58 protein-coding genes and 6 tRNA genes (1 of these 64 running past the window's edge) are annotated in these 56906 nt (G+C 44.5%); 41 read left to right on the top strand and 23 right to left on the bottom strand.

Annotation, left to right across the window (positions count from 1 at the left end):
* From flgE to AACT19_RS08625, 6 genes are all read right to left on the bottom strand, one after another.
* Window positions 1–985: the 5' portion of a flagellar hook protein FlgE gene (flgE, locus tag AACT19_RS08650; RefSeq protein WP_017076830.1), read on the bottom strand. Its footprint begins 320 nt before the window's first position; only the first 985 of its 1305 coding nucleotides appear in the window; it begins with the start codon at window positions 983–985; its stop codon lies beyond the left edge, outside the window.
* Between the two features lie 50 nt (window positions 986–1035).
* Complete coding sequence (gene flgD / locus AACT19_RS08645; protein ID WP_004736177.1) at window positions 1036–1749, bottom strand: flagellar hook assembly protein FlgD; 714 nt, start codon at window positions 1747–1749, stop codon at window positions 1036–1038.
* Between the two features lie 17 nt (window positions 1750–1766).
* The gene (gene flgC / locus AACT19_RS08640; protein ID WP_004736176.1) at window positions 1767–2180 is read right to left on the bottom strand and encodes a flagellar basal body rod protein FlgC; all 414 of its coding nucleotides are present in this window, start codon (window positions 2178–2180) and stop codon (window positions 1767–1769) included.
* Window positions 2181–2184: 4 nt separating this feature from the next.
* Window positions 2185–2580 (bottom strand): flagellar basal body rod protein FlgB, encoded by a 396-nt coding sequence (gene flgB / locus AACT19_RS08635; protein WP_004736175.1) that lies wholly within the window; start codon window positions 2578–2580, stop codon window positions 2185–2187.
* A gap of 255 nt (window positions 2581–2835) precedes the next feature.
* Window positions 2836–3663 carry a protein-glutamate O-methyltransferase gene (locus tag AACT19_RS08630; protein WP_004736174.1) on the bottom strand — a complete coding sequence of 276 codons (828 nt, stop codon included), beginning with the start codon at window positions 3661–3663 and terminating at the stop codon, window positions 2836–2838.
* 11 nt (window positions 3664–3674) lie between these two features.
* Window positions 3675–4601 (bottom strand): chemotaxis protein CheV, encoded by a 927-nt coding sequence (locus tag AACT19_RS08625; RefSeq protein WP_004736173.1) that lies wholly within the window; start codon window positions 4599–4601, stop codon window positions 3675–3677.
* A gap of 77 nt (window positions 4602–4678) precedes the next feature.
* Between AACT19_RS08625 and flgA the strand changes: the two genes are divergently transcribed.
* The 3 genes from flgA to AACT19_RS08610 all read left to right on the top strand — a co-directional run bounded on the left by flgA (window position 4679) and on the right by AACT19_RS08610 (window position 6414).
* Window positions 4679–5425, top strand: coding sequence for a flagellar basal body P-ring formation chaperone FlgA (gene flgA, locus AACT19_RS08620; protein ID WP_017085300.1), 747 nt, complete (start codon window positions 4679–4681; stop codon window positions 5423–5425).
* A 179-nt stretch (window positions 5426–5604) separates the two neighbouring features.
* Window positions 5605–5922, top strand: coding sequence for a flagellar biosynthesis anti-sigma factor FlgM (flgM, locus tag AACT19_RS08615; protein ID WP_032546011.1), 318 nt, complete (start codon window positions 5605–5607; stop codon window positions 5920–5922).
* A 66-nt stretch (window positions 5923–5988) separates the two neighbouring features.
* Entirely contained in the window at window positions 5989–6414 is a 426-nt protein-coding gene (locus tag AACT19_RS08610) for a flagella synthesis protein FlgN (protein WP_017093264.1), read from the top strand.
* 251 nt (window positions 6415–6665) lie between these two features.
* Here the strand turns inward: AACT19_RS08610 and flgP are convergent, their stop codons facing one another.
* Both flgP and AACT19_RS08600 read right to left on the bottom strand, forming a co-directional pair.
* On the bottom strand, window positions 6666–7097 hold the full coding sequence (flgP, locus tag AACT19_RS08605; RefSeq protein ID WP_017093263.1) for a flagellar assembly lipoprotein FlgP: 432 nt from the start codon (window positions 7095–7097) through the stop codon (window positions 6666–6668).
* A gap of 9 nt (window positions 7098–7106) precedes the next feature.
* Complete coding sequence (locus AACT19_RS08600) at window positions 7107–7742, bottom strand: FlgO family outer membrane protein (protein ID WP_076646004.1); 636 nt, start codon at window positions 7740–7742, stop codon at window positions 7107–7109.
* A 192-nt stretch (window positions 7743–7934) separates the two neighbouring features.
* Here AACT19_RS08600 and AACT19_RS08595 point away from each other — a divergent pair, with 192 nt between their 5' ends.
* Entirely contained in the window at window positions 7935–9068 is a 1134-nt protein-coding gene (locus AACT19_RS08595) for a flagellar assembly protein FlgT (RefSeq protein WP_017076832.1), read from the top strand.
* Between the two features lie 139 nt (window positions 9069–9207).
* Window positions 9208–9714 (top strand): hypothetical protein, encoded by a 507-nt coding sequence (locus AACT19_RS08590; RefSeq protein ID WP_017084506.1) that lies wholly within the window; start codon window positions 9208–9210, stop codon window positions 9712–9714.
* A 141-nt stretch (window positions 9715–9855) separates the two neighbouring features.
* On the opposite strand, the gene AACT19_RS08585 is transcribed toward AACT19_RS08590, so the two are convergent.
* From AACT19_RS08585 to AACT19_RS08575, 3 genes are read right to left on the bottom strand one after another with little or no spacing between them, the layout of a single operon-like run.
* Entirely contained in the window at window positions 9856–11097 is a 1242-nt protein-coding gene (locus AACT19_RS08585; RefSeq protein ID WP_076646003.1) for an NAD(P)/FAD-dependent oxidoreductase, read from the bottom strand.
* Between the two features lie 25 nt (window positions 11098–11122).
* Entirely contained in the window at window positions 11123–12196 is a 1074-nt protein-coding gene (locus AACT19_RS08580; protein ID WP_076646002.1) for a methyltransferase, read from the bottom strand.
* Window positions 12197–12224: 28 nt separating this feature from the next.
* On the bottom strand, window positions 12225–12614 hold the full coding sequence (locus AACT19_RS08575) for a hypothetical protein (RefSeq protein WP_017084503.1): 390 nt from the start codon (window positions 12612–12614) through the stop codon (window positions 12225–12227).
* Window positions 12615–12686: 72 nt separating this feature from the next.
* Here AACT19_RS08575 and AACT19_RS08570 point away from each other — a divergent pair, with 72 nt between their 5' ends.
* The 18 genes from AACT19_RS08570 to AACT19_RS08485 all read left to right on the top strand — a co-directional run bounded on the left by AACT19_RS08570 (window position 12687) and on the right by AACT19_RS08485 (window position 28884).
* A complete protein-coding gene (locus AACT19_RS08570; RefSeq protein ID WP_017088082.1) occupies window positions 12687–13436 on the top strand; it encodes a beta-ketoacyl synthase chain length factor in 750 nt (249 codons plus the stop codon).
* Window positions 13433–14203, top strand: coding sequence for a lysophospholipid acyltransferase family protein (locus AACT19_RS08565; protein WP_076646001.1), 771 nt, complete (start codon window positions 13433–13435; stop codon window positions 14201–14203). Before AACT19_RS08570 ends, AACT19_RS08565 begins: the two co-directional genes overlap by 4 nt.
* Before the next feature lie 104 nt (window positions 14204–14307).
* A complete protein-coding gene (locus tag AACT19_RS08560) occupies window positions 14308–14568 on the top strand; it encodes a phosphopantetheine-binding protein (protein ID WP_004736154.1) in 261 nt (86 codons plus the stop codon).
* Window positions 14569–14578: 10 nt separating this feature from the next.
* Window positions 14579–14836 (top strand): acyl carrier protein, encoded by a 258-nt coding sequence (locus tag AACT19_RS08555; protein ID WP_004736153.1) that lies wholly within the window; start codon window positions 14579–14581, stop codon window positions 14834–14836.
* Window positions 14836–15393 carry a septation protein IspZ gene (locus AACT19_RS08550; RefSeq protein ID WP_017076838.1) on the top strand — a complete coding sequence of 186 codons (558 nt, stop codon included), beginning with the start codon at window positions 14836–14838 and terminating at the stop codon, window positions 15391–15393. Before AACT19_RS08555 ends, AACT19_RS08550 begins: the two co-directional genes overlap by 1 nt.
* A gap of 6 nt (window positions 15394–15399) precedes the next feature.
* On the top strand, window positions 15400–16788 hold the full coding sequence (locus AACT19_RS08545) for an AMP-binding protein (RefSeq protein WP_076646000.1): 1389 nt from the start codon (window positions 15400–15402) through the stop codon (window positions 16786–16788).
* Between the two features lie 89 nt (window positions 16789–16877).
* The gene (locus AACT19_RS08540) at window positions 16878–17240 is read left to right on the top strand and encodes an ApeI family dehydratase (protein ID WP_048609578.1); all 363 of its coding nucleotides are present in this window, start codon (window positions 16878–16880) and stop codon (window positions 17238–17240) included.
* Window positions 17233–19056, top strand: a complete 1824-nt coding sequence (locus tag AACT19_RS08535; RefSeq protein ID WP_076645999.1) for a glycosyltransferase family 2 protein — start codon at window positions 17233–17235, stop codon at window positions 19054–19056. Before AACT19_RS08540 ends, AACT19_RS08535 begins: the two co-directional genes overlap by 8 nt.
* Window positions 19034–20581 carry an HAL/PAL/TAL family ammonia-lyase gene (locus tag AACT19_RS08530; RefSeq protein WP_065104919.1) on the top strand — a complete coding sequence of 516 codons (1548 nt, stop codon included), beginning with the start codon at window positions 19034–19036 and terminating at the stop codon, window positions 20579–20581. The genes AACT19_RS08535 and AACT19_RS08530 overlap by 23 nt, the downstream gene beginning before the upstream one ends.
* Window positions 20582–20654: 73 nt before the next feature.
* Complete coding sequence (locus tag AACT19_RS08525; protein WP_076645998.1) at window positions 20655–21170, top strand: acyl-CoA thioesterase; 516 nt, start codon at window positions 20655–20657, stop codon at window positions 21168–21170.
* On the top strand, window positions 21157–21843 hold the full coding sequence (locus tag AACT19_RS08520) for a LolA family protein (RefSeq protein WP_076645997.1): 687 nt from the start codon (window positions 21157–21159) through the stop codon (window positions 21841–21843). Before AACT19_RS08525 ends, AACT19_RS08520 begins: the two co-directional genes overlap by 14 nt.
* Entirely contained in the window at window positions 21815–24187 is a 2373-nt protein-coding gene (locus tag AACT19_RS08515; protein ID WP_076645996.1) for an MMPL family transporter, read from the top strand. The genes AACT19_RS08520 and AACT19_RS08515 overlap by 29 nt, the downstream gene beginning before the upstream one ends.
* Window positions 24184–24807, top strand: coding sequence for a DUF3261 domain-containing protein (locus AACT19_RS08510; protein ID WP_017080332.1), 624 nt, complete (start codon window positions 24184–24186; stop codon window positions 24805–24807). The genes AACT19_RS08515 and AACT19_RS08510 overlap by 4 nt, the downstream gene beginning before the upstream one ends.
* 5 nt (window positions 24808–24812) lie before the next feature.
* Entirely contained in the window at window positions 24813–26012 is a 1200-nt protein-coding gene (locus AACT19_RS08505; protein ID WP_076645995.1) for a beta-ketoacyl-[acyl-carrier-protein] synthase family protein, read from the top strand.
* Entirely contained in the window at window positions 26005–26469 is a 465-nt protein-coding gene (locus AACT19_RS08500) for a hotdog family protein (RefSeq protein ID WP_076645994.1), read from the top strand. Before AACT19_RS08505 ends, AACT19_RS08500 begins: the two co-directional genes overlap by 8 nt.
* A complete protein-coding gene (locus AACT19_RS08495) occupies window positions 26466–27191 on the top strand; it encodes a 3-ketoacyl-ACP reductase FabG2 (protein ID WP_016767037.1) in 726 nt (241 codons plus the stop codon). Before AACT19_RS08500 ends, AACT19_RS08495 begins: the two co-directional genes overlap by 4 nt.
* On the top strand, window positions 27188–28411 hold the full coding sequence (locus tag AACT19_RS08490) for a beta-ketoacyl-ACP synthase (RefSeq protein ID WP_076645993.1): 1224 nt from the start codon (window positions 27188–27190) through the stop codon (window positions 28409–28411). Before AACT19_RS08495 ends, AACT19_RS08490 begins: the two co-directional genes overlap by 4 nt.
* Window positions 28412–28419: 8 nt before the next feature.
* Window positions 28420–28884 carry an Sbal_3080 family lipoprotein gene (locus AACT19_RS08485; RefSeq protein ID WP_076645992.1) on the top strand — a complete coding sequence of 155 codons (465 nt, stop codon included), beginning with the start codon at window positions 28420–28422 and terminating at the stop codon, window positions 28882–28884.
* 89 nt (window positions 28885–28973) lie between these two features.
* Here AACT19_RS08485 and gltX read toward each other — a convergent pair whose 3' ends face one another.
* Entirely contained in the window at window positions 28974–30401 is a 1428-nt protein-coding gene (gltX, locus tag AACT19_RS08480; RefSeq protein WP_076645991.1) for a glutamate--tRNA ligase, read from the bottom strand.
* Window positions 30402–30702: 301 nt separating this feature from the next.
* Here gltX and AACT19_RS08475 point away from each other — a divergent pair, with 301 nt between their 5' ends.
* Genes AACT19_RS08475 through AACT19_RS08465 form a run of 3 tightly spaced genes read left to right on the top strand, consistent with a single transcriptional unit; the run spans window position 30703 to window position 34125 of the window.
* Window positions 30703–33516 (top strand): heavy metal translocating P-type ATPase, encoded by a 2814-nt coding sequence (locus AACT19_RS08475; RefSeq protein ID WP_076645990.1) that lies wholly within the window; start codon window positions 30703–30705, stop codon window positions 33514–33516.
* Complete coding sequence (locus AACT19_RS08470) at window positions 33506–33946, top strand: DUF411 domain-containing protein (RefSeq protein WP_004736129.1); 441 nt, start codon at window positions 33506–33508, stop codon at window positions 33944–33946. The genes AACT19_RS08475 and AACT19_RS08470 overlap by 11 nt, the downstream gene beginning before the upstream one ends.
* A 56-nt stretch (window positions 33947–34002) precedes the next feature.
* A complete protein-coding gene (locus AACT19_RS08465; RefSeq protein WP_277812766.1) occupies window positions 34003–34125 on the top strand; it encodes a hypothetical protein in 123 nt (40 codons plus the stop codon).
* 98 nt (window positions 34126–34223) lie between these two features.
* On the opposite strand, the gene AACT19_RS08460 is transcribed toward AACT19_RS08465, so the two are convergent.
* Complete coding sequence (locus AACT19_RS08460; RefSeq protein ID WP_004736127.1) at window positions 34224–34916, bottom strand: oligogalacturonate-specific porin KdgM family protein; 693 nt, start codon at window positions 34914–34916, stop codon at window positions 34224–34226.
* A 536-nt stretch (window positions 34917–35452) separates the two neighbouring features.
* Entirely contained in the window at window positions 35453–38107 is a 2655-nt protein-coding gene (locus AACT19_RS08455) for a beta-N-acetylhexosaminidase (protein WP_076645988.1), read from the bottom strand.
* Window positions 38108–38513: 406 nt separating this feature from the next.
* On the opposite strand from AACT19_RS08455, the gene AACT19_RS08450 reads away from it, so the two are divergent.
* Together AACT19_RS08450 and AACT19_RS08445 are read left to right on the top strand one after the other, a co-directional pair.
* Window positions 38514–39401, top strand: a complete 888-nt coding sequence (locus tag AACT19_RS08450; RefSeq protein WP_076645987.1) for a TraB/GumN family protein — start codon at window positions 38514–38516, stop codon at window positions 39399–39401.
* A 122-nt stretch (window positions 39402–39523) separates the two neighbouring features.
* On the top strand, window positions 39524–39946 hold the full coding sequence (locus AACT19_RS08445) for a hypothetical protein (RefSeq protein WP_076645986.1): 423 nt from the start codon (window positions 39524–39526) through the stop codon (window positions 39944–39946).
* Between the two features lie 407 nt (window positions 39947–40353).
* Here AACT19_RS08445 and AACT19_RS08440 read toward each other — a convergent pair.
* Window positions 40354–40430 (bottom strand) — tRNA-Pro (locus AACT19_RS08440).
* Between the two features lie 255 nt (window positions 40431–40685).
* Between AACT19_RS08440 and AACT19_RS08435 the strand changes: the two genes are divergently transcribed.
* From AACT19_RS08435 to rluF, 3 genes are all read left to right on the top strand, one after another.
* Entirely contained in the window at window positions 40686–40826 is a 141-nt protein-coding gene (locus AACT19_RS08435; protein WP_004736246.1) for a DUF3149 domain-containing protein, read from the top strand.
* Window positions 40827–40993: 167 nt separating this feature from the next.
* Window positions 40994–41575, top strand: a complete 582-nt coding sequence (gene smrA, locus AACT19_RS08430; RefSeq protein WP_076645985.1) for a DNA endonuclease SmrA — start codon at window positions 40994–40996, stop codon at window positions 41573–41575.
* A 176-nt stretch (window positions 41576–41751) separates the two neighbouring features.
* Window positions 41752–42846, top strand: a complete 1095-nt coding sequence (rluF, locus tag AACT19_RS08425; protein ID WP_076645984.1) for a 23S rRNA pseudouridine(2604) synthase RluF — start codon at window positions 41752–41754, stop codon at window positions 42844–42846.
* Window positions 42847–42973: 127 nt separating this feature from the next.
* On the opposite strand, the gene ybaK is transcribed toward rluF, so the two are convergent.
* The 8 genes from ybaK to hemA all read right to left on the bottom strand — a co-directional run bounded on the left by ybaK (window position 42974) and on the right by hemA (window position 51367).
* Window positions 42974–43447, bottom strand: a complete 474-nt coding sequence (ybaK, locus tag AACT19_RS08420) for a Cys-tRNA(Pro) deacylase (protein ID WP_017076861.1) — start codon at window positions 43445–43447, stop codon at window positions 42974–42976.
* A gap of 118 nt (window positions 43448–43565) precedes the next feature.
* The gene (ushA, locus tag AACT19_RS08415; RefSeq protein ID WP_004736242.1) at window positions 43566–45227 is read right to left on the bottom strand and encodes a bifunctional UDP-sugar hydrolase/5'-nucleotidase UshA; all 1662 of its coding nucleotides are present in this window, start codon (window positions 45225–45227) and stop codon (window positions 43566–43568) included.
* A gap of 594 nt (window positions 45228–45821) precedes the next feature.
* A complete protein-coding gene (kdsA, locus tag AACT19_RS08410) occupies window positions 45822–46676 on the bottom strand; it encodes a 3-deoxy-8-phosphooctulonate synthase (RefSeq protein ID WP_175400146.1) in 855 nt (284 codons plus the stop codon).
* A gap of 22 nt (window positions 46677–46698) precedes the next feature.
* Window positions 46699–47508 (bottom strand): SirB1 family protein, encoded by an 810-nt coding sequence (locus AACT19_RS08405; RefSeq protein ID WP_017084479.1) that lies wholly within the window; start codon window positions 47506–47508, stop codon window positions 46699–46701.
* A 27-nt stretch (window positions 47509–47535) separates the two neighbouring features.
* Window positions 47536–47919: a SirB2 family protein gene (locus AACT19_RS08400; protein WP_004736238.1), complete on the bottom strand. Its 384-nt coding sequence runs from the start codon at window positions 47917–47919 to the stop codon at window positions 47536–47538.
* A gap of 193 nt (window positions 47920–48112) precedes the next feature.
* Window positions 48113–48985 carry a peptide chain release factor N(5)-glutamine methyltransferase gene (gene prmC, locus AACT19_RS08395; RefSeq protein WP_076645983.1) on the bottom strand — a complete coding sequence of 291 codons (873 nt, stop codon included), beginning with the start codon at window positions 48983–48985 and terminating at the stop codon, window positions 48113–48115.
* Window positions 48986–48990: 5 nt separating this feature from the next.
* Window positions 48991–50079, bottom strand: a complete 1089-nt coding sequence (gene prfA / locus AACT19_RS08390) for a peptide chain release factor 1 (protein ID WP_004736236.1) — start codon at window positions 50077–50079, stop codon at window positions 48991–48993.
* Window positions 50080–50107: 28 nt separating this feature from the next.
* On the bottom strand, window positions 50108–51367 hold the full coding sequence (hemA, locus tag AACT19_RS08385) for a glutamyl-tRNA reductase (RefSeq protein WP_004736235.1): 1260 nt from the start codon (window positions 51365–51367) through the stop codon (window positions 50108–50110).
* 160 nt (window positions 51368–51527) lie between these two features.
* Here hemA and lolB point away from each other — a divergent pair, with 160 nt between their 5' ends.
* The 10 genes from lolB (at window position 51528) to AACT19_RS08335 (ending at window position 56881) form a co-directional block, all read left to right on the top strand.
* The gene (gene lolB, locus AACT19_RS08380) at window positions 51528–52175 is read left to right on the top strand and encodes a lipoprotein insertase outer membrane protein LolB (protein WP_076645982.1); all 648 of its coding nucleotides are present in this window, start codon (window positions 51528–51530) and stop codon (window positions 52173–52175) included.
* On the top strand, window positions 52172–53047 hold the full coding sequence (ispE, locus tag AACT19_RS08375) for a 4-(cytidine 5'-diphospho)-2-C-methyl-D-erythritol kinase (protein ID WP_004736233.1): 876 nt from the start codon (window positions 52172–52174) through the stop codon (window positions 53045–53047). Before lolB ends, ispE begins: the two co-directional genes overlap by 4 nt.
* A gap of 27 nt (window positions 53048–53074) precedes the next feature.
* Complete coding sequence (locus tag AACT19_RS08370; RefSeq protein WP_012603389.1) at window positions 53075–54019, top strand: ribose-phosphate pyrophosphokinase; 945 nt, start codon at window positions 53075–53077, stop codon at window positions 54017–54019.
* A gap of 224 nt (window positions 54020–54243) precedes the next feature.
* Window positions 54244–54834 (top strand): aminoacyl-tRNA hydrolase, encoded by a 591-nt coding sequence (pth, locus tag AACT19_RS08365; RefSeq protein WP_010439162.1) that lies wholly within the window; start codon window positions 54244–54246, stop codon window positions 54832–54834.
* A gap of 10 nt (window positions 54835–54844) precedes the next feature.
* Window positions 54845–55936, top strand: a complete 1092-nt coding sequence (ychF, locus tag AACT19_RS08360; protein ID WP_026012356.1) for a redox-regulated ATPase YchF — start codon at window positions 54845–54847, stop codon at window positions 55934–55936.
* Window positions 55937–56216: 280 nt separating this feature from the next.
* Window positions 56217–56293, top strand: a tRNA-Met gene (locus AACT19_RS08355).
* Between the two features lie 68 nt (window positions 56294–56361).
* A tRNA-Leu gene (locus AACT19_RS08350) sits at window positions 56362–56446 on the top strand.
* A 30-nt stretch (window positions 56447–56476) separates the two neighbouring features.
* Window positions 56477–56551: transfer RNA gene (locus AACT19_RS08345), tRNA-Gln, on the top strand.
* Window positions 56552–56628: 77 nt separating this feature from the next.
* A tRNA-Met gene (locus AACT19_RS08340) sits at window positions 56629–56705 on the top strand.
* Between the two features lie 91 nt (window positions 56706–56796).
* A tRNA-Leu gene (locus AACT19_RS08335) sits at window positions 56797–56881 on the top strand.
* Window positions 56882–56906 lie beyond the last annotated feature (25 nt).

Raw genomic sequence — 56906 nt, 5'->3', positions numbered from 1 at the left:
CGTACTCATCGAAATCGATTTTGGTTAAGAAACCTGTTGTCGCGCCATCTTCATCGAACTTAGTTAGTTCAAATGGAGCAGCAAACTGAGTTGACGAATCTAGACCAAACTTAAGTACTTGCGTTGGATCAGCACCGTTCAAATCAATTGGGTTAGCTCCTGCACCTAGTGCTTCAGAGTTAATTGGCTGGCCATTGTTAAGGCTCGCCAACGTACCGTCATTGTTGAACTTCATTGTATGACCAACGTGACCTTGTGCATTTGTCGCATCACCACCCGTGATGTTGACCGGCTTTTCACCGTTCTCATCTGACATGGTGTAGTACGTCTGCCAAGTGTTTGGTTGAGTCTGATCTTTGAGGTAGTAAGTCGTTAACTTGTAAGACTGCCCCATAGAATCGTATACCGTCGAAGACGTTGCACGGTTATAGGTATCAGCATCTTTGAAGTTAAATGCAGCCGGGTCTTTAAGATCACCGTTTGCAGGAAGGTTAACCCCTACTTCAATGTTTTCTGTCTGTTTTGGCTTACCAAACTCAGCAGGAATGTCGAGAGGCTTTGGCGCGTAAGAAAGAACTTCACCCGAGTTTGGATCAACATCGTAACCTAAAAGAAACTCATCGTTAGCGGTAACCATGTAGTTGTCTTTGTTTAGGTGAAATGCACCATTACGCGTTAGTTCATTGATCTCCGGTACCATACGGTCTTTCGATACTGCAAAGAAACCTGTACCACTTACACGTAAGTCCATTGGGTTGTTTGTATAAATACTTGAACCTTCATGGAACTGTTGCGCCACTTGGCTAGCTTGCGCACCGCCACCTGCCGTCGTTTTTGCGTTAGTGAATAACGAACTTGAGTAAACATCGCCAAACTCCGCACGTGACTCTTTAAAGCCGAATGTGTTTGCGTTCGCAATGTTGTTACTGGTTGTATTCAGGTCTAGTTGTGCAGCGGATAGACCGCTTAAAGCTACATATGACATTCCAATATTCTCCTAATCTCTCTAGCTAGCATAATCACTCTTTTAAAGCGTTACGCTTTACCAACTTCTAGTACTTCAGCAAGTCGTACTGGCGATGTGAAACCAGCCAGATTGAGTAGTACGTTGCCATCGCCCTTACCAAGAAGCACACTGTTCACGTTCGCATAACTGGAAACTTGGAACTCTGTGTTCTCGCCATCCAGTAAACCCGACGCTTTCACGTTGTATTTACCAGCCGGCAATGGGTTACCGTCTTCGTCTTTTCCGTCCCATTCAACACGTGTGTCGCCTGATGGTTTAGAGCCGATATCAAAAGTGCGAACCAATTGGCCAACTTCGTTCTCAACACGGACGATTACATTGTCCATTGCCTGAGGAAGCTTAACCATTGACGCCATACCGCCATCACCGGGTTTCACACCTGCCGCACCAGGAACCAATACATCGCGGCCAACCAAAGAGGATGCCTGTAATGCTTGGTTAGAAGTCATTGATGAATTCAAGCTTTCAAACTGTGTATTCATTTTGCCAATGCCATCTACGGTCGCAAATGAAGCCATTTGCGCAATCATCTGGTCATTGCTAACCGGCTTAAAAGGGTCTTGTTGGGCTAATTGCTTAGTCAACAAAGATAAGAAGTCTTCTTGTTTAAGATCCTGCTTACCTGTTGTTTCGTCGGGCTTTTTCGCGCCATCTTGAAGACTCTTCAGCTGGTCAACATAGGACAAGCCGCTTTGACCAACATTGTTGTTGATTCCAGCCATGTGCTACCTCCTTATCCTTATTGACCCATCTGCAGCGTACGCAGCAGCATTTGTTTACTCGAGTCAGCAACCTGCACGTTTGTTTGGTACGCGCGTGATGCCGAAATCATGTTTGCCATTTCTTCCATAACGTTCACGTTAGGCTTGTAGATATAGCCTTCGTTATTCGCTAATGGGTGATCTGGGTTGTACTCCGCGCTCAACGGCTTATCGCTTTCCACAATACCTAATACTTTCACAGGCACAGTGTGACCACTGTTGCGTGCTTTATTTAACTCAGCGCCGAACACTGCGTGGCGAGCCTTGTAAGTTTCTTCAGCAGAACTACTTACACTGTCCGCGTTTGCAAGGTTGCTCGAGGTCGTATTTAGACGAACAGATTCAGCACTCATCGCAGAACCAGTCACATTGAATACATTGAATAAACTCATCTAATTATTCCCCTTTAATCGCTTTAGTTAAATTCTTGAACTTACTTCCTAGGAAGTCGAGAGAGGCTTGATGCCTAATTTGGTTTTGCATGAAAAGGTTTCTTTCCAAATCCAAATCAACCGTGTTGCCATCTCCTGTATCAGGTTGGGTAGGAATTCGATACTTCGTTTCCCCGTTCACCGTTGTTGAGGCAGAAATGTGCCGACCATCTGTACGGCTAAGACCAATGCTTGCCCCAGAACTTGCCGCTTGCAGCGATTTCTTAAAGTCTAATCCTTTTGCTTTATACCCAGGCGTGTTTGCTTGCGCGATATTGGTGGAAAGCACCTCAGCGTTACGCTCACGTACACCAACTGTGTGCTGGTGAATGCCTAAAGCATTGTCAAAAGAAATAGCCATGTAAACCTCAACTCAAGAACTGACTGTTATGAGATAACCAAAGCAATATATATACCAACTTTTAAAACAAAGCGGGCTATCAATACTTTTACAGGTTACTCGTGGGTAAACTTGCAATATACAAGCCAAAAAATAGAGTAAATTGGAATGTCACTCTGACTTAAAGATATAGGTTAAGCCGGAAAAAGAAAACCCAGCACTTGGCTGGGTTTTGAAATTAGGCAGTAACGTTGCACCTAAAACTGGTGCCACTCATTACTTTAATTTGTAGATGATGCCTGGATTACAGCGAACCATTTCAAAACGATCCGTTAAGCCTGTTAGCGATTCAGACGCACCCAATAATAGGTAGCCACCAGGATTCAGGCTGTTTGCCATCTGGTTAAGTACCTTTGATTTCATATCAGGCGAGAAGTAAATCAGCACGTTACGACAAAAGATGATGTCGAACTTACCTAACAATGCATAGCTGTCCATCAGGTTCTGAGGGCGGAAGTTCACCATGCGCTTAACGTTATCTTTCACTTTCATACGGCCATCGCCCGCATCTTCAAAGAAAGTACGACGACGCTCAGGAGAAAGTCCACGTCCCAATGCAAGGTTGTCGTACGCGCCGGTGCGGCACATATCCAACATACTTGCTGAGATGTCAGTTGCGGTAATCGATACATTTGGCAACATACCTGGCTTACGAGCTTGAGTCTCAAGAATCGTCATTGCCATTGAGTATGCTTCTTGGCCTGAAGAGCTTGCCGCAGACCAAATCTTAATAGGACGTTTATTTGCCGCTATTTCCGGTAGAAGTTTATCCGCAAGCACAGCAAACGGGTAAGTATCACGGAACCAAAGTGTCTCGTTCGTCGTCATGGCATCGACTGCAGCCACGCGCAGCTCACGGTTTCGACCTGTTACTACATCTCTCAACAAATCAGACAACGAAGCTAACTTAAACTTCGTTACTAATGGGCTTAGACGGCTGCGCACTAAGTACTGTTTGCTGTCACCTAATACAATGCCACATTGAGATTCTAAGAAACGGCTGAAATCGCGATACTCTTGATCACTTATTGTTATAGCAGTCATTAATGTCTCTTTTAGTTAGTTAACGCAGCTTTTACCGCTGCACCAAGCTCATCGGGGTTGAACTTCGCGATGAAGGAGTTAGCTCCTACACGCTCAACCATGGCTTGGTTAAATACACCACTCAATGATGAGTGTAAAATTACGTATAGATCTTTAAGTTCGGCGTGACGACGAATCTCAGCAGTCAGCGTATAGCCATCCATTTCTGGCATTTCGATATCTGAAATCACCAATGAAATCTGATCGTAAATACTGCCTTCTGATGACATCTCCACCAGCTTCTCATAGGCTTCTTTACCATCTTTCACTGAAATAACTTCAAAACCAATCGACTCAATCGCACGCTGAACCTGCTTACGAGCAACGGTTGAATCATCAGCAATCAAGATACGACGAACCAATTCTTTACCTTGTTCTACTTCTGCGATTTCTTCAGCAATTTTGCTGTCCATTGTTTCATCAACAGGTGAAATCTCCGCTAGAATTTTTTCTACATCAAGAATTTCTACCAGCTCATTATCAATGTTGGTGACTGCAGTCAGGTAATGGGCTTTGCCTGCACCATCTGGCGGCGGAAGAATCGACTCCCAGTGCATGTTAATAATGCGTTCTACTGAACTGACCAAGAAACCTTGAATGGTTCGGTTAAACTCAGAAATAACCACAAAACACTTTTCAACATCCGTTGTAGGACGGCCACCAATCGCTAAGCTCAAATCGATTACAGAGATCGTTTGGCCACGAATGTGTGCTACACCTTTAACCAGTGGGTTCAAGTTTGGCATTTTTGTCAGTTTAGGGCACTGAAGTACTTCTTTTACTTTAAAAACATTAATGCCGTAACGCTGACGCCCCATTAGGCGAAAGGTTAGTAATTCTAATCGGTTTTGACCGACGAGTTGCGTACGCTGATTCACCGAATCAAGAATACCCGTCATGAGCTCATCTCCATATCAAACTTTTTTGTATAAAAAGTGTTAGTCTACTGCAGGCTACGAACCACTAGAGAAACGGAATGATATATCATAAAACAAATCTGCCGCTTTTTTCCATAGCAATGTGTAGAGCTACTTTTAAAACTGTCGCTAAGTTTATCGGCATTTTATCAATATTGTTTAGTTTTTTTGTACAAGCTGCGACTCCAGAGCAAATTGAAATGATTCAGTCTGCGGCGGAACAACACATCCTAGAGACAGTTGAGCAGCCACAAGGCGGCGAACTCTTTGTTAACTCAGCAAATGTGGACTCTAGAATCAAAGCAACAGATTGCCCTATTCCTCTAGATACCAGCGCCTCAACCACCAGCAATACCCGCAGTAGCATTACGGTTTTAGTGCAATGTGTTCCTGATGAATGGCGAGTTTACGTGCCGGTACGTCTTTCAATGTCAGTACCACTAGTCACAACAACACGCTCATTAGCAAGAGGCGAAATCGTAGGTCAATACGATGTCACCACCGCTATGATTTCGCTTAACAAGTTTCGTCGCCAAGGTTTCACCGCTCCCCAACAAGTGATCGGCGCTAAGGTAAAAAAGAACCTGAGGCCAGGTGATGTTGTCGAAAGAGGCGATATCTGTGTCGTATGCCGAAACGAGAAGGTTATCATACAGGCAGTAAAAGGTGGCATGACCATTACCACCAAAGGGACTGCACTTACGGATGGCTCAATGGGTGATCAAGTAAGAGTGAAAAATGATAAATCACAGCGTATAATTGAAGGTATTGTTACCAGCATGTCTGAAGTCACGGTTTACTTTTAACTCTTTACTTCTAAATTGACGGTATCGTTAGTTATTTTGCTCTCAACTTTAACGCCAAAATATAACGACTGTGGTGTTTTGTCCCTTTTCGACTATTGAGCTAAAAATTGCTAAAGTATTCGAATCCTTGGTCGATATTGACTGTACAGGTTCCCATTTTTGAAGAAAAAGGCTTAACTATGGCAGGCATTGATAATATTCGTTCAGGGCAAACCCTAACGACCACTAACCGACCAGCAGTACGCTCTGATTCTAGCTCTGAGGCATCACGTTCTGATGTGTCAACTAAATCACCAGCAAGCAAAGACGCGGTTTCACTAAGCCAACAAGGCAAAGCGATTGGTCAGCTCCATCAAGACATGGCTGCACAACCAAGCTTTGACTCTGTAAAAGTTGCTGCGATCAAAGAAGCGATTGCGAATGGTTCATACACTGTCGATCCAGAAAAACTGGCTGACAACATGATCAAGTTCGAAGATGAATTAAAAGGCCTTTAAGAAAACACTAACTTTTCATTGAAGTTATTGTCTTAAAGTACACGAGGTTATGAATAGGTTTACGTTATGGCGGCACTAGCAGATTTAGTTAATTTTCAACTTCAAAATGCCAAAGCCTTATCTGAATTACTAAGTTCAGAGAAAACCGCTATTACGAGCCGACAATCAAACGATATTGAGCGAATCGCCAAAGAAAAAGTGATCCTTGTTGAACAGCTAAGATCAACCGATCAACGAATTGCTACCCATACCAATATCTCAGAATTGACCGAGAATCCTGAACTTGCTCAGTTAGTCGCAACCATCAAGTCCATAGTGCACGACTGCCACCAAGCGAACCTAGTCAATGGCGAAGCCTTGAATCGAGCACACCTCAGTTTCAAAAAACTCAGCAATATGATGCAGCAAAGCCATGGTAAAATTGGTATGACTTACAATGCCGGTGGCCAAACGCATACGATTTCTACGCTGGGAACCAATGTAAAAGCCTAATTGGGCTAATCTTCTTCGCACAACACCCTTCTTGCTTGTATCTGTATCTCAGCCTACCCTTCTCGCTACACCGTCAAAGTCTCTCTAAACCTGTAAATGCCCCCCTAATAAACGATAAACACAAAAAAGCGGCAAGTATTTTCATACTTGCCGCTTTCTTAGTCATAACCGTTATTGGTTGCCGATACGCCATCTGGAAAGCGAGTGGCAGCCAATATAATTAGGTAAACTATAACTGGATGCTCCTAAAACTAGAACAACGTTTGTTGTCTCTTCTCAGGCACTGCCTGAACTTCACCGTAATTACGTAGCTGTTCCATCTTACGGATATCTAATTGGAGCTCTGTTACATAGCTATCACCCACTGGGTAGCTGCGCACTACTTCTGCGCCACGGATTACGCCATCAACTGCACCAGAAGTACGTTCAGTGCCAAGACGTTGATCTTCAAGCTCTGCTCGGCCGCTTACTCGCATGCCATACACTTGTTCAGCAAGTTCACGATAAGCATCGATCTTGGAAGCTCTCATCGCACGAATGCGCCTTTCCTCGTCGTTACGTCCCTTTTGCTCACTGATACTCGCGTAACCAACGGCAACTAAGTAATCGCCTGGCCTCATGTTTTGCAGAGGCTGACAGCCGACAAGCAGTAAAGCGGCAATAACAAATATTAACTTCTTCATCTCGAACTCCTAGGGGCGAAGAATAACGGTGTAAGGCTGAGTCATCGTTGGATCAGAACGAATAATGACACCATCTTGAGTTCGAATGCTGTTCAGAGTATCTAGATCTCGACCAATACGATCCGCTGGCAAAAAGCCTTGCGCGGAAGCAACCACAATACGAGTTTGTATGCCTACTACACGAGCATTAACTAGAACACCGCCCTCTTGGCGAAGCATAGTGCCAGTCAGTACGTACTGGACATCTTGCTCTTGAGCTAAGTCTTTCCAATCACGGCTTAATGCAAAATCACCTTGGTGAGTGACTTGGATCGAACCGGTTGTTTTAAAATCAACCACCTTGAAGCCACGACGCTGAAACTGATGAATAAAACCTTCTGAAACTGAATTACCTAGCCAGTTTGTTGTGTCCATGTGCTGCAGGTCAACAAACGAAGTAATCGCAATCGGGGTTCTTGCTGAAATACTCGTATTCGAAATGATCAAATCTTCAGTCATACTTTCCACGAAAAAGTCCATGGTATGACGAGGGCTGTCCATCAACATAAACTGACTGCCTGAATATTCAGACTTGCCGTTATAGATCGGCGAATAAGCACATGAGGTCAGTAACATGACACTCATTACTACGAGCCATTTTTTCATTCTCTAATCTCCAGATAGTTTTAGTGCTCCCTGTTCCAATATGTTCTCACCATTATTCTTTTCAATGGATTACAATGTTGGAACAGTCTTTGCTTTTCATTAATGGTTCAGATTAAGAAAAACGCACTTAAGTCAGCTTCAAGCTTATAGTTATTTGTTAAGCAATATTTATACCCAACTGGTAACGAATAGATGAAAAAAATAATTTCTTACTTATTTTCAATAAGTTCACTGATAACCATAAGCTTCAGTGCTCATGCCTCTTGGTATGAGGTTACCGGTACAGCAACCATCGTATCGTCAGAGGAAGCCGCAAGAGTCCATGCGCTGGAAGACGCGGTATATAAAGCGATCCAGTTCTCTGGTGCTGACATTGGTAGCATTGCTAACCTAACGCCCTACCTCGACGCGAAGAAGAAAGAGTTTCAATTTACCAATCATGAAGTGCGCTACATCTTGGTAGAAAAAGAGAAGAAACGCAGTGGCAATATAATGATCACTGCAAGGATCGACATCTACCCTTCGGCAAATGCTTGCCATGAGAGCCAATATAAGAAAACATTTTTGGTCGGCAACATTGATGTGACTTCCCCACAACAAGCTGTAATGGGCAGAATCTATAATATTGGTGATGATTTTAGCCATGTCGTTGACCGACAACTGGCGCAAGAATCTCGTAGCTTTGTTTCTGTTGGTACAACCAATTACGATATCGACAAGCGTCGACCGGAAGTGATCAAAATGATCGCACAAGACACGGGAGCACAGTACATTATCGGCGGTGATATCACCGATTTAACTGCGACCATTGAATCCAAGCTTCTAAAAGACGACATTATAAACCGCCAGTTTGCGTTAGAGATGCAAGTCTTTGACGGTAAGACAGGTCATCAGGTTTATAACCGTAGCTACCGTGAAGTGGCAAAATGGCCTTTTGCTAAGACCAGCGAGGTTGATACGCGCAGTGCTCGTTTCTGGGCATCAACCTACGGCAGCATGATGCTTCGCGTCAGCCGCAATATTATGTTGGACTTGGAATCAGAAGTATCATGTAAAATCACGCTTCCAGAGGTGGCAGCAGTATTTGGTAACACGGTGACCATTGATTTAGGTCGAATGCATGGCGTGCAACAAGGTGACAAACTGCAACTGTGGCACACCGGTTCGTTTATCGACCAACGAGGCTTGCCACGTAATAAGGTCTCTCAAAGCGATATCACGCTAACGGTTTCTCGCGTTTATGAGAACGAAGCTGAACTCACGATTGATCAACCTAGTCTTGCTGGAAGCATTCAAATTGGTGATGTAATGCAGAAAATCATGTAGTTAGCGACAAGCTCACTTCATAGTTTCTAATAAAGCCTTAGCACTTTTGTTAAGGCTTTATTTTTTTCATGATGATTAGTTTCGGTTTTAACGTATTTGTCGTAACCTTATTAATAACATAATCATCATTTAGCAAACTATGAGCCAGAATAATCTAATTGGTGCGACCGGTTATCGATTTATATCGAAAGGCCAAACCGCTTTTAAAATCCACATCCATACTCCTGAAGATACGGTGTTACATCGTTCTGTCGGTTTTGTTCGTATGGGTGAAGACAAAGCACTAAAGAAAACCATCAAGTTGAGAGATGAGCTTGGCAGAAAGCTCTGGGGAAAGTTTTGGCCAAAAGTCCTTAGAGAGCCCTATCTGATGACACGTTTACCGCACAGTTTAGAACCTAAAATAGTATTCAAACCAAACCCGACTCAGACAGATCCCGAACATCGAGATGAATGCTACATCGCTAAGTGGCGCGTATTCTCTGAAAGTGGTGAATACAAATACAGAACCAAAGTATGCTCTATAAGGAAGCACGGGCGACTCGCCGCCTACAGCCAAACCAAACGAGCGCTGCTTGAAGCCCACAAAGATGTGATTGAGTTACTTATCTTTATGGGACGATTGAACAGCATCGACCTGAAGTAGTATCAACTTCAGTAAAGCGAGTAAGCTAAGAATCAGCTTCCCATATTTAGCAGATACAGAAACAGCCGCATTGCGGCTGTTTTGATTTATAGGCTTTATCATTATGGTGCTTTAGCATGTTGCTACACCTTAATCGACCACCTAGCTTCGGCATATCTCCGACAGTGTCGTCAGTCGGCGTTTTGATTCTTTCACATAGGGGTTACTTTGATCCCATGCGTAACCAGCCAAAATAGAACACACCATTTGCTTAATCTTCGGGTTGGGATCTTGATAGAAAATCACATCCTGCAAAGTACCTGAGTACCATCCCTCAACATAAGTTCTAAAGGTGTTTACGCCAACCATCAATGGAACTGCATAATCACGTTCCCAATCAACCTTCTCACCATTGAGCTGCTTTTCCACGCACTCAACCGCAAACTGAGCCGACTTCATCGCAATTGTCACACCTGATGAAAACACAGGGTCAAGGAACTCACCGGCATTACCCAGCAGCGCATACTTATCTGTTGCCAGGTGCTTTACGTTGGCAGAATAGCCACCGATTTCACCCGCAGGGTTCGGATACTCTGCATTTGCCAAAATCTCCGCCAAACCCGGCTCTTCCATTGCCAGTTGCTTAAGAGCCGTAATCTTATCTTGTGGGTATGATTCAAAGAACTTAGGCTCACCGACGACACCAAACGAAGACACTCCGTTACTAAACGGGATCAACCAATACCAAACGTCAGGGTTGGTCGGGTGCACCGAGATCAGAATTTTGTTTCGATCATATTCAAGGTCGGTATCAACCTCTGAAATATGATCGTTAATGTGCGTAAAAATAGCTTTGCGTGGAGGAAGCGATGATGGCTCCTCCAAATCAAGCATCTTAGGTAACACGCGACCAAAGCCACTGCCATCCAGCACGTATTGAGCTTCTAGCTGATAGCGTTCTCCATCAAGCACTTGTACGTCTAAAATGGTACTTTCTTCAGTGAAGTTAATACCCATCAACTCATGTTGATAATCGATGGTCACACCTTGCGCTTCAGCCGTGTCTGCTAACACCTTATCAAAGGCACCTCGCTGAACCTGAAACGTGGTTCCCGGCCCAGCAGAGAACTTATCTTCAAAATTAAACGCGGTGTACACGCCATTTTTACGAAAAGCGGCACCATCTTTGAATTGGAAGTGAGCGTCAGCCACCGCTTCGCTCATGCCAGCTTGTTCAATCACTTCCATACAAGCAGGTAATAGACTTTCACCAATGGAAAAGCGCGGGAAAAGGCTCTTTTCAATCACTCGAACATCGATGCCTTTCTTATGAAGCAAAGACGCGGCAATAGACCCTGATGGCCCCGCTCCGATGATCACTACTTGAGTTGACAGTTTTTTCATTAATTTAAGCCATGTTTGTTATTATTTATTGCGCGCCAGCTTTCAATTCAAGAAGCGTATGACCAAGACCAATATCGTCGGTACGAGTTACCACCTCAAAACCCGCTTCTTCAACGATCTCTAAGAAATCTTCACTGCGGTAAAAACGGCTGTTGCCATTTGCCAAGCAGGTAAAGTAGAGAGACGTCGCGTTTAAGCTATAAGAAGCCGCATCGTATTTCTGTGCATCCCAAAACAGTTCAAGGATATAGACAGTCGCGTCTTCTGACATATGAGAGCGAACACGCTTTAATATGCTCAGAATTTCCATTGGCGAGAAGCAATCAAGGAACTGGCTCATCCACCACACATCCGCGCCTGTCGGCAACGCTTGTTGTTTATCGAGCATGTTGGCTGGGAATGGAGTCACTCGGTCTCGATGGCCATGTTGTGTCGCGTTTGCCATTGCCATTTCTAGTTGCTGTGGCAAATCAACAATCGTAACCTCAACGTCGGAGTCATGGTTGCAGCACTGCATTGCCCACTTACCGGTGTTACCACCGATATCCACCAGCGATTTAGGTTTCTTGCTGAAGACTTTCTCAAGCAAAACAGGGAACGAACGGTCCGAATAGAAGTGATCGAACTTAAACCAACTATCTTTGGCTTTTTCTGGCAATTGAGACAAGCCTTGGTAAATGGTTTCCCAATCACCCAGTTCTTTCAGGCCGGCAGGTGTGCCTTCTTCAATCGCTTCGGTTAGATGCATCATCGCTGCGTAACAAACATCGGCTGTGAAATCCATGTTTGCGTTGGTCATACCATCGTGCAGAAGGTAAAAACCAAGGTTGGCCATTTTATAGTTAGGTTTGTCCCAAGTAACAATATGAGCACTTAACGCCATATCAAGCAGAACTTTTACGCCGTACTCAGATACGCCCGTTATTTCCGAAAGAGTCTCTGCAGGTAAACCATCATTACCCGCCTCATCTAACGCTTTCAAGATACCTAAATCACGAAGTGTACGGGCAGTATGAAAAACAATGGGAGCGAAAGACAATTTCTGCGCTTCTGTTTTTGCTTCTAATGCGTTGAATGGATCTAATTTATATTCCGACACGAAAAACCTAACTTTAAATAATAGAGGATTACTCAGCTGCCATTTGTGCAAGCTTACGTTTAATATCAACGTTTAAGTTATTAACCCAACGGTTGTAATTACGGTGTATTTCACCATCGTCGTACTTCAAATTCTCTGATTCAACGTAAAGAATAGAGTAAAACTTGTCACTATAAGGAATTTCAATCACAGCATGGTGTGAACGAACATACAGTTCTGCACGGATCAAGCCAGGCTTTATTTCTGAAACCAACCAGCCTCGGTTTTCAGCAGACTCATAAATAGCTGATTTCACCTGTTTACTTTGAAGATTAAGTGCAACTGGAGTATCCTCAACATTCATTACAGGTTGGACACGTCCACACCCTGCAAGAACGAATATGAATAACATTGAAACGGCTATTTTTAGTAATTTCATTTAAATTCCTTACCTGTGTTTATTTATAAGCACGCATAGTATTTAGTTAGACCCAAAGCAAATCAATACTCTATGTCAAATCAATCCCAATTAATGTCGTTTAATATTGAGAAATGGTCTGCAAATTCTGCGGGGCTCAATTCCGTTGCCGAATGGCAAACATGGAGCACAAATTTAGATTGGCCACAAGATGGCTCAACTGAATTTAAAGCCATCCCGCCGATGATGCGTCGCCGAATGAGCCTGCAAAGTAAGCTTGCCGTCCAAACCGCATTGACTCTATTAAAAGACACCTCGGTTGATTTTCTGGTTTTTGCCAGCCGACATGGTGAGCTGCACCGAACTGCCACATTGATTCAATCAATCTTAGAAGGTGATGACGCCTCACCAATGGCGTTCTCGCAGTCGGTGCACAATACCGCTGCTGGTCTCACAACGATTGCCGCAAAAGCGCCGATTCCACTGACCTCTATTGCTGCTGGGCAAGATACCTTTCATAACGCTCTGATCGAAGCTTATCTTTACCTACATCAGTATCCGTCACATCGTGTGCTCGTCATTGATTTCGACCAGCCTTTGCCTGAGCTTTACCAAGAATACGAAACACAACACTATGCTGATTATGCTCTGGGCTTAGTGCTCACGACTGGCAGTGAATACTCTATTACTAGAACAGTAGAAGCCAACCAAGCATCTTCCGGGTTACCACAAGGACTACAAACGCTCCAACATATCTTATTGGGTACAAATAAGTGGACTGTTGCTGGCAAGCACCAAACTTGGTCGTGGATAAATAACGCCAAGACAGGAACACAGCAATGAGCAAGTTAGACCAATATTGGCGAGTGTTTGCTACAGGATTCTGCTTTACCACCTTTGGGCTGGGAGGCTTAGTATTAAGCTTCATAATCTTACCTTCTATTGCGATAACGACACCCAATACCATTGAAAGAGAGCTCAAAGTTCAGCGACTGATTCGTTTCTCCTTCAATGCTTTTTGCCAAATCATGAAGTTCACAGGCGCAATTGATTACAGAATTGATGGCGCCGAACTGCTACGCGAAGATCGCAACTGCATCATCGTTGCCAACCATCCGAGCTTAATCGACTATGTGCTGATCGCCTCTCAACTTCCTCAATGTGATTGCCTCGTTAAAGCAGCCATATGGGAAAACCCGTTTATGAAGAGGATTGTTAAAGCGGCGGGTTACATACCCAATCAAGCACCTGATGATCTTTTAGAACGTTGTGAAGAACGCTTTTCACGTGGCAATGTACTGCTGGTTTTTCCCGAAGGGACTCGCACAACACCAGGAATTGAACCATCATTACAACGTGGTGCGGCGCAAATTGCCACTCGAACACAAACCGATTTACGCGTGATTCATATTTCGGTTTCTCCGACATTCTTAACGAAAGAGAAAAAATGGTATCAAGTTCCTGCTACGAAACCCTTTTTTCATATCGCGGTGAAAGGTAAAATAGAAGTCGCACCATTTATTGAGAATGCAAATAACTTAACTTCGGCAGCAAGACGCCTTAATCATCATCTTGCACATACTATATTCCCTTCCGAAGAAAACATTTAGCTCATCAATAAACAACCGGCGATATCGGCATTTCGAAAATACATCGCATAATGTAGAATCGCCCCCTTAAAGCAGCATTCAGATAAAGCATTAAGTAGGCCAAAGTGGAAACATTACACAACGAACTGAAACAACTGATCATCGACGCATTGAACCTTGAAGACATGAGCATTGATGAGATTGAAACAGAAGCTCCACTATTTGGTGATGGACTTGGACTAGATTCTATCGATGCACTTGAGCTTGGTCTTGCTATCAAGAAAAAGTACAACATTGTTATCGATGCCGACGATTCAAACACTCGACAGCACTTTGCGTCAGTTGAAAATCTAGCGAACTACATCTCTTCTCAAACAAACAACTAGACAGATCTTTATGACACAAGCGAACCAACAAGAAGTATACAATCAGGTTAAAGATGCGCTTATTGAGCTGTTTGAGCTTGATGCCGAAGATATCACGCCTGAAGCACACCTTTATCTCGACCTAGACCTAGACAGCATTGATGCGGTTGATTTGGTCGTTCATTTACAGAACGTAACGGGTAAGAAGATCAAACCTGAAGAGTTCAAAGCAGTACGCACCGTTAATGACGTTGTGGAGTCTGTGGCTGAACTATTGAAGGACGCCTAATGCGTCCTCTGCTGACTTTATTGTCGGCAATCATACTTTTCACTTATCCAATAGCGGTTTACTTTGGACTCAACAAGTTTGGCCTACAAACCGTTGGCATCGTCTTAGCCGCTATCTTTGCTGTCCGCATTTTCACTGGCGGTCAGGCTAAGATCAAAGAGCTAAAACACCTAGCTTGGATCAGTGGAAGTGCCGGAATTGTTCTACTGGCATTAGGGTTAGCCTTCAAACAGCATGGCTGGTTAACCTATTATCCCGTCATCGTTAACGTTTGTATGTTGGCTGTATTCGCTTCAAGCCTATGGCAACCGCAAACCATTATCGAACGTCTTGCTCGACTCCAAGAGCCTGAACTTCCACAAAGTGGCGTTGATTACACACGAAAAGTCACCAAGGTTTGGTGCCTGTTCTTTGTTATCAATGGCTCTATCGCCCTTTACACCTGCTTCCAACCTCTTGAAATATGGACCCTATACAATGGCTTACTCAGCTATTTGTTCGCCGGGTTACTCTTTGCAGGAGAGTGGGTGGTAAGACAGCGCATTCGTCAGAGTTAAATTGTTATGACCCAAACCGTATCTTACATCTCATTGTCTGAACTCCTCAGTCAAAACCGAGCCCCTGAATCTATTGTCTGCTTTGACGACAATAGTGAGATTACTTGGCAAACATTTAACGACGACTTATCTCAACTCGTAAACCTTTTATCTTCATCCCCTTTTCAACGAGTTGCGATTTGTACCCAAGACAGCTACCTATTTTCGGTGGCCTTTTTGGCATGTGCTGTCAGCAAAAAACACATCATTTTACCGGGTAATTATCAACCCTGTGCGCTTGCCGAGCTAAGTGAACATTTTGACTGTCTGTTAGTTGATGACTCGATTGGCGAAGTTGAAGTGAGTGACGTTCGCAATATCCAAACCTTATTGAACTCAAACACCGAAGCGCAAAAGCCTCTAACCGATAATCTTCCAGACATTGATTTGGCAGCCATCCAATTGACCCTGTTTACTTCAGGTTCAAGCGGCACACCCAAGGCAATCAATAAAACCTTAGAGCACCTAGATATTGAAATCGCTCAGCTAAATAAAAACTGGGGCGATTTACTTAAGGGCAACCGAGTCCACAGCACGGTCTCACACCAACATATCTATGGTCTGTTGTTCCGAGTTTTATGGCCACTTTGTTCTGGTGTTCCATTTGCTCGACACAATCTTGAATACCCAGAACAAATCCTATCTCACGCTAACAAACAGAGCGTGCTGATCAGCAGCCCTGCGCTACTCAAACGATTAAAACACGAAACACAGTCTGCACAGCTAGCTGGTGTGTTCTCTTCTGGTGGCCCGTTGCCAACTGAATCGGCTCACCAATCACGTAGCCTGCTTGGTCATTTACCTATCGAGGTCTTTGGTAGCACTGAAACCGGCGGTATCGCATTTCGTCAGCAAGAGAGCGCGCAAACACCTTGGCAGCTTTTTGACTGTATTGAGGCTAGTCTCAACAGTGAGAATTGCATTAAGTTATTGTCGCCGTACATCGACAAAAACAACTGGTATCAAACCGCCGATGAGTGCGAAATGGTCTCGGATAATCAATTCATATTGAAAGGCCGGACCGACCGAGTGATCAAGATAGAAGAAAAACGAGTATCACTGGTTGAAGTCGAAAAGCGACTAGAGCAACTGCCTTGGATAAGTGAATGCGTGGTGATTCCATTTGAAGAACCGGAACGCTTAATCTTGGCGTCGGTTTTGGTATTATCAGACGAAGGCCAAGCGACACTCGCGACCATGAGCAGAGGCAAATTCTGGTTGATGCTGCGTTCAGAACTCAGAAAGTGGTTGGAACCGATCGCTATCCCAAGAAAGTATCGTATTGTTGATGAGATTCCACTCAACAGCCAAGGTAAGCGACTAACCTCTCATATCGAACAGCTAATAAAATCATAGAAACCGCTGATCGTATTTTACACTGAGATCATCTTTTTATATTTTTGTCAGAACACCCATTTTCAGCCCAAGGATTCTAAGCACACGCTATGGATAAGAGAAAGCCAAACATTATTGCTGTAGACACTGCAGAGAATGAATCGACCCTGACACTCCATGTTACTGGAGACATCACCGATTTTAAGGGGCACTTCAAGAGCTTCCCTATTCTTCCGGGTGTTACACAGATTGATTGGGCACTTTACTATGCAGTCCAAGAGCTTAATGTCCCTGGTTGCTTTAAAGGCATGGAGGTTATCAAATTCCAAGAGCCTATCTTGCCCGACTCGACCATACAACTATCACTCAAGTGGGATGCTGACAAAGATAAATTGAGCTTCAGTTACACCTCGAACAATGGCGAACAAACTCACTCTTCAGGCAAAATGAAGCTGGGAGAGAAAAGTGAATAGCGCTGAGGCTACTTCTCAACACCAAACCAAAGAAAGCAGCTACAACGCCTGCTTCCTGATTCCGTGCTTTAACCATGGCGCAACCATGCCCGCGGTGGTCTCATCACTTCTTAATTTCGAACTTCCGATCATTATTGTTGATGATGGCAGTGAACTCGAGACCAAACAGTTTCTGACTCCCCTTGCCGATAGTCCAAGCGTGACTTTGGTGACGCTTGAACAGAACCAAGGTAAAGGTGGCGCAGTAAAGGCGGGCATTAAGCGAGCGCAAGAGCTCGGCTTTAGTCATGCCATTCAGATTGATGCTGATGGGCAACATGACCTAGACGCCCTACCCGCATTAATCCAAGCTTCACAAACTAAGCCCCAGCATCTTATCTCGGGTCAGCCGGTCTATGACGAGAGCGTGCCTAAGGCAAGGCTCTACGGACGCTACGCGACACATATTTGGGTATGGATAGAAACCCTTTCTTTATCAATTAAAGACAGCATGTGTGGCTTTAGAGCGTATCCAATCGATAAGACGCAAACCGTACTGAATAAATACGATGTCGGTTCGAGAATGGACTTTGATATCGAGATTCTGGTTCGCCTGTATTGGGAAGGCTGCGATATCGACTTCGTTGAAACGCGTGTTATCTACCCAGAGAATGGTATCTCTCATTTCGATGCACTGTGGGACAACGTAAAAATCAGTTGGATGCACACGCGACTGTTCTTCGGCATGCTGCCAAGAGCACCAAAACTGATCGCGCGTCATTTCAAGTCGGATTCAGCGAAGAAGTTATCGGCTGACAATAGCCAAGATTCCTCGGCAGATTCAAGACAGGTAAATTCCGAACAGATAGGTTCAGAACAACCCCATTGGTCACGTACTCAAGAACGCGGCACTGTGCTGGGAATCAAACTGTTATTGGCCGTTTATACCTTGTTAGGCCGAGGCGTATTTAATCTAATTTTACGCGGTGTGATGCGTTACTACCATCTAACGGGCAAACGTGCACGAAACGCCTCAGAACAGTACCTATTTCAGCTTAAGGCATACGCTGAACAACAGAATATTGAGTTACCAGCGGAATTAACCAGTTATAACCATCTGCTCTCGTTTGGCCATACCATGCTAGACAAGTTGGCTGCATGGAAAGGGGATTTTTCGGTCGATAACCTGAGCATTCATGGTCAAGAACAATTTGAGAGCATGGTGGCAAACCAACAAGGTGTGCTGATTCTGGGTTCTCATCTTGGCAATATCGAATTGTGCCGCGCTTTAGGTCGCAGACACTCAAACATCAAAATCAATGCACTGGTTTTCACCGAGCACGCTGAGCGTTTCAATTCAGTGATGAAAGCGGTCAACCCGCAGTCTGACTTAAACTTGATTCAAGTGACCTCGATGGGGCCTGATACCGCTATCTTGTTGCAACAGAAACTAGAGCAAGGCGAGTGGATTGTGATTGTTGGCGATAGAACTTCCACCAGCAAAGAGAGCCGTTCAGTATGGGCAGAGTTCTTGGGTAAGGAAGCGCCCTTCCCTCAAGGACCATTTATGTTAGCCTCTGTTCTCAAAGCACCAGTATTTCTATTATTTGGGCTACGTGATGACTCACAATCTAAGCCGCATTTTAATGTCTATTTCGAGCATTTTAGCGACAAGATAGAACTACCCAGAAAAACTCGCGAACAATCTTTACAGCAAGTCGTGCAAAAATACGCAGACCGACTTGAGCACTACACACTGAAAGCACCGCTTCAGTGGTACAACTTTTTTAATTTTTGGACATTGAGCAAGCACCATGACGAAAAAGAATCCAAATAGCATCACCTTTGGTGCCGAACGCCTCACAATTGAGGATGTTGTCGCTATCTCACAAGGCGCAAAAGCCTCGATGAACTCAAGTGAAGCATTCACATCAAAAATCGACCGTGGTGTCGCTTTTTTAGAACGCCTATTGAAAGAAGAAGGCGTGATCTATGGTGTGACAACGGGCTACGGTGACTCATGTACCGTTGCGATTCCACCAAACCTTGTTGATGAATTGCCACTGCATTTAACACGTTTTCACGGCTGTGGTTTAGGTGAAATACTGTCTCACGAACAATCTCGTGCAGTATTAGCAACGCGCCTTTGTTCATTGTCACAAGGTGTATCTGGGGTGACTCACGATTTGCTCAACCAGATCGTTACTCTGATCAACCAAGATATCTCACCACGTATTCCTCAAGAAGGATCGGTGGGTGCCAGTGGCGATTTAACGCCGCTGTCTTATCTGGCAGCTGCACTGATTGGTGAGCGCGATGTCATCTACAAAGGTGAAGTTCGCCCTACTAGTGACGTTTACAAAGAGCTAGGGATTAACCCTATCAAGCTTAAGCCAAAAGAAGGCTTAGCATTGATGAATGGCACGTCAGTAATGACGGCTTTGGCTTGTATCGCCTACAAACGTGCAGAATACCTAGCTCAGCTGTCGACTAAGATCACGGCAATGGTGTCTGTGGGTATGCAAGGCAACGACTTCCACTTCGATGAAGCCTTGTTCGCAGTGAAACCTCATCCGGGTCAACAACAAGTTGCTGCATGGCTGCGTGATGACTTACAAGCGGATCGCCCACCACGCAACAGTGACCGCCTACAAGATCGTTACTCTCTACGTTGTGCTCCACATGTTATTGGTGTGGTTCAAGACTCTCTACCTTGGCTACGCCAAATGATTGAGAACGAGTTAAACAGCGCTAACGATAACCCAATTATCGATGGCGACAATGAACGCGTTTTGCACGGTGGACACTTCTACGGCGGCCATATTGCCATGGCGATGGATACGTTAAAAACAGCAGTAGCCAACCTTGCGGATCTGCTTGATCGCCAAATGGCACAGTTGATGGATTACAAGTTCAACAACGGACTGCCATTTAACCTAACAGGCGCAGAAGGCGAACGTAAGCCAATCAACCACGGCTTCAAGGCAGTACAGATCGGTGTTTCGGCTTGGACGGCAGAAGCACTAAAACACACCATGCCAGCAAGCGTGTTCTCTCGTTCAACAGAGTGTCACAACCAAGACAAAGTCAGCATGGGCACCATTGCGGCTCGTGATTGTCTACGTGTTCTTGAACTGACTGAACAAGTAGCGGCAGCATCACTTCTGGCGGGTACACAAGCGCTTGAACTTCGTAAACGTCACAACGAGCTTGATGAGCACCACATGAGTGAAAACCTAAAGCATATTCGCGACGAAGTGCTTAAAGAGTTTGAATTTATTGTCGAAGATCGACCACTTGAAGGCGATCTACGCCACTTCATTGCTCGTATTCAAAGTCAGCACTGGTCACTTTACTCATAGAGTAGCTAACCTCATAAAGTAGCTAACTTCATAAAGTAGCCAACCCTTTACGCAATATTGTTGAGAGTGATTTATGTCTGAAATCCTTCATCCATTACAATCTGAGGTGACTCTGATTACCTCATTCCAAGATGCCGACCCGATGGGCGTGATCTATCATGGCAACTACTTCCGATTTTTTGAAGAAGTTAGGCGCATCATGATGGATAAGATTGAGTACAACTACCATGAGATGAAGGATTCAGGCTACATGTGGCCGATCATCGACACGCGTGTAAAGTACATTAAGGCGATACCGTTCAATCGTCAGATCAAGGTATCGGCTAAGTTGACTGAGTGGGAAAACCGCCTGCGTGTTGACTACGAAATTCACGATGCCAACACAGGTGCTCGCATGACACGCGCCCACACCATGCAAGTTGCGGTAACCATTGAAGAGCAAGAGATGTGCTTCGCTTCGCCGAAAGTGTTTACCGACAAAGTCGAGCACTGGCATCAATTTGGCTGCTTACTCAAATCAACCGAACAACAATCCGAGCAATCTCAAATATCTAACACACAGCAGCAGGTGAACCATGAGTCTGTTTAAGCGCGGACGTAAGCAAATCAGCATCGCACTACTAGGGCTTGCCTCTGTGATGGCGAGTAGCTTTGTTATTGCTAACGAAAATTCAGCAACCGTCGGCTCTATTTCAGATCTGCAAACAGTATTAAGCGCAAACAACATAGTGCGTGGTGAGTTCACTCAAACGCGCAACATGGAAATGTTCGCCCAGCCTCTAACATCACAAGGTACTTTCCTGTTAGACAAGTCGAATGGTTTGCTTTGGACACAAACTACCCCCTTTCCTGTTAGCTTGGTGCTCACCGATAACAAACTGAGCCAAAGGTTTGCCGATCAACCCGCTAAGATCATCACCGATAAAGAAAACCCAATGGCGTTTTATTTCAGCCATATCTTCTTGTCGGTGTTTCATGGGGATACGCAAAAACTTCAGGAACAGTTCGCACTCGATTTTGAGCCAGCAACGGCTACAAGCTCTGATGAAAATACAGAGAATAAATCTTGGACACTCACTCTAAAGCCTAAAAGTGCGCCGATGAACGCGGTGTTTGAAGCCATTACGCTGCAAGGTAAAAATGATATTGAACGTATTGAGTTGAGAGAGATTCGTGGAGACAGCACGGTGATCGAATTTAGCCAATTAAGCCATCTACCGGAAGTATTATCAGATGCTGAAGCGCAACAATTCCAACTCTAGCCTAGCCCTTGTTTGGCTTGTTATCGTAGTGCTATTTAGCGGATTGTTGATAAAACAATTCGCTTTTTCTTCGTCGGTACCGATTGAAAGCAACATCCTAAAGTTACTACCAGAAAACCAGCAAGACCCAATGGTAGAGCAAGCCTTTCAGCAGATATCCAGCTCGATGAGCGAGCAAGTGGTGTTTATCATCAGCGCCCCCGATATCGAACAAGCCATGGTTGCGACCGACGCTTTTGAAAAAGCTCTCAACCAAAGAGCCTTTTCAAGTCAGCCAACTCTGTTTCAGCAAGTTCAAGGCAAAATCAGCGCCAGCACCCAAAGCCAATGGAGCGATTTCTACTTTCGTCACCGAGCTCAACTGCTGACTCAACAACAAAAAGAGACGCTGACCCACTCTCCTGATTCGCGAGCTCAATATGTGATTCAGTCTCTGTACAATCCGTTCTCAGGCGTCACTGCAGCCGAACTGTCGATGGATCCATTTCTACTATTTCGCGACTACATCAGTGCTGTTGGTGTTCAATCAAGTAACTTTGTTCTGAAAGAGGGATACCTCACCGCTCAATCTAATGAGCAAACTCATATTTTGGTCACGGCGACTCTGGCGGGTTCACCTTATAGCTTGGCCATTCAAGAGCAACTTCCCGATCTTGATTCAATTGAGCGCGAGGTCGAAAAACAGTTTAGCGTCAAAGTGCAGCATACCGGTGTGGTGTTCTACGCAAATTACGGCACCGAAAGCGCGAAATCAGAAATCAGTACCATTGGTTTAGGCTCTTTGGCCGGTGTTATTTTATTGGTGTGGCTGACGTTTCGTAGTGCCCTACCACTTGCCTTATCCTTGCTTTCCATCAGCACTGGGTTGTTGGTTGCTCTTGCAAGCACCGTCGCTATCTTCGGCAAGGTTCACCTATTTAGTTTGGTGTTCGGTGCCAGCTTGATTGGCGTATCCATCGACTACTCTTTTCATTACCTAACCGATCGTTTGGCGGCGGGTAATCAATGGCAAAGCGACAAAGGGTTGAAACATATTATCGTTGCGATCACTTTGGGTCTGATCACCAGCTTGATTGGCTACCTAGGTCTGTTGGTGGCACCTTTCCCGGGTTTACAGCAACTGGCTCTGTTTTCGTCGATTGGGCTTATTGCGGCTTACGCCAGTGTGGTGTGTTGGTATCCGGTTTTAGCGGCAAAACCAAGCCAAGAACGCCCACTTCCCTTGTCGAAGCTTTGGCATACTTGGTTAAGTCTCTGGAGCAACCAAAAGTTTAGAATTGGCTTACCATTAATAGTGACTGTCGTTAGCTTGATGTCACTCAGTCAAATTCGCTACGACGACGATATTCGCCAACTTCAAGCTATGCCTGATCAACTCAAACAGCAAGAGCAAGCCATTACTGAGATATCAGGATTAGGCAGTGGCCAAAATATGCTGCTGGTGACCGCTAAGAGCGATCAAAAGCTACTCAAAAAACTGGCAGAAATCACCGCGAGCTTAGACTCTTTAATCGATAGCCAAGGTATCTCAGGATATCGCAGCATCAATCAGCAGTTGTTAAGTAAACAAGACCAGCATGATAACTATCAATTGGTTGAACAACTCTATCGCCAGCAAAGCCATATCTTACAGAACACTCTTGGTTGGCCTAGCTTTCCAGAATTACCTAAGTTCGAAGCAATCACGGTATCTGGGTTTTTGGAATCACCGGTGTCAGAACCTGTTCGACCACTTTGGTTAAAACCTATCGATGGACAAGCGGCGTCAGTCATTTTAATCAAAGACGTTACAAACTCAGCTCTGTTCTCTCAATGGCTCGATTCAAGCTTTGCTCAGCAACAAGGTGTTAAATACCTTAATAAAGCCGATGAAATCTCCGCTCTCTTTGCGGAATACAGAGTTAAGATCACCGAGTTATTATTGATAGCTTTGGCCGCTATTGGGATGGTTTTAGGTTGGCGCTACGGTGTGATGCAAAGCCTATTAATGCTGTTGCCTTCATTGATTGCCGGAGTCGCAGGTTTAGCGGTCACGGGCATTTTAGGCTCGACACTGAATCTGTTTAATCTGCTTGGACTGATTCTAATTTTAGGGATTGGTATCGACTATACCCTGTTCTTTGCTGAGCAGAAAAAATCGCTAAGCACCTTATTAGCGATTACCCTATCGGGTCTCACAACGTTACTTTCATTTGGCTTATTGTCACTAAGTCAGACTCATGCCATTCATAGCTTCGGTGTTACTGTTCTGACAGGGATCTTTGTCGCGTGGCTACTTTCGCCACTTGCAATCAACAATAGCAAAAACGTAGAAAGACCAACTTCTCGAGAGGTTTTTAGATGATCAGGACATTAAAAATCACCTTCGTCACGCTAGTGGGTGTAATGCTCAGTGCCTGCTCGATGGTTTCTCAGCAGCCAACTGGTGCAAGTGTGTCTATCAACAATGACACCGAGCTAGCACTACCATTGCCAGCTGAACTGGGATACTCCCTCACGGCCAGTCAGCTCATCAGCGCTACGTGGGAAACCGATACGCAGCAACTTCCGGTTCAAGTCGAAGTGACAGCGGATAAAGTGGTTTTGGCGGGGTTTTCTTCTTGGGGTACTCGCATCCTATCGCTGCAATATCAAAATCAAGTGATTGATACGCAGGTTTTGTCTGGGCTTGGCGCAACTTTGCCACAACCTGAACAGGTGCTATTTAATTTGATGCTGACCTTATGGCCGACTGAAGCGTGGACTCAGCCTTTGCAAACCATAGATTGGCATCTAGTCGATACTGACAATACAAGAACCGTGTTTGACGACGACCAACAAGCCATTATTCGTATCGAGTATCAAGCAAAAGCCAATGAACCGAAGCTCTCTGGAGACATTGTTTTCAAGCATTTGATTCAAGGCTACACCATCACCATACAAACGTTGAACTCAACGATTGTCGATAACCCAAGTAAGAGCTGAATACTATGCCTATTTATATCCAAGACTGTGGTTTCCACTCTGCGTTAGGCTCAAGCGTTGCTGACATTCATGGCTGCCTCAAAGGGGCGCGTGAATCGAACATGGTTGAAGTAAGCGATATGCTGAATGATGGTAAGCACACTATCGTGGGTAAGGTCGGGGGCGAACTGCCAGAGGTTCCATCCAATCTCGCACAATACGCCACTCGTAACAATCAACTGGCGTTATCAGCTCTAAATCAAATCCAAGACTCTATCGAGCAAGCAAAATCACAATTTGGCGCAGATAGAATTGCTGTTGTTATCGGCACAAGCACCTCGGGGATTTCTGATGGTGAAGCTGCTTTCAAACATAAATTGGCAAACGGTGAGTTTCCTGAGCATTATCACTACTCCAAACAAGAGCTAGGGAATCCCTCTGAGTTTGTTAGTCAATATTGCTCATTAACAGGGCCAAGCTACGCAATCTCGACCGCCTGCTCATCAAGCGGCCGTGTTTTTCTTACCGCTCAACGCTTGTTAGATACTGGCATGGCTGATGCTGTGTTAGTCGGTGGTGTGGACACCTTATGTAAGCTGACGCTCAATGGTTTTCATGGTCTTGAAGCACTTTCAACCACACATTGTAAGCCGTTTAGTGCCTCTCGAAATGGTATCAACATCGGTGAAGCGGCGGCGTTTATGTTGCTCAGTAAAACAAAACTGAATGTTGCTAATACAAACCAGAATATACCTAGCATTGCCTTGTTAGGCTGTGGTGATAGCTCTGACGCACACCATATTTCAGCGCCCCACCCTGAAGGGAACGGCGCTGAGCAAGCGATGATAAAAGCGTTAGATTCTGCTCAGTTACAAGCTGAAGACATCGGTTATATCAATGCTCATGGCACCGCAACTCCACTCAATGATTCAATGGAAAGCAAAGCCATTCATCGTATTTTTGCAAACAAGGTTCCCGTCAGTTCCACCAAGCCTCTCACCGGGCATACTCTTGGAGCCGCAAGTGCGATAGAGGCTGCAATAGCATGGCATATTTTAAAATATGACTTACCGCTTCCCTTACAAAAATGTCAGGATAAAGCTGAAGATATTGAGATTGATTTGGTAAACTGTTCCCAGAAACTTAAAGTAAAGAACATCTTAAGCAACTCGTTCGCTTTTGGTGGCAACAACATTAGCCTGATTTTTGGTGTAGTAAATGACTGATATCCCTTCTGTAGACCAACTTCTTCCACACGATGATCCGATGATATTAATCGATCGTGCTATCAGCGTAGAGGCGTTGTCGATCCACTGCCAAGTCGATATTGGAGCTCATAACCTGTTCTTTAATGCTGAATCTCAAACCGTACCGGCTTATGTCGGTATCGAATTTATGGCGCAATCTGTGGCTGCATGGTCTGGATATCATGCACTGAAAAACGGTACCCCTCCCCCAATCGGATTCTTACTCGGTTCTCGCCGTTACAAGTCACAGTGTGATGAGTTTACTCAAGGCCAGACTCTTGATATCTACGCCGAGCAATTGATGGAAGACAGTGGGATGGCTGTGTTTACCGCCAGAGTCGAAGACCAAGGTCAGTTAGTGGCTCAATGCCAACTCAATGTCTACGTTCCGACCGAACAAAAATTACAAGAAATGAAAACTAGGAGCCCATCATGACCCGTCAGGTTTTAGTCACAGGTGCCAGCAAAGGCATTGGTAAAGCGATCGCTATTCAACTCGCGAAAGACGGATTTGAAATTGCCGTTCATTACATGGGTGACAAGCAAGGTGCTGAAGACACGTTAAAGTCGATCACCGAACTGGGTGGCGCAGGACGTCTCATCCAATTTGATATCAGCAATCGCAGCGAATGTCGCGAAACGCTTGAGTCAGATATTGCCGAGCATGGCGCTTACTATGGTGTGGTGAACAATGCGGGTATTACTCGTGACACAGCATTCCCAGCCATGACGGAAGAAGAGTGGGATGGCGTGATCCATACCAATCTTGATAGCTTCTACAACGTGCTTCACCCTTGTGTGATGCCAATGGTTCAGAAACGCAAAGGCGGTCGCATCGTTACTCTGGCGTCTGTATCGGGCATCATGGGTAATCGTGGTCAAACCAACTATGCTGCAGCAAAAGCGGGCGTAATTGGCGCAACTAAGTCTCTAGCTTTAGAGTTAGCGAAACGCAAGATCACGGTAAACTGTGTCGCTCCAGGTTTAATTGATACCGGCATGGTTGATGAGCACGTAAAAGATCATGCACTCCCTCAAGTGCCACTGCGCCGCATGGGCGAGCCAGAAGAAGTCGCCGGCCTAGTCAGCTACCTAATGTCTGATATTGCAGGCTACGTCACTCGCCAAGTGATTTCAGTTAATGGAGGCTTAGTATGACCCGCCGCGTTGTTGTAACTGGCATGTCTGGTGTTACTGCCTTTGGTAATGACTGGCAGCAGATCGAGCCGAAACTGAAAGCGTGTGAAAATGCCACTCAATATATGCCAAGCTTTGAGCAGTATGATGGCCTCAACACTAAGCTAGCTGCGCCTATTGATGAATTCCAGTTGCCAAAACACTACAAACGCAAACAGGTTCGAGGCATGGGTCGGGTTTCTCGCTTAGCCACTGTCGCGACTGAAGATGCTTTAACACAAGCCGGGTTGATTGGACATGATGTTCTGACTAACGGCGAAACAGGCATTGCCTACGGCTCTTCAACCGGTAGTACCGATGCGGTTGGTGCGTTTGGCGTGATGCTTAACGAGAAATCGACACGAGCAATTACAGCAACCACCTATGTTCAAATGATGCCACACACCGCTGCGGTCAACGTTGGACTGTTCTTTGGCCTGCGCGGTCGCGTGATTCCCACCAGCAGTGCCTGCACTTCAGGAAGCCAAGCGATTGGTTACGCCTATGAAGCAATTAAACACGGCTACCAAACCGTAATGGTTGCCGGTGGCGGTGAAGAGCTCTGCCCAACTGAGTCTGCCGTTTTCGATACCCTTTTTGCTACCAGTTTAAAAAACGACACACCAGAAAAATCCCCAAGCCCTTACGACAGTGAGCGCGATGGTCTCGTTATCGGTGAAGGCGCAGGTACGCTTGTTCTTGAAGAGTATGAACATGCTGTTGCTCGTGGCGCAAAAATCTACGCTGAGATCATCGGCTTTGCCAGCAACTGCGATGCTGCTCATGTGACCCAACCTCAGATGGAAACTATGCAAATCTGTATGGAGAAAGCACTGAAAGACGCACAACTTCCTGCTGAGAAAATTGGCTATGTTTCTGCGCACGGAACGGCGACTGAAAAAGGCGATATTGCGGAAAGTAATGCGACCGCGAACATTTTCGGTAAAGTACCAATCAGTTCATTGAAAAGCTACTTTGGTCATACGCTTGGTGCGTGTGGTGCGATTGAAGCTTGGTTAAGCCTAGAGATGATGCATTCAGGCTGGTTCAGCCCAACATTGAACCTTGAGAACATCGACGAACGCTGCGGCAAGCTTGATTACATCACAGGCTCAGGTCGTGAATTGGATGTTGAATATCTAATGAGCAACAACTTCGCTTTTGGTGGAATCAACACCTCAATCATCTTCAAAAAAATCTAGGATAGATAATGAAAAACTGGCTAGTTGCTGCTGTTGTCGTTTTACTCGCAGGTTGTAGTGCTCCGAAATATTCAGGAAACGCACTTCCAGAAGTAAATACAATCGAACAGGTTACGATAGTTGAGGACGAGAAAACTCGCACTGTTTTCCTCGATTCCATGCTCGACTGGTGCCTGAATAATCAGGTTAAATGTAAGGTCGTTGCCGACGGTTCAGAACATAATCCAGAGGACATCACGCTTGATTATGTCTCTCGTTGGAGTTGGGATTTCAGAACCTTTGTGGCTGACGCAAAGATCTCTGCTTATCAGGATCAACAGCGCGTAGGCAATGTCGAATTCAAAGCGCCAAACAGCGGAAACTTTTCTAAGTTTGGTGACGATATGGAACGCATCAAAGCGATGATGGATATCTTGTTCGATAAGAAAACAGCCGCGCAAGCAACTCAAATGATTGCCGACGACCAGCTATAACAAAGTTGTTTAGATAATAAAACTCGAGACAAATAAAAAGGGTCAGTAACCAAGTTACTGACCCTTTTTTGAATCTAGCAAAAGCTCAATTAAGCGTTAGCTTCACGCTCAGCGATAAACTCAAGAGCCATCTTGATACGAGCGATTACGCGCTCTTTACCAACAAGCTCCATCACTGCATCAACAGAAGGAGACTGACCGCCACCCGTTACTGCTACGCGAAGTGGCATGCCGATTTTACCCATGCCGATCTCTAGCTCTTCACATACAGCTGCAATCACACCATCTTTGATGTTTGCAGTAGTGAACTCTTCAAGTGCTGCAACCTTAGCAAGAGCAAGCTCTAGTGGGCCTTTAGCAACACCACGTAGGTGCTTCTTCGCTGCGCCAGCTTCAAACTCAGAGAAATCTTCGTAGAAGTAGCGAGATTGCTCAGCAAGTTCGATAAGGGTGTTACAACGCTCGCCAACTAGCTTGATCACTTCAGTGATAGCCGGGCCGTTTGTTGTATCGATCTTCTGTGCGTCTAGGTGCCATTGCAGGTATTTTGCAACGTACTCAGGCTCAGAAGTCTTGATGTAGTGGTTGTTCAACCAAAGTAGCTTTTCAGTGTTGAATGCAGATGCAGACTTGCTGATTGCGTTCAGGCTGAAGAATTCAATCATCTCTTCTTGAGAGAAGATCTCTTGGTCACCGTGAGACCAGCCTAAACGAACTAGGTAGTTGTTTAGTGCATTTGGTAGGAAACCTTCGTCGCGGTATTGCATTACAGAAACAGCACCGTGACGCTTAGAAAGTTTTGCACCGTCGTCACCAAGAATCATTGCACAGTGAGCGAAAGTTGGAACTGGCGCGCCTAGTGCTTCGTAGATGTTGATTTGACGAGGTGTGTTGTTGATGTGGTCTTCACCGCGAACAACGTGTGTAATACCCATATCCCAGTCATCCACTACAACTACGAAGTTGTAAGTTGGAGCACCGTCTGTACGACGAATGATTAGGTCATCAAGTTGGCTGTTCGCGATTTCAATGCGACCACGGATTTGGTCATCAAATACTACGCTGCCTTCTTTAGGGTTACGGAAACGGATAACGCATGCATCACCTTCTTTTGCTGCTTCGTTTGCTGCAACAATTTTAGGGTGGTTCGCATCGTAACGAGCCATTTCTTTGTTTTCTTCTTGTACTGCACGAATCTCATCAAGCAGTTCTTTAGACGCGTAACATTTGAATGCTTTGTCTTCAGCAAGTAGCTTATCAACCATTTCGTTGTAACGGTCAAAACGCTTAGATTGGTAGTAAGGACCTTCATCCCATTCCATACCCATCCATTGCATGCCTTCTAGAATTGCATCAACCGCTTCTTGAGAGTTACGCTCAAGGTCCGTGTCTTCGATACGCAGAACGAATTCACCACCTTGATTCTTAGCGAATAGCCAAGAGTAAAGTGCAGTACGTGCACCACCAACGTGAAGATAGCCAGTTGGGCTAGGAGCAAAACGAGTTTTAACCGTCATTTAAATACCTTGATTATGTAGGTGATTCTTTTAGTGATTGCCATTACAAAGCCTGCAACAGAAAAATATCACTAAATTTTGGGCGCTATTTTATCACCACCGCTTAAATCTACAATCAGTAGTGAATGATTAATGCGCGGATCTTGTGCGAAAGCGACTGTAGAAAGGCCAAATCCAGCTTCGATGTAGCAAATCTATAGCCTGAGCCAGTAAATTATAGCCATGCTTTTCTTTAACTCTCGCCTATCCCACAAACTTAACCCACCCATTCATATGCCACTAAGATCAAATTCTTGAATTTATGTTTGACCTTACCCTTACGGTAAGGTTTATGTTGGGCGTAGATGAGAATTGGAGTATCGATATGAAGCATTACACAACCGCACTCAAAGGCCTAAATTGCATGGGTTGCGCGAAGAAAGTCCGCACACTGTTTGATGGTCTCGATAATACGAAGATCAACGACATATCGCCGACATACATCGATATTTCCACTCCTTTTAGTTACGTTCAACTCAACGAACAACTAGCGACGCTTGGTTATAGCATGGGTAATAAACTGCACCTTTCGCTATCTGGTCTTAGCTGCGGTAAGTGTGTGAGCAAACTGACTCAGGCGATTCAACAAACTGAGCAAGCCTCAAATCTAAACGTCACCAAACATGAATTGTCGTTGGTTACTCTGCTTGAAGAATCCGAGATTATTGAGCTAGTCGAAAGTGTGGGTTATCACGCAGCTCCCTACTCTGAAGCCAATGACCTTTTATCTAATTCAGATTCAGAAGAAAATAAAAAACCAACGCCGGCTGAACCGACACAAGCTAAAACTGCAGCTAGCCAATATACTTATCACCTTGTTCTTGAGGGAATGACGTGTGCAAGTTGTGTTTCTTCGGTAGAGAAAGCGCTGAAAAAAAATGATTTCGTCGACCAAGCTCAGATCAACCTCGCTGAACAGACAGCCTTGGTCTTCACCTCTAAAACACGTAACGTCATCGAAAACGCTCTAATAGAATCGGTGAAAGCCGCAGGTTACGGCGCCGAGTTCGTTGATGACGCGGCAACTCAACAACAAAAACAGCAAGAGCAACAACTTCGTACCCAAAAAGCTTTCCTAAAGAATTCAGTAAGCGCGCTGTTTATCGGTGCTCCGCTGATGGCGTGGGGTCTGTTCGGTGGCAGCATGACCATTGCTACATCTAACGACCAATTAGCTTGGGGATTAGTTGGTGTGGTCTGTTTGATACTGCTTGCGACTTCAGGACGCAGCTTCTTCACTAACGCTTGGCAGTCTCTCATGCATAAGCGTGCAACGATGGATACGTTAGTTGCTTTAGGTACGGGCGCTGCATGGTTCTATTCAATGCTGGTTGTGCTGATTCCATCATGGTTCCCAGAACCATCGCGTCATGTCTATTTTGAAGCAAGTGCAATGATTGTCGGCCTTATTTCTTTAGGGCACTACATTGAAGCTAAAGCCAAAGCACGCACCACCAAATCTTTGCAGGCACTGATTAATTTACAACCTCAAAAAGCCGTGGTTATCGTCGATGGCAAAGAACAAACCATCGCAGTAGAAGCCATTCAGGTCGGTATGCAGGTACGAGTAAAACCCGGAGAAAAAGTGCCAGTTGATGGTGTCGTAGTCTCAGGTGAATCTTATATCGATGAGTCGATGCTGACCGGTGAACCACTTCCCAACGTTAAATCAACTAATGATGGCGTTTCTGCGGGAACCATTAATGGTGATGGTAGTTTAATTATTGAAGCGACTGGGATTGGATCAAGCACCATGTTGGCTCGAATCATTCAAATGGTTCGCCAAGCGCAAAGCAGTAAACCAGCAATCGCCAAGCTTGCCGATTCTATCTCAGCCGTTTTTGTTCCGGTTGTGGTCGCAATCGCAGCCGTTGCCGCCTTAGTTTGGTTTTTCTTTGGCCCACAGCCAAGCGCGAGCTACATGCTAGTCGTATCAACCACAGTACTGATTATCGCCTGTCCATGTGCGTTAGGCCTAGCAACGCCACTGTCGATTACTGTTGGCGTGGGTAAAGCCGCTGAGTTTGGCGTTCTTATTAAAGATGCGGATGTATTGCAGTCTGCCAGCAAAATCGATGCTGTTGTGTTTGATAAAACAGGTACGTTGACCCAAGGCAAACCAACCGTTCAACAGGCCTTTTACGCTAATCTAACGGAGCAAGAGTTACTGGCTTATGCTTATTCAGTAGAAGTGGGATCTGAGCACCCACTCGCCAAAGCCGTTTGCCAATATGCAGAGAGCTTACAAGTTTCAGCACTACCTCATAGCGAGTTCGAAAACCAACGAGGGCTTGGCGTACAAGCAACAATTAACGGCAAGAACGTGCAAGTTGGCTCGCATAAATACCTAACCCAGTTAGGCATCAATACTGAGATTGGCGCGGATTTTATCGAACTTTGCCGCTCGCAAGCGTGGACGCCTATTTTCATTGTAATTGACCAAAAGCTCGAAGGCATATTGGGCATTTCAGACGCATTAAAAATAGATAGCAAACAAGCCATTGCTCAACTAAAATCCGCCGGAATTCACACTGTACTATTAACAGGCGACAACGATTCAGTTGCTCAAGCGATAGGTAAAAGCGTCGGTATCGACGAAGTAATTTCAGAAGTGCTTCCAGAGCAGAAAGCTCAGCACATTGTTCAGCTGCAACAGCAATATCAGAGTGTTGCTATGGTCGGAGACGGTATTAACGATGCACCAGCTCTTGCTCAAGCAGATATAGGAATCGCAATGGGCAGTGGCAGTGATGTCGCGATTGAAAGTGCGCAAATGACGCTACTCAACTCATCGCCATTATCAGTAAGCAATGCGATCGAGTTGTCCCAAGCGACCGTAAGAAATATGAAGCAAAACCTGTTTGGTGCCTTCATCTATAACTCGCTTGGTATTCCTATCGCTGCCGGTGTGCTCTACCCATTTTTCGGATTTCTGCTTAGTCCAGTAGTTGCAGGCGCTGCGATGGCGATGTCGTCAATCACGGTAGTAAGCAATGCCAACAGATTAAGACTGTTTAAACCCACACATTCTAATATCAACAAAAACCATATTCATGAGGTTAACCATGATTCGTAAAATTATGACTCTTACAGCACTCGCTGCAATCTCAGGACAAGCTCTCGCTACTGATGTTCTAAACCACAAATCTCCATACTGCGGCTGCTGCACAGAATGGACTGAACATATGCGAGATGCTGGGTTCGATGTTACAGAGAAGCTCCACGATGATATGAATCCAATAAAGCAGAAGTTAGGGGTAACGCAAAAACTAGCCTCTTGCCACACGGCAGAGATCGACGGTTACGTATTTGAAGGGCACATTCCAGCAGAGGACGTGAAAGCCTTTTTAGAAAATCCACCACGTAATGCGATTGGCTTAGCGGTTCCAGGCATGCCAATGGGCTCTCCGGGCATGGAATATGGCGATAAGAAAGACGAGTATTCTGTGTATGCGTTTAATGAAGAAGGTCAGGTGTTTGAGTACCGTCATTACAACGGAAAATAAAGCTTAACTAGACCAACACCAAGCAATTAAAAGAAGTCATAAAAATAGAGCCTAGCATGAGTAAACCCAAGACTGTGGTTTACTTGCTAGGCTCTTTGCTTTTGGACAGTAAAGCAAATCTTGTCGCGGTACCAACCGGGCTGTTAGTGCCGCTATATTTCTCGTCGCTAATTGGCTAAGAAGCTATTGAGCAAAAAGCTATTTAACAAAAAAGCTATTTAGCGAAGAAGCTCACTCGGCTAATAATCTAATCGACTAAGCAGCCAAGTGAATCGGCTTAGAAGCCGTAAGAAGCACCGAATACGAATGCGTTGTTCTGCTTAGAATCGCCGTTTGCGAAATCTACGCCGTTAGCTTGGCTACGGAACTCAAAGTAAGGTTGAACACCTTGACGAGTCCATGTAGCACGTAACTCATGGTCCATCGCTTCAGCATCAATCATGTATACGTTGTTGTAGCTAAGTGCTAGGTCAGCATTCACTGTGTAACCAATGCGGTTATCCATGCGGTAGTCTGTGTCAGCATTAGCCGAAGTATCATCGATGTGTGCACGAGTACGGTTGCTAATAGAGATACCGTTATCGAAGTTGTAACCGATCTTAACTAATGGACGGAACTGAATACTCTCACCCGCAGAGAATAGGTGTTGGTAACCAGCAGCAACCCATAATTTGTCAGTAATGTTGAAAGATTGCTCACCACCGACAGTGATGCCTGGAGTAGTATTACCTGCACCGCCATTTTCAGATTCAAGTTTGCCAAGTTGGATGCCATCAAACTCAGAATAAACCGTGAAGCCGCCTAGAGAGTTGTCAAACGTGTGACCAGCTTCTAGCGTAGAAGTCATATCAGAACCGTGGATACGGCCATCGTCATGAATTTGGATGTTACCTGTAACGTAAGAAGAACCAGCAAAAGCACTAGAAGCAAAAGCAAGAGAAAGTGCACTTAGAGCGATAATTTTTTTCATAGTAAACTGCCTTAGTTTGATTTTTTCAGCGGCACATCTTCGGTACATCATTCACCTTCACCGCTTGAGTAGTTAGTTGCCTCCCTGGCATGAAATCTATGTTGCTCGAATTAATTTTCGTTTCAAAATAAAAGAATGAGCAGAGTGATCTCTCTCACTATCAAAAAAGAGCAAGTTATTTAACACATTAAAATCAGTCACTTAAAAACATAAAAATTGATAAAAAACTCAAGATTAGAAAACGTACAGATCAGGATCACATTATTTTACGATGCGAAATTAGATTTAGTTGGTTGAATCACACCTGATTTAGAGTTTTTGATGAGAGACTTATTTTTTGAAGAGAATAATGGGAGGCGCGTCACTTTTGCGATGGAACTCACCTTATGTACATTGTTGACGATATACATAAAGGCTATTTCTATATGTTTCAGTTTAAGAGAAGTGGCTAACTTGATTTGGACGAAAAAAAAGCTCCCACTCTTATCTGAATCAGATAAAAGCTAGGGAGCTCTTCTGTTAATGTTGCTTGTCGATTATTTTACCAAAGTTACTCGACTTACTTTCTCGCCACTTTCAGAGATAGAGCGGATGTACGTTTCACCAGAAACCGAAGGACGTTGCTGCTCATCATAAGTCAGCCAGTTTTCACCATCAGCAGAGTATTGAAGCTCTACGCCTGGGAATTGAACGTTCATCGCTAGCTTACCATCAACAACCTGAGCACCTGGAACTGGTAGTCGGTAATCAATACCCGCTTTCTCGAGCTTAGCCAGCTCACGTTGACCAACAATATTCGCGAAGCGATTAAAGTCGCTGTTTAGAGCCTGCTTATTCACTAAGTCAGTATCTTGAGAGTACTCAACGCCCACTTTGTAGTCGTTTTCCCAATCAGCTCTGTGCCATGCACGCTCTGCTGCTGCAAGTACGCGAGGGAACACCATGTATTCATACTGCTCGTCAGTACGTACTGTTTCAGACCAAAGTTGTGCAGATAAACCGTAAAAAGGTTTCGCTTCAATTTCGCCTTTACCACTGAAGCCATTGCCGTCACGGTCTAATGATGTTTCTGCATTTTGTGGCATGTTCTCTGGAGCAAAGCCAAACATCTTACGAGTATCTGTTGCACGCGTAGCCCAGTAGTAACCACGTTCTGCTGCATCTACTTCGTATGGCATATCCATATATACGTAATCTGGGTTAGAAACAATTACGTCATAACCTTTCGCAGACCAGTCGTACACTGATGAAGTGCCGCCCCAGTAAAGAACGTCCCAGAAGTTAACGCGAGTCGTTTCAGTAGCGAAGCCAGATTCACCCTCTTCCACATACTTCAAGCCATCTTGCCAAGCTTGGAAGTGAGGAATGCCTTTTTCTGCAACAATCTTCGATACTTCTTTTGCAAAGTAGCCTGGCAGGTGACCGAAATCACTCACTGAACCATCAGCAATCAAAGACTGACATTGTGGAGACTGTTGGAATGGCTTATCTTGCTTGTCGAGCTCAATGTTACCTTTCCACGCCACTTTGTCTTCTGCATTAATATCTTGGAAGCCTGCGCCTAACTTAATGTTTTTCGCTTCATCGCCACCAAAGTGCCAAGTCGTTAGCGGCATGCCCGCTTCATTGTGCATTGCTGCAATTTCAGTAATCACTTTATCAACAAAGCGAGTCGATGATTCCATACATGGGTTGATGAAGCTGTGCTTGTCGTAGAACTGAATCGTCGTCACGTTTGAAGTATCTTGTGGATCCATCAAGCGATATTCACTTGCTTCAGCTTCTTTGCCTTCCGCCATTAGGCGAGTGTAACGAGCTTCCATTGATACCACAGCAGAACGAGCGTGTGCCGGCATATCAATTTCTGGAATTACTTCGATGCTGCGCGCTTTTGCGTAGCTTAAGATCTCGACGTAATCCGCTTTACTAAAGAAACCAGAGCCAAAGTTGTCTGTTGTTGGACCCGAACCTAGCTGAGGCAGTAAACAGCTTTGCTCTTCCAAATCAAAACAACGATTAGACCCTACATCCGTTAGCTCTGGTAAACCCGGGATTTCTAAACGCCAGCCTTCATCATCCGTTAAGTGAAGGTGCAGTTTGTTCATCTTGTAGGCTGCCATTTGATCTAGCGTGGCTAGGATGGCATCTTTTGAGTGGAAGTTTCGAGCAACATCCACCATCACACCACGGTAGTCAAAGCGTGGCGCATCTTGGATCGACAGTTGTGGTAATGATTCAGCGTTCTGACTGTCTATTAGGCCAAAAATAGACTGAACTGCGTAGAAAGCACCTGTTTTATCAAACGCTTTAATCGCAATCCCCTCTTCCGAGATGCTTAGTTCATAAGCGCCAGATTTCGCTAAATCACCCATAAACTGAGTAGGAACAACAGCAACACTAACAGGTAGGTCGCCACTCACATCTACGTTTACCACATCTGCACGTTCTTCAATTGCAGCGAACTGCTCAGCATCGAATGCGTCTTTAGGTAGGGCAATACCACCAGCCATGCTCACTGAACCTTCGCCCGCTTCTACCGACATTGGCGTTGGTAGTAAAGTGGTTGATACATCTTGCGTTGCCAGATCAGCATTCTTTTCAAAGCGAGTAACCGCTGTTGCCATGACATTGTTGTCATCAGGTGTACGCTTAAGGTTGTTTCCTTCCAAACCGGTTACGAACGACGCGACATCTTCCGTATTCATTGAAGCAATCATCTTAGGTTCAGCATTTGGCGCCGTTACAAATGCACCCGGCATAAAGTCGGTTTCAAACAGTTGCCAGTATTCACTTGTTAGTGGAAGAATCACTTCTTCACCAGCGGCAAAACCATCGAACTTATCTGTAGGTTCTAGTTTGTGTAGGTCACCCGTTACACGAGTGATTTTAAACTGCTCATTATCAACATCTAAGATAAGGCGAATACTGTGGAAGTAGATAGTCCAATCTTTCGAATCGATCGCTTCACCGTCATTGGTCAGAGTCATGTTCACTTTGTTACATGATGCCCACTCTGCGCCTAAATCCTGACAAGCCATGCCTTCGTTTGCGCCGTGGTTCGTCAAAATTTCGTATTGCACATCAAGGTTATCAGCCAGTGCATTAACCACCTTTTGTTCTGGTGCTTGTGTTACCGCACACCCCGTTAAACCAGCAAGTACCGCTACAGATAGTAAGTTTCTCTTCAACATCGTATTCACCCATAAATTTAAAAAATTGAGTCAGAAGCAAAATAGAACGCTTCAAAAGTTAGATTAACTATATGGCCTTATTTTTCGCCGTGAATTAAATCAAGTTAATAAAGTGATCGACTTCAAATCTAAAAAATATTGATAAAATTAACCTTATTAAAATCATAAAGTTACCGACATCGACAGTTCCGTCAGTTTTATTTTGACGTAATATTTGAGAATTGAATCACAATCTTTTGAAAGGATTTCATAAAATCGTGTCGTTGTTACTGAGAAAGGTTTAAGAGTTTGTTGGTGTTGTTATACTTTTCGTACAAACAACGTGACATCGTTCTCAAAAAAAACCGTTAAAAAACACCGTCAAAATCGATTTTAACGAGTTTAAGACTTCCTAAAGGAGCTCCCTTTGCGCCCATTCTTCTACATGGTTTTATTCGTTCTCGCTTTTTCAGCTAGGCAAGCGGTCGCCGAGCCCCTTTATTGGCAAGCAAAAAAGGATGAACTGACACTCACTATCTTAGGTTCCGTGCACGTTGGGGACGAGAGTATGTACCCACTTCCTTCAGCGATCATCAACGCGCTAAAAAACAGTGATGGGTTAGTTATCGAAACGGATATCAGAAAGTCTGATGGCGTTGTATATCCCCACAACAAACTCACTACTGCCGATGTACTCAATGAAGAACAGCTGCAATTATTAACCGACATATCAAAATCGTTGGAGATGCCGACGCAACAACTGCTCAGCTCGCCGCCTTGGGCGACTTCTCTCTCCATACAGATGCAGCAGCTAAAAAACCTTGGTTATGGCTCCGCCGGCGGCGTTGATGCGACGCTAGCTTACAAAGCGACTATCCAAGATGTTCCGGTTATCAGTTTAGAACCACTGCAATTCCAAATAGACCTGATGACAAAACAAAAGGATGACGGTAAGGAATGGTTAGTCAGTAGCCTTGAGGAATTTGACCAAACTGATCGTGTGGTTCATTGCCTAATTGAAAGCTGGAAAGCGGGTGATTTAGCGAAGCTGGAAGCCTTCGCAGAGCTGTCTGAGATGTCGCTTGAACTCGAGAAAGCATTCTTAACTGATCGCAATATCGACTGGGCAAACAAGCTATCCGCCAATGATTGGAAACTCGATTCAAATGGGAATTATTTGATCGTGGTTGGCGCCTTGCACCTAGTTGGCGAAGGTAACCTTTTACAGTTGTTAAAAGAGAAAGGTTTTAATGTCACTCAACAATCACAAAGCCAGCAGGCTCAGTGTCAATTTGAGGCTAGCCAAAAAAGCTAACGATGCTCAACCTTATTGTATTCTCGTTATAAAAGCATTTCCTTAATAACAGAATTTTTACATTTAATAGCACCATTGCGGTGCTATTATCTTCCGCTCTTTTTACCTATGGCGTTGTTCTAATGAAACCAGTACTTTTTACTCTCCCTTTAGCTCTCTTGACCCTGATGCCCACGGCAGCGTCTGCCAAAGAAACTTGTACCATCGAACAGTTTCAAGCCATCGACATTCAGCCAGATACCAAAGGCGGCGTGCTAGATAAAGAAAGCGGACAGTTTTTGATTACTGAAAAGCCACCCATGCGATGCGCAAATATTACGTTCACGACGTCTACGACACGCAACCGTATCGCAAGCCAAATGAATGGTAATTTTGAAGCAAGCTTTTACGATGGCAAGACAGGTAACTCTCACTCGGTGACTTTTAACGAAGATGAAGTACAGGCAGGCTACATTCGAATTGGTCCAAATAACCCTGTTGAAGCTTATGTTTGCTTTGTTACCTCAGAGACGCCAATCAAGAACATCACTTGTGATGTGAAGTAAACAGATTTGGGGCGGGCTTATTGAGTCAATCCTTTTCTCTATGCGGGATGTTTAGAACAACAAGAGATTCCCAACTCGCTCCTTCGTCACTCTAGGGAATGACGCACATACCAAGATGCAAAAAAGCTATAGCCCTTCTCTATAATAAATGGTCTACGGCTTTCTTTAATGTGGCGGTGAAGAGCTTATTTTGAACATCAGGCGACCCCCACTTAGGTTCAAACCCCATTTCCCATACCCGGAAACGACGAAAGCCTACTCAATGAGCAGGCTTTCTTTAATACGGTCAGTGAAGAGATTGTTTTGAACATCAGGCGAACCCGTTGACCAAGTGATTATCTTTATCCTGAAATGCAAAAAAGCCGTAGCCCCTTCTATTACAAAGAGTGCTACGGCTTTTTTTAATGTGGTCGGTGAAGAGGGATTCGAACCCCCGACCCTCTGGTCCCAAACCAGATGCGCTACCAAGCTGCGCTATTCACCGAGATATCTAACTGGCTAATTGCCTGTCGATGAAGCGTATAATACGGATTCTGAATTTATGCGCAAGAGCTTTTTTCACTCTTTTTTACAATATCGAATCGTTCGAACAAAAGACGTACAACCCAACGGCTAATGTGACGAAAAACACACACTCACCAACAAGTATTTAACTTATGAAACAGGATTGATCCAGATCAGTGAATTGATAACGCTACTTAATACACTGAGCCATGTCATATAACTTTGAGGTATACACATGGACTTTTGGCTAGAACTCCTATTTGGTAATGCAGTGGGGCTATCTTCAATGATAGTAATATTCGGGGCTCTGGGTCTCATGATGTTCTATGGAGGCTTCTTCATCTACAAAGTTATGACTGAAAAATCTCCTCACTAGAATCGCTCAGCCTAAGTCATCTACTTTTAAGTATCATTTTCTTTGGGTGGATGTAAAAACGCTTTGCACCGGAGCAGACTTATTGTCTTCTCCGGTTTTTTCATTTTTAAACCCGGCCTCAACTTAGGTATACTTACCCTATCCTTCTCCAACTTGAGATACACACTATGTCTCATGATGACGACTTAGATCTATTCCAAGAAATGATGGGCGATGTTAAACGTATCGACCATGACACCGCCGAACACCAGAAAGTACACCGAGTCACAGAATCTCACCTTGCTAAGCGTGAAGCTGCTATGTGGCTGTCTGACGACGAGAAAGACTACTTATCATTAGACTACTCACCAATGATCAAGCCAGACGACGTCATTGCTTACAAGAAAGATGGTGTACAAGAAGGCGTATATAAAAAGCTGCGCTTAGGCAAATACCCTATTCAGGCCAAACTCGACCTTCATAGGAAAACACTGAAAGACGCTCGTAACGAAGTACTCTCATTTTTACGCCAGTGTTTAAGAATGGATGTTCGCACCGTTATCATTGTTCACGGTAAAGGTGATCGCTCGAATCCACCAGCAATGATGAAAAGCTACGTGGCGAATTGGCTCACGCAAATTAACGACGTTCAATGTGTTCATTCTGCTCAGCAATTTCATGGTGGTACTGGCGCAGTCTACGTTATGCTCAGAAAGAGTAATGAGAAAAAGCTAGAGAACAGAGAGCGCCATCAAAAACGCACCAGTTAACTGGTTGAAACAGATAAGTGCACTGATAGCGAATTGCATCAAGATCGATATTTCGTGCCTAGACTCACACCAAGTGCTAAAATTGTCCTCAGTTAACGAATCCCAACTTAAAGCAACTATCCAAAGGTTGCTTTTTGTTTATCTATATTTCCGTTGTGAAACGCTAAGAGAATATCATGTCACAAGAATCCCAAGCTAAACGCCTTAATAAATACATCAGTGAAACTGGTTTTTGCTCACGCCGCGAAGCCGACAAACTCATTGATGCAGGCCGAGTTACTATTAACGGTAAGATCCCTGAAATGGGTACTAAAGTCTTGCCCGGTGATGATGTTGAGATCGACAATAAACCTGTTCGCTCAAAAGAGAAGCCGATCTACATTGCTCTTAATAAACCAACAGGCATCACCTGTACTACTGAACGTGATATTCCTGGCAACATCGTCGACTTTATCGGCCACCACAAACGTATTTTCCCTATTGGTCGTCTAGATAAGCCTTCTGATGGTCTTATCTTCTTGACCAACGATGGCGACATCGTAAACAAAATCCTACGTGCAGGTAACAACCACGAGAAAGAATACGTGGTGCGTGTAGATAAGCCGATTACGACTGAGTTCTTGAAGCAAATGGGCGCTGGCGTTCATATTCTCGATACTGTTACCTTGCCATGTAAGGTCGAGAAAGAAACCAAATTTTCGTTCCGAATCACACTAACGCAAGGCCTTAACCGTCAAATTCGCCGTATGTGTGAAGCATTGGGTTACGAGGTATTTAAGCTGCGCCGTGTTCGTATTATGAACATCTCATTAGACGGCATTCCTAACGGGAAATGGCGCTACCTGAGCGACGAAGAGATCACTGAAATTTTAGCGATGTGTGAAGGCTCTGTAAGTACTGAAGATGCATCAAAAATGAACGCGAAAGGTCAACGCATTCGCAAAGCGACAGACGCAAAACTTTTCGATAGCCGTGAAGAAAACCAAACTTCCACAGCGCGCCGTAATCAAAACGAGAACCGTACTCGCACCTATCGCGGTAATAATGCAGATGAATTCCGTCATGCGCCTAACTCGAAACGTGGCCGTAACTCATCGAATGGTGAAAGCGGTGGCAATACCGAGAACTGGAAATCGAACTCTCGTTCAGAGCGTTCTAATTCTGATCGAAACAGTTCGGATCGCACCCGCACAGATCGCAACAATAACGATCGTCGAAGCGGTAAGCCTGCATCGAAGCGTGTTGGTGGTACTTTAGGTCTGAAGAAGTAGTCATAATTCGTCCTCAATGTACAAGCACATTTCAGGATAGACACTCAATATAAAAGCGCCCGCTAGGTTAATCTAGCGGGCGTTTTTGTTTGTCATTCGGTAGTTGTATCATCATGATAACGACAATCTATAAACATAGATCAGCAAACTGACCGCGAGTCAGTAGCGCTAAGTCTTTCGGGTCGAGCTCAATTTCTAGCCCGCGCTTCCCTGCACTCACGCATATCGTTTCAAAATCGGTAGCGCTGGAATGAACAAAGGTAGGCAAGGCTTTTTTCTGACCAAGAGGGCTGATCCCACCCACCACATAACCCGTGGTTTTCTGAGCAATATCAGGATTCGCCATCTCTGCTTTTTTGCCTTTTGCCGCTTTTGCCGCAAGCTTCAGGTTTAGCTTCTGATCAACGGGAATAACGGCCACAGCTAAATCTTTAGCGACGCCATTCAAACAGAACAAAAGCGTTTTAAATACACGTTTGGGATCTTGACCAAGCGCTTCGACAGCCTCTAATCCATAATTCGTGTTATTCGCATCGTGGTGATATTGATGCACGCTATGAGCGATTTTCTTTTTCTTGGCGAGATTGATTGCAGGGGTCATAACAAATCCAAACGATAGATAAACAAAAAGCGACGCTGAGGCGTCGCTTTAGTTAAATTTATCATGGTGCTAGAGTCAATCTAATTTAGCACCTATTGACTCTATCAACTGGGTTTAATTACTTGTAAACCATTTGACCAGAAGGTGCGTACTTGTTCACGTCAACTGGGCTATTTGCTTCTAGGTACTCTTTCAGTACTTCAGCATCAACAAAACCTGTGTTCACGTAACCAGGGTGATCTGACAGTTTAGGGTAACCGTCGCCACCAGCCGCGTTGAAGCTTGGCACTGTGAAACGGTATGTTTCGTCTAAACGAAGCTGTTTGCCACCGATGAAGACATTCGATACTTCACCGTTTGCTACTGTCATTGAAATGCCAGCGAACTGCGCGTAAGCACCAGAATCGATTGGTTTCGTCGCCACAACGTTTAGGTAATCTAGAACTTCTTTACCTGTCATGTCTGTGTAAGTCAGGATGTTTGCAAAAGGTTGTACCTTCAGTACATCTTTGTAAGTGACATTGCCCGCTTCAATTGAGTCACGAACGCCACCAGAGTTCATCACAGCGAAGTCTGCTTGTGCACGCTCCATGTGAGAAGTCGCAATCAAACGACCTAGGTTAGTTTGTTGGAAACGCACCACGTTACGATCGCCTTCAAGCTTGCCATTTGTCTCAGCAATTTGAACTTCTAGCTGTGCTTGACCTTGCTCTTGGAAAGGACGTAGGAATTCAAGCAACTCTGGATCTTGTGCGATCTCATCTTGAATAAGAACACGTTGCTTCTTACCGTCAATCTTAACTTTCTTCTTAAGGTTAACTGGAACCAGATCGTAGCTCACCATCTCTAGTTCGCCGTTACGGAATTCGTAATCAGCACGACCTACGTACTTGCCCCACTCGTGAGCTTGAACAATGTAGGTACCGTTCTGTACGTCTGGTTTACACTCATCACCCGGCTTGAAGTTTTTCTTCGCAACGTTAGGGCCTTCCATACATACAGGCTCTTGAGAGTGACCACCAACGATCATGTCTAGGTCGCCTTCGTTTAGGTAACGAGCAAGTGCTACATCACCCGGTGCGTTAACACCACGTTGGCCGTTTTCGTAGTGACCCATGTGAGTCACAGCGAAGATTAAATCTGGCTTCTCTGTTTCTTTAAGTTCAGCGATCAGCTTCTTCGCTTCTTCTTTAGGGTCACGGAAATCAATGCTCGCGATAAACTCAGGGTTACCGATTTTTGCCGTATCTTCAGTGGTTAGACCGATAACCGCAATCTTGATACCTTGCTTTTCAAACATCTCGTAAGCTTGGAACTTGCGTTCACCTGTTGCTTTGTCATAGATGTTTGCAGATAGCATTGGGAAGTTAGCCCAGTCGATCTGTTTTTGTAGTACGTCTAATGAGTTATCAAACTCGTGGTTACCCAATGCCATTGCATCGTAACCAATTTTATTCATACCTTTGAAATCAGGTTCTGCATCCTGAAGATCTGACTCTGGCACACCGGTGTTGATGTCACCACCAGATAGAAGCAACACGCTACCGCCTTCTGCTTCAACTTCAGCACGAAGTTGGTCAACAAGCGTTTTACGCGCAGACATGCCGTATTCACCGTATTTGTTCTGCCAAAAACGACCATGGTTGTCGTTAGTGTGCAGAACCGTTAGCTTGTAAGTTTCGTCTTGGTTCCAATCTTGAGTTGATTGAGACGCACACCCAGCTAGAGTAGCTAGGATTGCAGCACTTAGTGCTGTCTTTAGAATAAGGCGTTGCTTCATTGTCATACCTTTGAACTTTTTAGGGGAATCCACTGCTTTTTATAATCTATTGCGACCCCTTTCCTGGAGTTCGAACAATAAGACTTCAACATGACTAATCTTAAATTAACATTCTAGATGTAACACGACGATTTCATATTTATGTCGAATTGGTCACGCATAGATCGGCAGTTAAGTGTAACAAAATTATGAGATTACACTCAAACTTCCCCTGCATCACAGGCAATCGTTTACTTATAAAGTGTGATGAACATCAGTAATTTACTATAAACAGGACAGACCTCACACACCTATACCACTTTCTTAGGGAATCAGAGGTTCTGTTAACAAAGAATTAATCATCTGCCGTTGATTAGTACTCTGAAAAACAGGTTAGCTAACGACTACACAGCTTAGTCATCGAAAAATAGCTTAGTCATCGAAAAACAACTTGGTCATCGTCAAAATAGGCCGAGGCTTTAATTCACTAAACGGATGTCCGTTAAACAAAAACGCCCAACTCTAAGAGTTGGGCGTTTATCTTATGCAGTTAAATAACCACTTAAATTCATTAAAATTAGCGATTTAATGCTAGTTATTTAGCATCAGCCAAAGCTATTTGATATCGATGTGGTCGAAGCCTTTGATAAGGTCATCAAGTGCTTTCATTTGCTTCAAGAACGGCTCTAGTTTATCTAGAGGTAGCGCCGATGGGCCATCACAGCGTGCTTGATCAGGGTTCGGGTGTGCCTCAAGAAACAGACCAGCAATACCCGTCGCAATGCCAGCTTTAGCTAGTTCAACCGTTTGCTCACGACGACCGCCAGAGGCAGCACCTGATGGATCACGCATTTGAAGCGCGTGAGTCACATCAAAGATAATTGGGCTGCCGTTTGATGATTTTTTCATTACACCGAAACCAAGCATATCAACAACTAAGTTGTCATAACCCATGCAAGAACCACGTTCACAAAGAATGATGTTGTCGTTGCCACACTCAGCAAACTTATCAACGATATTACCCACTTGATCTGGGCTCATGAACTGAGGCTTCTTCACGTTGATTACAGCACCGGTCTTAGCCATCGCTTCAACAAGGTCAGTTTGACGAGCAAGAAACGCTGGAAGCTGGATTACATCAACCACATCTGCAACAGGCTGAGCTTGAGCTTCTGTGTGGATATCCGTGATAATTTTCACGCCAAAGGTATCTTTCAGTTCTTGGAAGATTTTAAGACCTTCTTCCATACCTGGACCACGGTATGAGTGAACTGAGCTGCGGTTTGCTTTATCGAAAGACGCCTTAAATACGTAAGGGATGCCCAACTTCTCTGTGACTTTCACGTAGTGCTCACAGATCTGCATTGCTAGATCGCGTGATTCAAGAACGTTCATGCCTGCAAATAGCGTAAATGGCTTGTCGTTAGCAATTGGCATATCACCAATGTGAACTGTTTTCTGTTCCATCATATTCTCTCTAAATAATTATTAATTAGTGAACAACCACTGTCTTTTCGTTCATGACGTTCACTTGAGATTTTAGCAACTCAGATGCAGGGTCATCTGGGCATTGGTCGATAAAGTATTGATAATCCGTTGCTGCAACTTGATGACAGTCTAGCTGCTGATAAATAAAGCCACGGTCACGGATTTCGTACGGATCATCCGGCACAAACGTTAACGCAAGATCGGTACACTTCAATGCAAGCGTATAACGCTCTTCTCGCAGTAATGCACTCTTAAGCAACGCTAGCCACTTACCAATAATCGTTGGGTGGTCGGCAACCTCTAAGTGCTCCGCTTTCACCTTAGCGAGTGGGCCATCATGTCCGATTAACCAAGCTCGTAAAGTTTGCACTCCAACATACTCACCGTTGTAAGGATTAATATAGACGGCTGCTTGCCCGTACCAACTCACTTTAAGCAGAAACTGAGTCGGAAAAGAGACACCCTCTACAGGGAAGCCTAGCTTGCGACCAAGAAAAAGGAAGATTGCCCCAAGACTGACAGGGATGCCTTTCTTTCTCTCGAGCACTTTATCGATAAACGCGTTTTCCGATGAGAAGTAAGCGTCTTTATCGCCTGCGAAGCCCCACTCATAAAAAAATAGTCGAATAAAAGATTCAAACTTCTGTTGCTCGTCGGTTTCATTAACCAAAGCAAACTCAGCGTCTTTTAACAATCTCGCCAGTTCTTGCTCAGCCCAGCTGTCTTGAGTTTCTGGGTTAATCGCTTTATTTAAGATCAATGCACCTTCAGCTAACTCTAGCTGGTCAAAGTCTTCATCAAAAAATTCGTACATACGTAACTAACCGAAATAAGGAGATAATTAACCGAAAAATGTTGGTGTCTTAGTCATTGCAATTTTGCCTGCCATCGCTAACCAGCCAAGCGCACCAAAAAAAGAGAAAACTCTCAATAGCTTGTTTTTACCCAACTTAAGTGCAAAGAAGCCCAGTGCGATGTAAGCCATAACACAAGTTAGTTTTTCGGTTAACCATGGCGCTGCTGGTGTAAATGGAATAAAGCCAGTGATAAAAATCAAACCAATACCCGATAGCAGCAGCAACGAGTCATTGATATGAGGGAAACGCTGCAAGAAAGGATGCTTAAGCTTTGGTGAGTTAACCATCATCAGAGCGAAACGAATCGAAAGAAGTAGCGCACTTATAGCAATCGTTAGTAGGTGAAAATGTTTTAAACCTTCGTACATGGTATTCCTTTATATTTTTTATATGTGCTTTCGTTAACACGAGCCAAACAATACCCGTTAATGCCCTGTATTTCTGCGTTAATTCTCTGTATTTCCGCGTTAAGTGCATTATCGAGTTAAGTGTATTGTCGAGGTTAAAGGTATCAATTTAGCAAGTTCATCATCTGTTGCTCACTAGATGATGAACAGCAGCCTATGAACAGTAACGACCCAATGTCACTCGGTCATTACCACCGTAATCTTTTTCTGTAACCACATCCAAGTAGCCCAGTTGTTGCATTATCTCACGTACCGCCAAGCCTTGGTCATAGCCGTGTTCAAATGCTAGCCAGCCTTCGTTTTCTAAAAAACCGCGTGCGTTTTCAGAGATGTATCGAATATCAGCTAAACCTTTCTCTTCAGCAACTAACGCTGTGATCGGTTCAAAACGCACATCACCTTGAGATAAATGAGGGTCATTCTTCTCAATGTAAGGTGGGTTCGAGACAATCAACGAGAACTTCACAGCTTCTTCTTCAGAATTCACCGAGTTCAAAGGCTCAAACCAACTGCCATGTAAAAAAGTGGCGTTAGTGATATTTAATCGCTGAGCGTTTTCTGTAGCAAGTTGCTGCGCTTCAGGGCGAAGATCAATACCCGTCACTGGTCGATTCGGCATCTCAGACGCCAATGCTAACGCGATAGCACCTGTGCCCGTGCCTAAATCTAGAATCGCACCTTGTTTGCCGTAGGTTTTATCCAAAGCGACTTCAACCAAACGCTCGGTATCCGGGCGCGGGATTAAAGTAGAAGACGAAACCTTTAACGGCAGCGACCAAAACTCACGTTCACCAACAATATAAGCCACAGGCTCACCGGTTAAGCGACGTTTTAGAAGGGTATGGAATTCGGATTCTTGTTCTGAAGTGAGATGCTTCTCAGGCCAAGTCAGTAGGTAAGATCTAGGTTTATCTAAAGCGTGACAAAGCAGTACCGCAGCATCAATCGAGGGCGATGTGTTATCGCCCTCTTGAAGCTGTACGATTGCTGACTTTAAAGCACTTTCAACCGTATATGCTGACTGCATAGTAATTAGTTGTGCTCAGCAAGTGCTGCTAGTTGATCGGCTTGGTGCTCTTGTAGAACAGGATCAAGTAGGCTTTGCATATCACCTTCCAGAACTTCGTTCAGACGGTAGATAGTTAAGTTGATGCGGTGATCAGAGACACGACCTTGAGGGTAGTTGTACGTACGAATACGGTCACTACGGTCACCAGAACCTAATAGGTTACGACGTGTATCTGAAATCGCAGCAGCACGACGCTCTTCTTCAGCTTGAACGATACGAGCCGCAAGAACAGCCATCGCTTTCGCTTTGTTTTTATGCTGAGAACGCTCGTCTTGACACTCTACTACGGTACCGGTTGGCAAGTGAGTAATACGGATTGCTGAATCCGTGGTGTTAACGTGCTGACCACCCGCGCCAGATGCACGGAAAGTATCAATCTTAAGATCGCCAGCTTTAATTTCTGGTAGATCAGCTTCTGGGATCTCAGGCATAACCGCAACAGTACATGCTGATGTATGAACACGACCTTGAGACTCAGTCTCAGGTACACGTTGTACACGGTGACCGCCAGACTCGAACTTCATTGTGCCGTAAACAGCGTCGCCACTGATTTTAGCGATCATCTCTTTAAAGCCGCCCTGCTCTGAAACATTGCTGCTCATCACCTCAACGCGCCAACCTTTTTTCTCGGCAAATCTAGAGTACATGCGGAAAAGGTTACCCGCAAAAATACCCGCTTCATCACCACCAGCACCGGCACGAATCTCTAAGAAACAGTTACGCTCATCGTTTGGATCTTTTGGAATCAGAAGAATTTGCAGCTCATCAGTCAGACGTTCAATGTTCGCTTTCGCATCTTTGATCTCTTCTTGAGCCATTTCGCGCATTTCTGCGTCGTCTTCATTTGCCATCTCTTCAGCAGCTTCTAAATCTTCTTGAGCTTGCTGGTATGATTTGAAGCACCCCGTCACCTCTTCTAATTGAGAATACTCTTTTGACAAGGCACGGAATTTGTCTTGATTCCCAAGTACACCGGGATCACCAAGTAGATGTTGAACTTCTTCATAGCGTTCAACAAGTGTTTCAAGCTTTATTAGAATCGAGGCTTTCATAATGTCTTATTCTGTTGGAGGTCGAATATTATTGAGGGTTTTCTAAGCCCAAACTCTGTCTAATGACCATTAATTTTGCAGGTTCTCCTTGCTCAGCTGCACTTTGAAGTGCACGCGTTGGAGCATGGATCAATTTGTTTGTGAGCTTATTACTTAGCTCAAGTAAGACTTTCTCAGGGTCACCGCCAGCGGCAAGTGATTGTAAACTCTTACTTAATAAATCTTCTCGGATTTCATTGGCCGATTTACGGTAATCACGAATACTGTCTACCGCTTGCAGTGAACGCATCCAACTCATAAACGCGGCGCTTTCTTCACTAACTATTGCTTCAGCTTGAATCGCTTCTACTTTTCGTTGTTCAATATTGCCATCAACGATCGACTGCAAATCGTCAACGGAATATAGGTAAGCATCATTCAGATCGCCGACCTGAGATTCCACATCACGAGGAACTGCAATATCAACCAACAACATAGGTTGATGTTTTCTTGTCTTAAGTGCGGTCTCTACCATGCCCTTACCAATAATAGGCAGCGGGCTTGCAGTTGAGCTGATCACGATATCCGCTCTATGCAAATGGTCAGGAATCTCATTCAGACTGATCACTTCAGCACCAAACTCTTCAGCTAGCCCTAAAGCACGCTCACGAGTTCGGTTAGCCACTATCATCTTAGTGCAGCCATTCGCAGAAAGGTGTTTAGCCACCAATTCAATCGTCTCACCCGCACCAACCAATAACACGGTTGAATCGGCAATCGACTCAAAGATGTGTTTAGCTAACGTACAGGCTGCGTAAGCAACAGATACCGCGCTTCCGCCAATTTCAGTTTCAGTTCGAACACGCTTGGCGACAGAAAATGATTTCTGGAACAGTTTTTCCATTGAAGCATCAACAGATTTGTTCTCTCGCGAGTCCGTATAAGCTTGCTTCACCTGACCTAAGATCTGCGGCTCACCCAATACCAAGGAGTCCAAACCACAAGCTACGCGCATTAAATGTTTAATCGCAGCCTGCTCTTCATGGATATAAATGCTGGGTTTTAGCTCTTCAGGGCTAACTTGATGGAAAACTGACAACCAATCGATGAGCTTGTTTTTTGCCACGCCTTTGACGTCACAATACACTTCAGTTCGATTACAGGTAGAAAGTATGACACTTCCATTTACGTGTGCATTTGCGTTAAGTTGCTTGAGTGCCTCAGATAATTTATCTGGACCAAAAGCGACTTTTTCTCGCAATTCAACCGACGCTGTATTGTGATTGATACCTACGGCAAGCAAAGACATGTATCAGAAGTTCTCGATCAGGGAATGGAAACAAGGGGCGAATTTTACTTGATGCATGGCTCTATTTAAAGAGCAAGCGGGATTTGTTTTCCTGACTTCGTGAATTCAATGCTATAGTTGAGACGTTTTTTAGATAAATTTGAACAAGTTGTGAGCAAATATGAGCAAGCTTCGTAAAATCACGTCTCTTATTTTTATAACCATAATTATGGTGGGTTGCTCTTCTATCCCAGAACAACCGACCAGCGTCGAGTGGCAAAGTCACCAAGATCGGCTTTTACAGATAGAAAACTATCAAGCCTCAGGCAAGCTCGCTTACATTTCTCCAGAGCAACGCCAAAGCCTAAATTTCATTTGGAAGCATTCACCAAATCGGAGTCAATTAAGACTGACCACTTTTCTTGGTCAAACCGCCTTGAACCTCACAATTGACAGTTCGGGTGCCAAGGTAGTCACTTATGATGATCAGGTGTTCACTCACGCAAGTGCATCTGTATTGGTAGAGCAACTTACTGGATTACAGATTCCCATTGACCATCTACCACAATGGTTCCTTGGCATTCCAGACCAAGCCGATAGCTACCAATTGAACACCACCAACACGCTTGAATCTCTCACCAAACAAGTTAGCAACCAACTATGGACACTGAATTTTGATAACTATCGAAATACAGAGATGCCGAGTAAACTATTATCTGGTGAAGACAACACTAAGGTAGAGACAATCCCACTCCCTACTCGATTGTCATTCAAGCAAGACGAGAACAAAATCAACATTGTAGTTTCGAAGTGGACACTGAAAAAATGATAACAACGCCAACCCACTGGCCTTCTCCGGCTAAACTGAATTTATTCCTCTATATCACTGGCCGACGCGATAATGGTTATCACGAACTTCAGACCTTATTTCAGTTTGTCGAGTTTGGCGATGAACTGACGGTTAGTGCAAACTCAGAAACTAGCTCGATAACAATCACACCAGAAATTCCTGGGGTAGCACTTGAAGACAACTTGATCTGGAAAGCCGCTACTGCTCTGCAGCAATATACCTCAACGTCTTTCGGTGCGGATATTGAACTCAAGAAAGTGTTGCCTATGGGAGGCGGTATTGGCGGAGGCTCTTCAAATGCAGCAACCGTGCTGGTCGCGCTTAATTATTTATGGCAACTCAACCTCTCGGATGATCAACTTGCCGAAATCGGTTTGCAGCTTGGTGCAGACGTTCCGGTCTTCGTTCGAGGCCACGCCGCCTTTGCTGAAGGGGTTGGAGAACAGCTACAGCCTGCTAATCCGGATGAAAAATGGTATCTCGTTGTTAAGCCTCAAGTGAGCATAGCAACTGTAGACATATTCACACATTCAGAATTAACTCGAAATACGCCGAAGCGAGCACTAGCAACGCTTCTAGAGCAAGAATACGTAAACGATTGCGAAAAAATTGTGCGAATGCTGTACCCAGAGGTTGATAAGCAACTTTCATGGCTGCTACAATACGCGCCGTCGAGATTGACTGGTACGGGTTCATGCGTTTTTGCTGAATTTAGCAGCAAAAAAGAAGCCGAATCGGTGCTAGAGCAACTGCCTGACACAGTTTCCGCGTTTGTCGCGAGAGGACGAAACATTTCGCCTTTGAAAGAAACTTTGGCTGAATACCAATCAGCCCACCCACAATCTATTTAAAACTGGACGCAACCCGAGGTTTCCACCGTGCCTGATATGAAGCTATTTGCTGGTAACGCAACACCTGAACTAGCCCAACGTATTGCTGATCGTCTATACATCTCTCTTGGCGATGCTACTGTAGACCGTTTTTCTGATGGCGAAGTCGCTGTTCAAATCAATGAAAACGTTCGTGGTAGCGATGTATTCCTGATTCAATCAACTTGTGCACCAACCAATGACAACCTTATGGAATTGGTGGTAATGATTGACGCAATGCGCCGTGCTTCTGCTGGCCGTATTACTGCTGTAATCCCTTACTTCGGTTATGCCCGTCAAGATCGTCGTGTACGTTCTGCTCGTGTGCCTATTACTGCAAAAGTTGTTGCAGATTTCCTTTCTAACGTTGGTGTTGACCGCGTTCTTACTATCGACCTACACGCAGAGCAAATCCAAGGCTTCTTCGATGTACCTGTTGATAACATCTTCGGCACTCCAGTTCTTCTAGAAGACATGGCTAACCGTGGCCTAGAAAACCCAGTAGTGGTTTCTCCAGACCTTGGTGGTGTTGTACGTGCTCGTGCAACCGCTAAAGCGCTAGGTGATGTTGACATCGCTATCGTTGATAAGCGTCGTCCACGTGCTAACGTTTCTGAAGTAATGAACCTAATCGGTGATGTTGAAGGCCGTGACTGTGTTATCGTTGATGACATGATCGATACTGGTGGCACACTGTGTAAAGCAGCTGAAGCGCTTAAAGAGCGCGGTGCTAAGCGTGTATTCGCTTACGCAACTCACGCTGTATTCTCTGGTACTGCTGCAGAAAACATCCGTAACTCAGTTCTAGACCAAGTTATTGTTACAGATTCAATCAAGCTTTCTCCAGAGATGGCTGCGACAGGCAAAGTGACTGAGCTAAGCCTTTCTCGCATGCTTGCTGAAGCAATTCGCCGCATCAGCAACGAAGAATCAATCTCAGCGATGTTTAACTAATCAAAGCTCTATAGCTTTGTTGTAGAAAAGCTTTGTTTTAGAAACTCGTGAGAGAGACACATTAAGCACTTCATTGAATGAAGTGCTTTTTTTATGTCTAACCAATATTAAGCCGCAATTCACCACAGTCAGGAATCATCGTGTTGCTATCAGCTAGCTCGCACCTTTTTCATAAACTGTGATATCATACGGCGCTTTTTGAAATCCCAAGAGAGATCCATACCTTGAGCCAACAAATAAAACTTCTCGTTGGACTGGCTAATCCAGGTCCAGAATACGCCAAAACTCGCCATAATGCGGGTGCTTGGGTAGTTGAAGAATTAGCGCGTGTACATAACGTGACACTAAAGAACGAACCAAAGTTCTTTGGCCTAACGGGTCGTATCATGGTTCATGGTGAAGATCTTCGCTTGCTGATCCCAACGACTTTTATGAACTTGTCAGGCAAAGCTGTTGCTGCCTTAGCAAAGTTCTACCAAATTAAACCAGAAGAGATCATGGTCGCTCACGATGAGTTAGATCTTCCTCCTGGTATTGGAAAGTTTAAAAAAGGTGGTGGTCATGGTGGACATAATGGTCTGAAAGACATCATCAGCAAGCAGGGTAACAATAAAGAATTCTATCGTCTTAGATTAGGCATTGGCCATCCAGGACACAAAGATAAAGTTGCAGGTTATGTATTAGGCAAAGCTCCTGCGAAAGAGCAAGAGTGTATCGAGGCTGTCGTTGACGAATCGGTTCGTAGCCTAGACATCTTATTAAAAGATGGCCTACCAAAAGCACAAAATCGCTTACATACGTTCAAAGCAGAATAAGGTTTATATCATGGGTTTTAAATGTGGCATCGTTGGTCTACCAAACGTTGGTAAGTCAACTCTGTTTAACGCACTGACTAAAGCAGGCATCGAAGCAGCAAACTTTCCATTTTGTACAATCGAACCAAACACAGGTATCGTTCCGGTTCCAGATCTACGCTTAGATGCATTAGCAAAAATTGTTAATCCACAGAAGATCCTTCCAACGACAATGGAATTCGTAGATATCGCAGGCCTAGTTGCTGGCGCATCTAAAGGTGAAGGTCTAGGTAACAAATTCCTAGCTAACATCCGCGAAACTGATGCTATCGGTCACGTTGTACGCTGCTTTGAAAACGAAAACATCGTTCACGTTTCAGGCAAAGTATCTCCAATCGAAGATATCGAAGTGATCAACCTTGAGCTTGCTCTTGCCGATCTAGATAGCTGTGAACGTGCAATCTTCCGTAATGCTAAAAAAGCAAAAGGCGGAGATAAAGACGCTAAATTTGAAACTACAGTTCTTGAAAAGCTTCTACCTATCCTGACTGAAGGTGGTATGGCTCGTACTGTTGAACTTGGCAAAGAAGAAGTAGCAGCAATCGACTACCTTAACTTCCTAACGCTTAAGCCAACAATGTACATTGCAAACGTTGCTGAAGATGGTTTTGAAAACAACCCTTACCTAGATGCCGTTCGCGAATATGCAGAAAAAGAGAACAACGTTGTTGTTGCTGTGTGTGCTGCAATCGAATCTGAACTTTCTGAGCTTGACGATGAAGATCGTGAAGAGTTCCTAGCTGACATGGGCATCGAAGAACCAGGCCTTAACCGAGTGATCCGCTCTGGTTACGAGCTACTGACTCTTCAAACTTACTTTACTGCAGGTGTTAAAGAAGTTCGTGCTTGGACTATTCCTATCGGTGCAACAGCGCCGCAAGCAGCTGGTAAGATCCACACCGACTTCGAGAAAGGTTTCATCCGTGCAGAAGTAGTTGGCTACGAACATTTCATCGAGTTTGGCGGTGAAAGCGGAGCAAAAGATGCAGGTAAATGGCGTCTTGAAGGCAAAGAATACATCGTTAAAGATGGTGACGTAGTTCACTTCCGCTTCAACGTATAATTCTGATTAAACATCTAGGAAAAAGGCCAGTGAATTCACTGGCCTTTTTGTTTTCCCCCTTTAGAAATAGCCCCACATCCAAAACTTAACTTCCTATATATATCGCCTTTTAGACCTGTTTTTTGTCGACAAATACACCTCTTTGCCTAAAAAGAAACCGAACAGATGTTTATTCGCGATTTATTCAAAAAAAAAGTTGACGGGTTTCGCTCAACTCCGCATAATGCGCCCCGTTCACAACGAAGCGGCAACGTTTCGAAATGAGCAACAATTTGGAAATGGCTACTTAGCTCAGTTGGTTAGAGCACATCACTCATAATGATGGGGTCGCAGGTTCGAATCCCGCAGTAGCCACCATTTCCTAAGCACTCTGTTTGTTATTAAACATCTGTCTCTTAACAACAAAGAGTTTTTAGGAAAGTAAAGCGGTCGTGGCGGAATTGGTAGACGCACCAGATTTAGGTTCTGGCGCCGAGAGGTGTGAGAGTTCAAGTCTCTCCGACCGCACCATTATTTAGATATCTTAAATGATATCATTGTTGGGCTATCGCCAAGCGGTAAGGCACTGGCTTTTGATGCCAGCATTCCCTGGTTCGAATCCAGGTAGCCCAGCCACAATTTAAAGTGTAATTATCTTTAAAAAGATAATGGCATTGGAAGCGAGATTATATTATATTACTCCGCTCTCAGATGGCTACTTAGCTCAGTTGGTTAGAGCACATCACTCATAATGATGGGGTCGCAGGTTCGAATCCCGCAGTAGCCACCATTCTTTCTTTATGAAAGAAGAACAAACAACGTTACTTAGACAAACCATAAGTCTTCTTAACTATACTCTTCGCTAGAGTAAAAGCTTTGCTGCGGTCGTGGCGGAATTGGTAGACGCACCAGATTTAGGTTCTGGCGCCGAGAGGTGTGAGAGTTCAAGTCTCTCCGACCGCACCATTATTTAGATATCTTAAATGATATC

The sequence above is a fragment of the Vibrio sp. 10N.222.47.A9 genome (assembly GCF_963872585.1).
GTDB lineage: Bacteria > Pseudomonadota > Gammaproteobacteria > Enterobacterales > Vibrionaceae > Vibrio > Vibrio splendidus.
The sequence above is the reverse complement of the archived record's forward strand: the minus strand, read 5'-3'. Positions and strand labels throughout refer to the sequence as shown.

What these genes read in the sequence shown, in the direction of transcription:
- AACT19_RS08460 (WP_004736127.1), bottom strand. Translation starts at nt 34,916, where the DNA reads ATGAAAAAAATTATCGCTCTAAGTGCACTTTCTCTTGCTTTTGCTTCT.
- AACT19_RS08515 (WP_076645996.1), top strand. Translation starts at nt 21,815, where the DNA reads ATGCTGAAGCGCAACAATTCCAACTCTAGCCTAGCCCTTGTTTGGCTT.
- AACT19_RS08590 (WP_017084506.1), top strand. Translation starts at nt 9,208, where the DNA reads ATGAGCCAGAATAATCTAATTGGTGCGACCGGTTATCGATTTATATCG.
- AACT19_RS08565 (WP_076646001.1), top strand. Translation starts at nt 13,433, where the DNA reads ATGAGCAAGTTAGACCAATATTGGCGAGTGTTTGCTACAGGATTCTGC.
- AACT19_RS08445 (WP_076645986.1), top strand. Translation starts at nt 39,524, where the DNA reads ATGAAACCAGTACTTTTTACTCTCCCTTTAGCTCTCTTGACCCTGATG.
- kdsA (WP_175400146.1), bottom strand. Translation starts at nt 46,676, where the DNA reads ATGATGGAACAGAAAACAGTTCACATTGGTGATATGCCAATTGCTAAC.
- AACT19_RS08465 (WP_277812766.1), top strand. Translation starts at nt 34,003, where the DNA reads ATGAGTAAACCCAAGACTGTGGTTTACTTGCTAGGCTCTTTGCTTTTG.
- AACT19_RS08455 (WP_076645988.1), bottom strand. Translation starts at nt 38,107, where the DNA reads ATGTTGAAGAGAAACTTACTATCTGTAGCGGTACTTGCTGGTTTAACG.
- ushA (WP_004736242.1), bottom strand. Translation starts at nt 45,227, where the DNA reads ATGAAGCAACGCCTTATTCTAAAGACAGCACTAAGTGCTGCAATCCTA.
- flgM (WP_032546011.1), top strand. Translation starts at nt 5,605, where the DNA reads ATGGCAGGCATTGATAATATTCGTTCAGGGCAAACCCTAACGACCACT.
- lolB (WP_076645982.1), top strand. Translation starts at nt 51,528, where the DNA reads ATGAGCAAGCTTCGTAAAATCACGTCTCTTATTTTTATAACCATAATT.
- ispE (WP_004736233.1), top strand. Translation starts at nt 52,172, where the DNA reads ATGATAACAACGCCAACCCACTGGCCTTCTCCGGCTAAACTGAATTTA.
- AACT19_RS08435 (WP_004736246.1), top strand. Translation starts at nt 40,686, where the DNA reads ATGGACTTTTGGCTAGAACTCCTATTTGGTAATGCAGTGGGGCTATCT.
- AACT19_RS08405 (WP_017084479.1), bottom strand. Translation starts at nt 47,508, where the DNA reads ATGTACGAATTTTTTGATGAAGACTTTGACCAGCTAGAGTTAGCTGAA.
- hemA (WP_004736235.1), bottom strand. Translation starts at nt 51,367, where the DNA reads ATGTCTTTGCTTGCCGTAGGTATCAATCACAATACAGCGTCGGTTGAA.
- gltX (WP_076645991.1), bottom strand. Translation starts at nt 30,401, where the DNA reads ATGACGGTTAAAACTCGTTTTGCTCCTAGCCCAACTGGCTATCTTCAC.
- AACT19_RS08540 (WP_048609578.1), top strand. Translation starts at nt 16,878, where the DNA reads ATGGATAAGAGAAAGCCAAACATTATTGCTGTAGACACTGCAGAGAAT.
- flgD (WP_004736177.1), bottom strand. Translation starts at nt 1,749, where the DNA reads ATGGCTGGAATCAACAACAATGTTGGTCAAAGCGGCTTGTCCTATGTT.
- AACT19_RS08585 (WP_076646003.1), bottom strand. Translation starts at nt 11,097, where the DNA reads ATGAAAAAACTGTCAACTCAAGTAGTGATCATCGGAGCGGGGCCATCA.
- AACT19_RS08490 (WP_076645993.1), top strand. Translation starts at nt 27,188, where the DNA reads ATGACCCGCCGCGTTGTTGTAACTGGCATGTCTGGTGTTACTGCCTTT.
- AACT19_RS08475 (WP_076645990.1), top strand. Translation starts at nt 30,703, where the DNA reads ATGTTTGACCTTACCCTTACGGTAAGGTTTATGTTGGGCGTAGATGAG.
- flgB (WP_004736175.1), bottom strand. Translation starts at nt 2,580, where the DNA reads ATGGCTATTTCTTTTGACAATGCTTTAGGCATTCACCAGCACACAGTT.
- smrA (WP_076645985.1), top strand. Translation starts at nt 40,994, where the DNA reads ATGTCTCATGATGACGACTTAGATCTATTCCAAGAAATGATGGGCGAT.
- rluF (WP_076645984.1), top strand. Translation starts at nt 41,752, where the DNA reads ATGTCACAAGAATCCCAAGCTAAACGCCTTAATAAATACATCAGTGAA.
- AACT19_RS08625 (WP_004736173.1), bottom strand. Translation starts at nt 4,601, where the DNA reads ATGACGGGTATTCTTGATTCGGTGAATCAGCGTACGCAACTCGTCGGT.
- AACT19_RS08600 (WP_076646004.1), bottom strand. Translation starts at nt 7,742, where the DNA reads ATGAAAAAATGGCTCGTAGTAATGAGTGTCATGTTACTGACCTCATGT.
- AACT19_RS08400 (WP_004736238.1), bottom strand. Translation starts at nt 47,919, where the DNA reads ATGTACGAAGGTTTAAAACATTTTCACCTACTAACGATTGCTATAAGT.
- flgA (WP_017085300.1), top strand. Translation starts at nt 4,679, where the DNA reads ATGATATATCATAAAACAAATCTGCCGCTTTTTTCCATAGCAATGTGT.
- AACT19_RS08500 (WP_076645994.1), top strand. Translation starts at nt 26,005, where the DNA reads ATGACTGATATCCCTTCTGTAGACCAACTTCTTCCACACGATGATCCG.
- AACT19_RS08530 (WP_065104919.1), top strand. Translation starts at nt 19,034, where the DNA reads ATGACGAAAAAGAATCCAAATAGCATCACCTTTGGTGCCGAACGCCTC.
- AACT19_RS08525 (WP_076645998.1), top strand. Translation starts at nt 20,655, where the DNA reads ATGTCTGAAATCCTTCATCCATTACAATCTGAGGTGACTCTGATTACC.
- ychF (WP_026012356.1), top strand. Translation starts at nt 54,845, where the DNA reads ATGGGTTTTAAATGTGGCATCGTTGGTCTACCAAACGTTGGTAAGTCA.
- AACT19_RS08495 (WP_016767037.1), top strand. Translation starts at nt 26,466, where the DNA reads ATGACCCGTCAGGTTTTAGTCACAGGTGCCAGCAAAGGCATTGGTAAA.
- AACT19_RS08610 (WP_017093264.1), top strand. Translation starts at nt 5,989, where the DNA reads ATGGCGGCACTAGCAGATTTAGTTAATTTTCAACTTCAAAATGCCAAA.
- flgC (WP_004736176.1), bottom strand. Translation starts at nt 2,180, where the DNA reads ATGAGTTTATTCAATGTATTCAATGTGACTGGTTCTGCGATGAGTGCT.
- AACT19_RS08575 (WP_017084503.1), bottom strand. Translation starts at nt 12,614, where the DNA reads ATGAAATTACTAAAAATAGCCGTTTCAATGTTATTCATATTCGTTCTT.
- AACT19_RS08470 (WP_004736129.1), top strand. Translation starts at nt 33,506, where the DNA reads ATGATTCGTAAAATTATGACTCTTACAGCACTCGCTGCAATCTCAGGA.
- AACT19_RS08545 (WP_076646000.1), top strand. Translation starts at nt 15,400, where the DNA reads ATGACCCAAACCGTATCTTACATCTCATTGTCTGAACTCCTCAGTCAA.
- AACT19_RS08630 (WP_004736174.1), bottom strand. Translation starts at nt 3,663, where the DNA reads ATGACTGCTATAACAATAAGTGATCAAGAGTATCGCGATTTCAGCCGT.
- AACT19_RS08505 (WP_076645995.1), top strand. Translation starts at nt 24,813, where the DNA reads ATGCCTATTTATATCCAAGACTGTGGTTTCCACTCTGCGTTAGGCTCA.
- AACT19_RS08485 (WP_076645992.1), top strand. Translation starts at nt 28,420, where the DNA reads ATGAAAAACTGGCTAGTTGCTGCTGTTGTCGTTTTACTCGCAGGTTGT.
- ybaK (WP_017076861.1), bottom strand. Translation starts at nt 43,447, where the DNA reads ATGACCCCTGCAATCAATCTCGCCAAGAAAAAGAAAATCGCTCATAGC.
- AACT19_RS08510 (WP_017080332.1), top strand. Translation starts at nt 24,184, where the DNA reads ATGATCAGGACATTAAAAATCACCTTCGTCACGCTAGTGGGTGTAATG.
- AACT19_RS08555 (WP_004736153.1), top strand. Translation starts at nt 14,579, where the DNA reads ATGACACAAGCGAACCAACAAGAAGTATACAATCAGGTTAAAGATGCG.
- flgP (WP_017093263.1), bottom strand. Translation starts at nt 7,097, where the DNA reads ATGAAGAAGTTAATATTTGTTATTGCCGCTTTACTGCTTGTCGGCTGT.
- AACT19_RS08570 (WP_017088082.1), top strand. Translation starts at nt 12,687, where the DNA reads ATGTCAAATCAATCCCAATTAATGTCGTTTAATATTGAGAAATGGTCT.
- AACT19_RS08520 (WP_076645997.1), top strand. Translation starts at nt 21,157, where the DNA reads ATGAGTCTGTTTAAGCGCGGACGTAAGCAAATCAGCATCGCACTACTA.
- prmC (WP_076645983.1), bottom strand. Translation starts at nt 48,985, where the DNA reads ATGCAGTCAGCATATACGGTTGAAAGTGCTTTAAAGTCAGCAATCGTA.
- AACT19_RS08595 (WP_017076832.1), top strand. Translation starts at nt 7,935, where the DNA reads ATGAAAAAAATAATTTCTTACTTATTTTCAATAAGTTCACTGATAACC.
- prfA (WP_004736236.1), bottom strand. Translation starts at nt 50,079, where the DNA reads ATGAAAGCCTCGATTCTAATAAAGCTTGAAACACTTGTTGAACGCTAT.
- AACT19_RS08550 (WP_017076838.1), top strand. Translation starts at nt 14,836, where the DNA reads ATGCGTCCTCTGCTGACTTTATTGTCGGCAATCATACTTTTCACTTAT.